36 protein-coding genes, 2 tRNA genes and 1 pseudogene (1 of these 39 cut by a window edge) are annotated in these 44,482 nt (G+C 73.0%); 22 read left to right on the forward strand and 17 right to left on the reverse strand.

The genetic code is table 11. The features are described 5' to 3' along the window. Positions 1-1,242: the 3' portion of a 2-isopropylmalate synthase gene (gene leuA, locus AC6EH9_RS09790; protein ID WP_498422629.1), read on the forward strand. Its footprint begins 522 nt before the window's first position; the window shows 1,242 of its 1,764 coding nt (coding positions 523-1,764); its start codon lies off the left edge, out of view; it ends in the stop codon at positions 1,240-1,242. Between the two features lie 33 nt (positions 1,243-1,275). Here leuA and AC6EH9_RS09795 read toward each other — a convergent pair whose 3' ends face one another. Further along, positions 1,276-4,053, reverse strand: a complete 2,778-nt coding sequence (locus AC6EH9_RS09795; protein WP_498422631.1) for a PAS domain S-box protein — start codon at positions 4,051-4,053, stop codon at positions 1,276-1,278. Between the two features lie 40 nt (positions 4,054-4,093). Beyond that, complete coding sequence (locus AC6EH9_RS09800; RefSeq protein WP_498422633.1) at positions 4,094-4,591, reverse strand: GNAT family N-acetyltransferase; 498 nt, start codon at positions 4,589-4,591, stop codon at positions 4,094-4,096. Between the two features lie 49 nt (positions 4,592-4,640). Between AC6EH9_RS09800 and AC6EH9_RS09805 the strand changes: the two genes are divergently transcribed. Then, positions 4,641-5,510, forward strand: coding sequence for an alpha/beta fold hydrolase (locus AC6EH9_RS09805; RefSeq protein ID WP_498422635.1), 870 nt, complete (start codon positions 4,641-4,643; stop codon positions 5,508-5,510). Between the two features lie 18 nt (positions 5,511-5,528). Further along, a complete protein-coding gene (gene recO / locus AC6EH9_RS09810; protein WP_498422637.1) occupies positions 5,529-6,257 on the forward strand; it encodes a DNA repair protein RecO in 729 nt (242 codons plus the stop codon). Positions 6,258-6,263: 6 nt separating this feature from the next. On the opposite strand, the gene AC6EH9_RS09815 is transcribed toward recO, so the two are convergent. After that, positions 6,264-6,737: a MarR family winged helix-turn-helix transcriptional regulator gene (locus tag AC6EH9_RS09815; protein WP_498422639.1), complete on the reverse strand. Its 474-nt coding sequence runs from the start codon at positions 6,735-6,737 to the stop codon at positions 6,264-6,266. An 88-nt stretch (positions 6,738-6,825) separates the two neighbouring features. On the opposite strand from AC6EH9_RS09815, the gene AC6EH9_RS09820 reads away from it, so the two are divergent. Beyond that, a complete protein-coding gene (locus AC6EH9_RS09820) occupies positions 6,826-7,602 on the forward strand; it encodes an isoprenyl transferase (protein ID WP_498422641.1) in 777 nt (258 codons plus the stop codon). Positions 7,603-7,626: 24 nt separating this feature from the next. Here the strand turns inward: AC6EH9_RS09820 and AC6EH9_RS09825 are convergent, their stop codons facing one another. The 4 genes from AC6EH9_RS09825 to AC6EH9_RS09840 are packed head-to-tail and all read right to left on the reverse strand — an operon-like array spanning position 7,627 to position 10,781. Then, positions 7,627-8,046, reverse strand: a complete 420-nt coding sequence (locus AC6EH9_RS09825) for a Fur family transcriptional regulator (RefSeq protein ID WP_498422643.1) — start codon at positions 8,044-8,046, stop codon at positions 7,627-7,629. After that, positions 8,033-9,037, reverse strand: a complete 1,005-nt coding sequence (locus tag AC6EH9_RS09830) for a metal ABC transporter permease (RefSeq protein WP_498422645.1) — start codon at positions 9,035-9,037, stop codon at positions 8,033-8,035. Before AC6EH9_RS09830 ends, AC6EH9_RS09825 begins: the two co-directional genes overlap by 14 nt. After that, a complete protein-coding gene (locus AC6EH9_RS09835; protein ID WP_498422647.1) occupies positions 9,037-9,843 on the reverse strand; it encodes a metal ABC transporter ATP-binding protein in 807 nt (268 codons plus the stop codon). The genes AC6EH9_RS09830 and AC6EH9_RS09835 overlap by 1 nt, the downstream gene beginning before the upstream one ends. Next, positions 9,840-10,781, reverse strand: a complete 942-nt coding sequence (locus AC6EH9_RS09840; RefSeq protein ID WP_498422648.1) for a metal ABC transporter substrate-binding protein — start codon at positions 10,779-10,781, stop codon at positions 9,840-9,842. Before AC6EH9_RS09840 ends, AC6EH9_RS09835 begins: the two co-directional genes overlap by 4 nt. An 87-nt stretch (positions 10,782-10,868) precedes the next feature. Between AC6EH9_RS09840 and AC6EH9_RS09845 the strand changes: the two genes are divergently transcribed. The 11 genes from AC6EH9_RS09845 (at position 10,869) to adhP (ending at position 21,846) form a co-directional block, all read left to right on the forward strand. After that, on the forward strand, positions 10,869-11,189 hold the full coding sequence (locus AC6EH9_RS09845; protein WP_498422650.1) for an antibiotic biosynthesis monooxygenase family protein: 321 nt from the start codon (positions 10,869-10,871) through the stop codon (positions 11,187-11,189). A gap of 51 nt (positions 11,190-11,240) precedes the next feature. Further along, positions 11,241-12,638, forward strand: coding sequence for a glycine--tRNA ligase (locus AC6EH9_RS09850; protein WP_498422651.1), 1,398 nt, complete (start codon positions 11,241-11,243; stop codon positions 12,636-12,638). A gap of 52 nt (positions 12,639-12,690) precedes the next feature. Next, entirely contained in the window at positions 12,691-13,392 is a 702-nt protein-coding gene (locus tag AC6EH9_RS09855) for a hypothetical protein (protein ID WP_498422653.1), read from the forward strand. A 37-nt stretch (positions 13,393-13,429) separates the two neighbouring features. After that, positions 13,430-14,569 carry a tRNA dihydrouridine synthase DusB gene (gene dusB, locus AC6EH9_RS09860; RefSeq protein WP_498422655.1) on the forward strand — a complete coding sequence of 380 codons (1,140 nt, stop codon included), beginning with the start codon at positions 13,430-13,432 and terminating at the stop codon, positions 14,567-14,569. Between the two features lie 133 nt (positions 14,570-14,702). Then, positions 14,703-15,650, forward strand: coding sequence for a VldE C-terminal domain-containing protein (locus AC6EH9_RS09865; protein WP_498422657.1), 948 nt, complete (start codon positions 14,703-14,705; stop codon positions 15,648-15,650). A 192-nt stretch (positions 15,651-15,842) separates the two neighbouring features. Further along, positions 15,843-17,153 (forward strand): deoxyguanosinetriphosphate triphosphohydrolase, encoded by a 1,311-nt coding sequence (locus AC6EH9_RS09870; RefSeq protein ID WP_498422660.1) that lies wholly within the window; start codon positions 15,843-15,845, stop codon positions 17,151-17,153. Between the two features lie 10 nt (positions 17,154-17,163). Further along, positions 17,164-18,078, forward strand: a complete 915-nt coding sequence (locus tag AC6EH9_RS09875) for a 2-hydroxyacid dehydrogenase (RefSeq protein ID WP_498422662.1) — start codon at positions 17,164-17,166, stop codon at positions 18,076-18,078. A gap of 55 nt (positions 18,079-18,133) precedes the next feature. Then, entirely contained in the window at positions 18,134-20,041 is a 1,908-nt protein-coding gene (gene dnaG / locus AC6EH9_RS09880) for a DNA primase (protein ID WP_498422664.1), read from the forward strand. Beyond that, on the forward strand, positions 20,038-20,541 hold the full coding sequence (locus AC6EH9_RS09885) for a hypothetical protein (RefSeq protein ID WP_498422667.1): 504 nt from the start codon (positions 20,038-20,040) through the stop codon (positions 20,539-20,541). Before dnaG ends, AC6EH9_RS09885 begins: the two co-directional genes overlap by 4 nt. 84 nt (positions 20,542-20,625) lie before the next feature. Continuing rightward, positions 20,626-20,698 (forward strand) — tRNA-Asn (locus AC6EH9_RS09890). A gap of 131 nt (positions 20,699-20,829) precedes the next feature. Continuing rightward, a complete protein-coding gene (adhP, locus tag AC6EH9_RS09895) occupies positions 20,830-21,846 on the forward strand; it encodes an alcohol dehydrogenase AdhP (protein WP_498422669.1) in 1,017 nt (338 codons plus the stop codon). A 22-nt stretch (positions 21,847-21,868) separates the two neighbouring features. On the opposite strand, the gene AC6EH9_RS09900 is transcribed toward adhP, so the two are convergent. Together AC6EH9_RS09900 and AC6EH9_RS09905 are read right to left on the reverse strand one after the other, a co-directional pair. Continuing rightward, positions 21,869-22,684 (reverse strand): alpha/beta fold hydrolase, encoded by an 816-nt coding sequence (locus tag AC6EH9_RS09900; RefSeq protein WP_498422672.1) that lies wholly within the window; start codon positions 22,682-22,684, stop codon positions 21,869-21,871. A gap of 86 nt (positions 22,685-22,770) precedes the next feature. Then, on the reverse strand, positions 22,771-23,877 hold the full coding sequence (locus AC6EH9_RS09905; RefSeq protein ID WP_498422674.1) for a matrixin family metalloprotease: 1,107 nt from the start codon (positions 23,875-23,877) through the stop codon (positions 22,771-22,773). Positions 23,878-24,049: 172 nt separating this feature from the next. Between AC6EH9_RS09905 and AC6EH9_RS09910 the strand changes: the two genes are divergently transcribed. After that, a tRNA-Ile gene (locus AC6EH9_RS09910) sits at positions 24,050-24,123 on the forward strand. Between the two features lie 125 nt (positions 24,124-24,248). Further along, positions 24,249-25,777, forward strand: a pseudogene (locus AC6EH9_RS09915) (alpha/beta-hydrolase family protein). A gap of 130 nt (positions 25,778-25,907) precedes the next feature. On the opposite strand, the gene AC6EH9_RS09920 reads toward AC6EH9_RS09915, so the two are convergent. Next, a complete protein-coding gene (locus AC6EH9_RS09920; RefSeq protein ID WP_498422676.1) occupies positions 25,908-26,723 on the reverse strand; it encodes a DUF72 domain-containing protein in 816 nt (271 codons plus the stop codon). Between the two features lie 110 nt (positions 26,724-26,833). On the opposite strand from AC6EH9_RS09920, the gene AC6EH9_RS09925 reads away from it, so the two are divergent. From AC6EH9_RS09925 to AC6EH9_RS09935, 3 genes are all read left to right on the forward strand, one after another. After that, positions 26,834-27,895: an NAD-dependent epimerase/dehydratase family protein gene (locus AC6EH9_RS09925; protein ID WP_498422678.1), complete on the forward strand. Its 1,062-nt coding sequence runs from the start codon at positions 26,834-26,836 to the stop codon at positions 27,893-27,895. 96 nt (positions 27,896-27,991) lie between these two features. Then, positions 27,992-29,797, forward strand: coding sequence for an N-acyl-D-amino-acid deacylase family protein (locus tag AC6EH9_RS09930; protein WP_498422680.1), 1,806 nt, complete (start codon positions 27,992-27,994; stop codon positions 29,795-29,797). A gap of 74 nt (positions 29,798-29,871) precedes the next feature. Beyond that, positions 29,872-30,411, forward strand: a complete 540-nt coding sequence (locus AC6EH9_RS09935) for a TetR/AcrR family transcriptional regulator (protein WP_498422682.1) — start codon at positions 29,872-29,874, stop codon at positions 30,409-30,411. Between the two features lie 13 nt (positions 30,412-30,424). Here the strand turns inward: AC6EH9_RS09935 and AC6EH9_RS09940 are convergent, their stop codons facing one another. The 7 genes from AC6EH9_RS09940 to AC6EH9_RS09970 all read right to left on the reverse strand — a co-directional run bounded on the left by AC6EH9_RS09940 (position 30,425) and on the right by AC6EH9_RS09970 (position 41,666). Next, complete coding sequence (locus tag AC6EH9_RS09940; RefSeq protein ID WP_498422684.1) at positions 30,425-31,627, reverse strand: S1C family serine protease; 1,203 nt, start codon at positions 31,625-31,627, stop codon at positions 30,425-30,427. Between the two features lie 93 nt (positions 31,628-31,720). After that, positions 31,721-34,978 (reverse strand): response regulator, encoded by a 3,258-nt coding sequence (locus AC6EH9_RS09945; protein ID WP_498422686.1) that lies wholly within the window; start codon positions 34,976-34,978, stop codon positions 31,721-31,723. Between the two features lie 49 nt (positions 34,979-35,027). Then, positions 35,028-36,464 carry a serine/threonine-protein kinase gene (locus AC6EH9_RS09950; protein WP_498422687.1) on the reverse strand — a complete coding sequence of 479 codons (1,437 nt, stop codon included), beginning with the start codon at positions 36,462-36,464 and terminating at the stop codon, positions 35,028-35,030. A gap of 144 nt (positions 36,465-36,608) precedes the next feature. Beyond that, on the reverse strand, positions 36,609-38,396 hold the full coding sequence (locus tag AC6EH9_RS09955; RefSeq protein WP_498422688.1) for an IucA/IucC family protein: 1,788 nt from the start codon (positions 38,394-38,396) through the stop codon (positions 36,609-36,611). After that, positions 38,393-38,938, reverse strand: a complete 546-nt coding sequence (locus AC6EH9_RS09960) for a GNAT family N-acetyltransferase (protein ID WP_498422690.1) — start codon at positions 38,936-38,938, stop codon at positions 38,393-38,395. The genes AC6EH9_RS09955 and AC6EH9_RS09960 overlap by 4 nt, the downstream gene beginning before the upstream one ends. Continuing rightward, a complete protein-coding gene (locus tag AC6EH9_RS09965) occupies positions 38,935-40,236 on the reverse strand; it encodes a lysine N(6)-hydroxylase/L-ornithine N(5)-oxygenase family protein (RefSeq protein WP_498422692.1) in 1,302 nt (433 codons plus the stop codon). Before AC6EH9_RS09965 ends, AC6EH9_RS09960 begins: the two co-directional genes overlap by 4 nt. Continuing rightward, a complete protein-coding gene (locus AC6EH9_RS09970) occupies positions 40,236-41,666 on the reverse strand; it encodes a pyridoxal phosphate-dependent decarboxylase family protein (RefSeq protein WP_498422694.1) in 1,431 nt (476 codons plus the stop codon). The genes AC6EH9_RS09965 and AC6EH9_RS09970 overlap by 1 nt, the downstream gene beginning before the upstream one ends. 246 nt (positions 41,667-41,912) lie before the next feature. On the opposite strand from AC6EH9_RS09970, the gene tyrS reads away from it, so the two are divergent. Continuing rightward, complete coding sequence (gene tyrS, locus AC6EH9_RS09975; protein ID WP_498422696.1) at positions 41,913-43,181, forward strand: tyrosine--tRNA ligase; 1,269 nt, start codon at positions 41,913-41,915, stop codon at positions 43,179-43,181. A 9-nt stretch (positions 43,182-43,190) separates the two neighbouring features. Next, positions 43,191-44,225 carry an alpha-hydroxy acid oxidase gene (locus tag AC6EH9_RS09980; RefSeq protein ID WP_498422699.1) on the forward strand — a complete coding sequence of 345 codons (1,035 nt, stop codon included), beginning with the start codon at positions 43,191-43,193 and terminating at the stop codon, positions 44,223-44,225. Positions 44,226-44,482: the final 257 nt, after the last annotated feature.

The following is a 44,482-nucleotide window of genomic DNA, read 5'->3' on the forward strand; positions in this document are numbered from 1 at the left end:
GAGCAGAGCCTGGGCGCCGCGTTCTCCGAGTTCGGCTACCAGTACTCGCCGGAGATCTTCACCCAGTCCGAGACCGACTTCGCCCTCGAGGTCTGCGAGGCCGTCTCCGACGTCTGGCAGCCCGAGGCGGGCCGCGAGATCATCCTCAACCTGCCGGCGACCGTCGAGATGTCGACGCCGAACACCTACGCCGACCAGATCGAGTACTTCTCGCGCGGGCTGACCCGCCGCGAGCACAGCGCGATCAGCCTGCACCCGCACAACGACCGCGGCACGGCCGTCGCGGCCACCGAGCTGGGCCTGATGGCCGGCGCCGACCGGGTCGAGGGGTGCCTGTTCGGGCACGGCGAGCGGACCGGCAACGTCTGCCTGGTGACGCTGGGGATGAACCTGTTCAGCCAGGGCATCGACCCGCAGATCGACTTCAGCGACATCGACGAGGTGCGCCGCACGGTCGAGTACTGCACCCAGCTGCCGGTGCACCCGCGTCACCCCTACGCCGGCGACCTGGTCTACACCGCGTTCTCCGGCTCCCACCAGGACGCGATCAAGAAGGGCCTGGAGGACCTCGAGCGCCAGGCGGCGCAGGCCGGCAAGCCGGTCTCCGAGATCGCCTGGGAGGCCCCCTACCTGCCGATCGACCCCAAGGACGTGGGCCGCTCCTACGAGGCGGTGATCCGGGTCAACAGCCAGTCCGGCAAGGGCGGCGTCGCCTACATCCTCAAGGCCGAGCACAAGCTGGACCTGCCGCGCCGCGCGCAGATCGAGTTCAGCCGGGTGATCCAGGAGCACACCGACTCCGAGGGCGGCGAGATGCCGCCCGAGGCGATCTGGGACGTGTTCCGTGCCGAGTACCTGGAGCGCACCGCCCCGCTGCAGCTCAACTCCGTGCACACCTCCTCGGCCGCCGGTGAGAAGGACGCGCTCGAGGTCAACGTCTACGTGGACGGCGAGGCGCGTCTGCTCTCCGGCACCGGCAACGGCCCGATCGCCGCGTTCGTCCAGGCCCTCAACGGGCTCGTCGCCGACGAGCACGCCGCCGGCAACCCCGCCTACGAGCACCGCGGCGACGTCCGGGTCCTGGATTACCACGAGCACGCGCTGTCGGCGGGCGGGGACGCCCTCGCCGCGGCGTACGTCGAGTGCGCCGTCGGTGAGAAGGTGCTGTGGGGCGTGGGCATCGACGCCAACATCGTCACCGCGTCGCTGAAGGCGGTCATCTCCGCGGTCAACCGCGCCTGAGGGCCGGCCGGGCCCTCGCCGGGCCCGGCCGGCTCAGCCGGCGTGGGACGTGGTGAGCGGCAGGGTCACGGTGAACGTGGTGCCCGCCAGGTGCGCGGACTCCACGTCGATGACCCCGCCGTGCGCCTCCACGATGGAGGCGATGATCGACAGCCCCAGCCCGGTGCCCTGGATGGCCCGCGCCTGGGCGGTGGAGGAGCGGAAGAACTTCTGGAACAGGCCCGCCTGCTCCTCCACCGGGATGCCGATGCCGCTGTCGGAGACGACCAGGACCGCGCTGGCCCCGTCGCGCTCCACGCGACAGCGGATCAGGCCCTCGTCCTCGGTGAACTTCACGGCGTTGTTGAGCAGGTTGAACGCGACCCGCTCGAGGTGGGCCGGGTCCCCGTCCACGGGGACCTCCTGCTCGGCCATCTCGAAGACGACCTCCAGCTTGCGCCCGGCCAGCAGCGGGTCCAGCGCCACCCGGGCACGGTGCACCACCTCGGCCAGGTCGACCCGCTCGCGCTGCCAGGTCGCCGTACCGGACTCCAGGCCGGACAGCATCAGCAGGTCGTTGGCCAGCGCGATCAGCCTGGTGCCGTTGCGCTCGATGGCGGCGAGGAAGGGGACCTGCTCGGGGAGGGCGTCCACGATCGAGCCGTCCTGCAGCATCTCGGTGTAGCCGACGATGCTGGTCACCGGGGTGCGGAGCTCGTGGCTGACGGTGGAGACGATGTCGTTCTTGGCGTTGTCGAGCTGACGCAGCCGCTCCACGGCGTGGCGCTCCTTCTCGAGCGCGGTCACCAGCATCTCCTGGCCGCGCCGCTTCTCGGTGACGTCGCGGGCCACGCACAGGAAGCCGATGCCCTGCTCGGAGGCGTCCTTGACGATGCTCAGCGTCATCGAGACGGTGATCTCGCGCCCGGTGCTCGTGGTCCACGCACAGTCCCCGAGCTGGGGCGTCCCGGTGTGGCGCAGCTCGGCGACCAGGGGCGCGAAGGCGACGGTGCCGTCGGCCTCGCGCGGCCACGACCTGGTGTGCGAGGCGGCCAGGATCTCGGTGAAGCGCCGTCCCACCATCTCCTGGGCCGGATAGCCCAGCAGGTGCCGGGCGCCGGTGTTGAACACGGTGATCAGGCCGTGGTTGTCCACCCCGATCAGCGCCGTGGTGTTGTCGGCCTGGATCAGGTGGGTCATCAGGCTGGTGCTGCTGCGCTCCTCGGTGACGTCCAGACCGGTCATCACCAGGTAGAGCGGCGCCCCGTCGTCGTCGTGGACGCAGTCGTTGCTCCACACCACCCGACGCCGCCCGCCGTCGGCGCAGTGGGTGTCGGTCTCCTGGGCGCGCGGGAACTCGCGCACGTCCAGCGGGGAGAAGAGGCCCTGCACGTGCGCGCGCTCGGCGGGCGGCACGATGCACTCCCAGACCGGGCGGCCCTCGAGCTGCTCGGAGGTGAAGCCGGTGAGCCGGGTGGCGGCGGGATTGCTGCGCAGCACCGTGCCCTGCAGGTCGACGAGCAGGATCATGCAGGCCGTGGTCTCCACGGTGGCGCGGATCAGCTCGCGCTCGGCGCGCAGGTGCTCGCGGGCCTGGTGCTCGGGGGTGAGGTCGACGATCTGAGCGGAGAACGCCGGCTCGCCCGCGGAGTCGCCCAGGGAGGAGACCGCGATCTCCAGCAGGGTGTCGCGGCGACCGGGCAGTCGTACCTCGCCGCGCCAGCAGCACTCGGCGCCGACCCCGGCGAGGATCTCGGAGGTCGTGGCCGAGGTCTCCACCACCCGGCCGAGCGGTCGTCCGATCAGCGCGTCACGTTCCGTGCCGAGCATCTGGGTCGCCACCGCGTTGATGTCGGTGATCTCCAGCCCTCGCGGGGTCTGGCGCAGCAGCGCCATGCCCACCATCGAGTCGGTGAAGCTGCGGCGGAAGAGCCGCTCCCGGGCGGAGACCTCGGCCAGCAGCTCGCGACGCTGCTCGACGGTGAGCGCCAGCGGGAGCGCCATCAGGGCGGCACAGACCAGGTAGGCCTGGACGAGCGCGTTGATCGTCTGCGCCGGTAGGGCGACGTCGCCCAGGCCGTGGGCGAACGGTCCGCTGCGCTGGGCCGCGGTGAGCGTGACGATGACGCACAGCGCCACCAGCTGCAGGCTCGTCACCCGGGCCCCCATCCGCAGGCCCGCCCAGATCAGCAGCGGCAGCGGCAGGAAGGCCAGGGACAGCGTCTGGGCGGGGGAGAACGCCACCGTCAGCACGACGGCCAGCGCGAGGCACTGCACCAGCAGCTCCTGGCGCCGGTACGGCGCAGCCGAGCGCCGCCAGGTCAGCACCAGGGGGACGATCACCAGGTCCGCCGCAGCGTTGGCGGCGGCCACGGTGAGGAACGCGCGCGCGTACGGGTCCGAGCCGGTCAGCGCGACGATCCCCGCGAAGCCCAGGCCGCTGACCCCGGCCCCGGCCAGCACCGCGCCCACCAGGCGCACGAAGTCCTCGAGCGTGCGCAGCTGCGGCCCCGGGCCACGGCGCAGGCACAGCCCCGCGGTGACGGCGGCGCACGCGTTGACCACGCCGAAGGCAGCGGCCAGGCCCAGCGGCACCCCGCCCAGGTGGTTCCCGGCCGCGGAGCAGACGGCGACGAGCACACCCAGCCCGGGCCACCACGAGCGCGGGCCGAGTGCGACCAGGGCCATCGCGATGCCGGCCGCCGGCCACCAGTGCGCGACGTAGGTGTCGCCGGGGGTGAACGCGACCGCGAGCACCGCCGTCACGACGATGCCCGCGGCGGAAGCCAGCACGCCCAGCTGGGCAGGCCGGACGCGTCCCGAGGAGCTCATGGGGTCAGTCTCGTGTACTCAGACGCGTCGCGGGGCGACTTCAGTGACGACCCGGACACGATTCGTCGCGGGGCAGCACCAGACGCTCGGCGACCAGGTCCGACCCGGGGCGCAGCGGACGCCGTTGCCCGGTGGGCACGAAGCCCCGCGACAGGTACGCCGACCACGCGGTCGCGTTGCTGTGCACGACGTCGAGCTCGCTGCCGCGCCCCTCGGCGCGGGCGCCGGCGACGATCTCGTCGAGCACCAGCCCGCCCAGGCCCGTGCCGCGGTGGGCGGGGTCGACCCACATCGCGACCACCTGCACCGGCTCCGGCGCCTCGCCGATCCCGGCGCCCAGGGCCGCCGGCACGCCGTCGACCAGCGCCACCACCGCGAGCCCGCTGGTGCGCTGGCGCCACTCGGCCTCGGTGAACGCGCGCTCGCGCGCCAGCGTCGAGCCGAACGCGTCGGGGGAGTCCTCCAGCGCGCGCAGGCGGATGGCACGCCACAGCCGCCAGTCCTCGGGGCCCACCCGGCGCAGTTCCACATCGCTCATCGGCCGAGGATCGCAGGCGCGCGGCCCGCTCAGCCACTACATTGCCGTCATGGTCGTGGTCTCCGAACGCATCGGGCAGTTCTTCGTGGGCAGCGGCGGGGAGCGTGACCGGCTGGAGTACACCGAGTACGGCGCGGGCGGGTCCTGGGTCGTGCTGCTGCCCGGGCAGCTGATGCCGCGCCGGATGCACCAGCCGCTGGCGCGCAGCCTCGCCGCGGCCGGGCTGCACGTGGTCACCCTGGACCTGCTCGGGCACGGGCGCTCGGACCGCCCGGCGGACCCACTGGTCTACTCCACCACCGCCTTCGCCGAGCAGGTGGTGTCCCTGCTCGACCACCTCGGCGCCGAGGAGGCGGTGATCGGCGGCACCTCGCTGGGGGCGAACGTCGCCCTCGAGGTGGCCGTCGCGGCCCCGGAGCGGGTGCGCGGCCTGATCGCGGAGATGCCGGTCCTCGACAACGCGCTGGAGGCGGGCCTGCTCACCGCGGTGCCGCTGCTGTTCGCCTCCCGGTTCCTGCCGCTCTCGGTGAGCGCCGTACGGCGGGTGACCCGGCAGATCCCGCGCGGCCTGGTGCCGTTCTGGCTCGGCGTGGGGCTCGACATCTGCGACCAGCGACCGGCGCCGATGGCCGCCCTCGTGCACGGCGTCTGCTTCGGCCGGATCGCGCCCTCCTCTCGTCAGCGCCGGGCGCTGCGGATGCCGGCCCTGGTGGTGGGACACCCCTCCGACCCGCTGCACCCGGCCGCCGACGCGGCGATGCTGGCCAGCGAGATGCCCCACGCGACGTTCGTGCGGGCCACCAGCGTGCTGGAGTGGCGGGTGCGCCCGCGCCGCCTCGACGAGGAGGCGACCCGCTTCGCGCTCGCCTGCTGGCCCCAGTCGAGCGCCACGTCGCGCCGACGCCGCGCCGGCGCCTGAGCACGGCACAATGGGGGGGTGCCCCTCTACCGCGACGAAGCGATCGTCCTGCGCACCCACAAGCTGGGTGAGGCCGACCGCATCCTGACGCTGCTGACCCGCAACCGCGGGCGGGTGCGGGCGGTGGCCAAGGGCGTGCGTCGCACTACGTCGCGCTGGGGCTCGCGCCTGGAGCCGTTCACCCACGTCGACCTGCAGCTCGCCGAGGGCCGCAACCTCGACACCGTCACCCAGGCCGAGACCCTGAACCCCTTCTCGGCCGGACTGGGTCTCGACTACGACCGCTACACCGCGGGCACGGCCATGCTCGAGACCGCCGACCGGCTGGTGGTGGAGGAGGGCCAGCCGGCCGTGCAGCAGTTCCTGCTGCTGGTCGGCGGGCTGCGAGCGCTGACCGCCGGCGAGCGGGGCTCCCACCAGGTGCTGGACTCCTACCTGCTGCGCTCGCTGTCGGTGGCCGGGTACGCGCCGTCCTTCGACCACTGCGTGCGCTGCGGGGTGGCCGGGCCGCATCGGTGGTTCAACCCCTCCGCCGGGGGTGTGCTGTGCGCGGCCTGCCGGCTGCCCGGGTCCGCGTCGCCGCCCGCGGAGACGATCCGGGTGCTGGGCGCCCTGCTGGCCGGGGAGTGGGACGTGGTGGAGGCCGCGGAGCCGCGGCACCTGCGCGAGGCCAGCGGCCTGGTCTCGGCCTACGTCGCGTGGCACCTCGAGCGTGGGCTGCGCTCGCTGGAGTACGTCGAGCGCTGAGCGCCGCTACTCGGGCGGCGGGGGCTGCCCGGGGATGGCGTCGTTCTCGATCCACTCCGAGATCGTGTTGTTGAAGCGGGTCAGGCCGCGCAGGAACTCGGCGCGGTCCTCGGTGGACCAGTCGGCCAGGATCGTGGTGAGCATCTGGCGGCGGTGCCCGCGGGCACTGTCCACCGCGAGTCGCCCCTCGTCGGTCAGCGTCACGATGCTGGCCCGGCGGTCCTGCGGGTCGACGGCCTTCTCCGCGAGCCCGAGGCGGACCACGGCCTGCACCTGGCGGGTGATCGTGGACGGGTCGAGGCTGAACGCGGAGGCGATCCGGCCCAGGCGCTGGGGGCCCTCGTCGGCGAGCAGGCAGAGGATCCCGTAGGTGGACCGGTCCAGCTCGTAGGCCCCCGAGGACGTCACCACGTGGATGGCGAACGTGCGCCGGAAGAGCATGAAGAGCTGGTGCTCGATCTCTTGGTCGATGCTGGCCACGGCGCATCCTCCTCTGAGGCACACCGCCGAGGGGTGCGGCCCCGGGGACAGCATAGGTGGCGCGCGAGCAGGTCCTAGTCTTTCGCCTGTGAAGCGCGCCGTTCGTCCTCCGACCCCCCATCCCTCCGGTGAGCGTCCCCCGTCGGTGCCCCCCGAGCTGGTGCCCCGGCACGTGGCCATCGTGATGGACGGCAACGGCCGGTGGGCCAAGGAGCGCGGACTGCCGCGCACCGCGGGGCACGAGCAGGGCGAGAGCTCGCTGTTCGACGTGGTCGAGGGCGCCATCGAGATCGGCGTCAAGGCGGTGTCGGCCTACGCGTTCTCCACCGAGAACTGGTCGCGCTCGCCCGACGAGGTCCGCTTCCTGATGGGCTTCAACCGCGACGTGATCCGCCGGCGCCGCGACGAGATGCACGAGCTCGGGGTGCGGGTGCGGTGGGCCGGGCGCGCGCCGCGGCTGTGGAAGTCGGTGGTGCGCGAGCTGCAGGTGGCCGAGGAGCTCACCCGCGACAACGACGTGCTGACGCTGACCATGTGCGTCAACTACGGAGGCCGCGCGGAGGTCGCCGACGCGGCACGCTCCATCGCCCGCGAGGTGGCCGCAGGACGGATCAACCCGGAGAAGGTGGACGAGCGGATGTTCGCCCGCCATCTCTACGTCCCCGAGCAGTCCGACGCCGACCTGGTCTGGCGGACCTCGGGGGAGCAGCGGCTCTCGAACTTCATGCTCTGGCAGGCCGCCTACTCCGAGCTCGTGTTCAGCGACGTGCTGTGGCCCGACGTCGACCGGCGCCACCTCTGGGCCGCGATCGACACCTACGCCCGACGCGACCGGCGCTACGGCGGAGCCCAGCCGAACCGCTGAGAATCCGGGTCCGGCCGTGGCCGGTCAGCCGCGGCAGGTCGGGCAGGTGCCGAAGATCTCCAGGGTGTGGCTCACCGCGGAGAAGCCGTGCTGGGCGGCCACCGAGGCGGCCCAGCGCTCGACGGTCGGGCCCTCCACCTCCACGGTGGCGCCGCAGGCGCGGCACACCAGGTGGTGGTGGTGGCTCTCCGAGCAGCGCCGGTAGGAGGCCTCCCCGTCCGCGGCACGCAGCATGTCCACCTCGCCGTGGTCGGCGAGTCGCTGCAGCGTGCGGTACACGGTGGCCAGGCCGACCTGCTCGCCGCGGCGCCCGAGCAGGTCGTGGATCTCCTGGGCCGAGCGGAAGTCGGAGCACGCCTCGAGCGCCTCGATGACGGCGAGCCGCTGGCGGGTGGGCCGTACGGCGGGCCGCGGCGGGTTCGGCGAGGGCTCAGTGCTCGTCATAGTGGCCTCCCTGGGGTGCGTGGCGGTGCCCGTCGTGCAGGTAGTCGACGTGGTCCCCGTGCTCGACGGCCTGGTGGCCGCAGCCCGGCCCGTGCGCGTGGGGATGCGCCTCAGCCGGTCGCACGGCCTCGTCCCCGAGGATGGGGAACGGCACCCGTAGGCGTCGGCGCCGACGCAGCCAGACGCCCAGCGGCCAGGTGAGCGCGAACCCGGCCAGCGAGAGCAGCACGATCGTCGGGCCGGTGGCCACGCTGGCGTCGTGCTCGACCCCGAGCCACGCCGCGAACAGCAGCCCGCCGACGGCGGCGCCCGCCCCGAGCGCGGTGGCCAGCGCGAGCGTGGTCCGGAAGGAGCGCATCAGCTGCTGGGAGGTCGCGACCGGCACCACCATCAGCGCGGAGACCAGCAGCAGGCCGACGGTGCGCATCGCGACGGTCACGGTGACCGCGCCGAGCACGGCGACCAGCAGGTTGTAGGCGCGCACGTTCAGCCCGGCGACCCGGGCGAACTCCTGGTCCTGGGCCACCGCGAACAGCTGGGGCAGCAGCCCCACGCCGAGCGCGGCCACCACCAGCGAGAGCGCCACGGTGAACCAGACGTCGCCGTCGCTGAGCGAGGTCAGCGAGCCGAACAGGAACTGGTTGAGCCGCGAGGCGCTCTCCCCGCCCAGTCCGGCGAGCAGGACGCCGCCGGCGATGCCGCCGTAGAACAGCAGGGCCAGGGCGACGTCGCCGTTGGCCGGTCCGCGCTCGCGGATGATCTCGATCAGCGCCGCGCCCAGGATGGCGACGACCACCGCGGTCCAGGTCGGGGAGGTGCCGGTGACCAGGCCGAGGGCGACGCCGGTGACCGCGACGTGTCCCAGCCCGTCGCCCATCAGGGCCAGTCGGCGCTGGACCAGGTAGATGCCCACGATCGGTGCGGCGAAGCCGGTGAAGAGCGCGGCGACCAGCGCGCGTTGCATGAACGCCAGTGAGAGCAGGTCGGTCATCAGAGGTGGTCCTCGGGATCGGCCGGATCGAGCGGCGAGCCGACGTGGGGGGTGTGGTCGGGGCGCGCGGCCCCGGCGTGGTGGTGCCCGTGCTCGGCCATCAGGTCCTCGGCGCTCAGCGGCGGACCGTCGTAGGAGACCCGGCCGTCGCGCATCACCACGGCGCGGTGCACCAGCGGCGCCAGCGGGCCGAGCTCGTGGGCGACCAGCACGATCGTCGCGCCGCGCCCGGAGAGCAGCTCGAGGGCGCGGGCCAGGGCCTGCTGGTTGGGCAGGTCGACGCCCGCGGTGGGCTCGTCGAGGAAGAACAGCTCCGGCTCGCCGGCGAGCGCACGGGCGATCAGCACCCGCTGCTGCTGGCCGCCGGAGAGGGTGGAGACGCCGTCGCGGGCGCGGTCGGCGAGACCGACGACCTCGAGCGCGTCGCTCACCGCCCGGCGGTCGGCGGCGCTCATCGGGCGCAGCAGACGGCGCCGGGTGAGGCGCCCGGAGGCGACCACCTCGGCGACCGAGGTCGGCACCCCGCTGGCGGCGCCGGGGCGCTGCGGGACGAAGCCGATGCGCTGCCAGTCCCGGAACGAGCGGATCGGGGTGCCGAAGAGCCGCAGCTCGCCCCCGGCCAGCGGACGCAGCCCGGTCATCGCCCGGACCAGGGTCGACTTCCCGGACCCGTTGGCCCCCATCAGGGCCACGAACTCGCCCGGTCGCACCGCCAGGTCGATCCCGCGCAGGATCGGTCGCCCGGCGATCTCGACACAGCCGTTGCGGACCTCGACGGCAGTCTGGGGCGGGGAGTCGTGTCTCAACAGCCGTTCGCCTTCTGCAGGGCGCGCAGGTTCGCGCGCATGAGGGAGAGGTAGTCCTCCCCGGAGGTCTGGTCCGAGAGACCCTCGAGCGGGTCGAGCACGTCCGCGCGCACGCCCACGTCGGCGGCCAGCGTCTCGGCGGTCTTGGGGCTGACCAGGCTCTCGGAGAAGACCGTGGTCAGGCCCTCGTCACGGATCAGCTCCTGCAGGCGGGCCAGGTCCGCCGGGGACGGCTCGGCGTCGGGGGAGAGGCCGGCGATCGGCTCCAGGTGCAGCCCGTAGCGGCTCAGGTAGCCGAACGCGTCGTGGTTGACCACGACCAGGTCGCGCTCGCACGACGCCAGCCCCTTCTCGTACTCGGCGTCGAGCCTCTCGAGGTCGGTGCGCAGGGCCGTCGCGTTGGCGGCGTAGTCGTCGGCATGGTCGGGGTCGAGCTCGCTCAGCTCGTCCGCCACGGCGTCGCCGAGCTCGGCCATCCGCAGCGGGTCCAGCCAGAAGTGCGGGTCCTCGTCGCCATGGTCGTGGCCCTCCTCGTCGTGCCCCTCGTCCTCGTGGGCCTCGTCGCTGTGCTCGGCGTACGGCTGCAGGTCGACCGCCGAGCCCGCCTCGAGCACGGCGCCCTCGGCGTTCTCCTCGACGGCGGCGTCCACGGCCGGCTGGAAGTCCTCGAGGTAGACCACCAGGTCGGCGCCGGCGAGCCGGGCGGTGTCCTTGATGGCGAGCTCCAGGTCGTGCGGCTCGCCGCCGGGGCGGGTCAGGTTGGTGACCTCGGCGTGCTCGCCGCCCACCCGCGAGGCGACGTACTCCAGCGGGTAGAACGCGGCCGCCACCTCCAGCGTGTCGCCGGAGGTCCCGGCCGAGTCCGAGCCGGTCCCGCAGCCCGCCAGCAGCAGGGCGGTGGCGGCGACGGCGACGCTCGGGCGGAGAAGGCGGTGCATGAGAACGATTCTCAGCAAAGTGAGAATCATTGTCAATCTGTCGAGGCGTGTCCTCGGTCTCGTCGGGGCGGTGGCTACGGTGGGCCGATGCTGGTCGTGAACAGGTTCCGGGTCGCCGCCGAGCGGGCCGAGGCCTTCCGCAGCGACGTCGAGGGCGCGCACGCGCTGCTGGCGCGATGCCCGGGCTACCTCGGCGGCACCGTCGGGCGCAACGTCGACGACCCGGCGCTGTGGGTGCTCACCACCCGCTGGGAGCACGTCGGGGCCTACCGGCGCGCGCTGTCGGCCTACGACGTGAAGGTGGGCGCCGTCGGGCTGCTCGCGCAGGCCCTCGACGAGCCGTCGGCCTACGAGGTGGTCGTCCCCGGAGGCGACCTGAACACCGCGCGCACCCGCTCGCTAGGCTGAGCGCTTGCGGTCGGCAGCCAGCCGGCCGGTCCCGATCCCAGGAGCAGTCCCGTGGCCAAGCCGCCCGCATCCATCGTCGATCACGTCGTCTCCCTCGCCAAGCGCAGAGGCTTCGTCTACCCCTGTGGCGAGATCTACGGCGGCACCCGCTCGGCCTGGGACTACGGGCCCCTCGGCGTCGAGCTCAAGGACAACATCAAGCGCCAGTGGTGGAAGTCGATGGTCCAGGCGCGCGAGGACGTCGTCGGCCTCGACTCCAGCGTGATCCTGCCGCGCCAGACCTGGGAGGCCAGCGGTCACGTCGACACCTTCAACGACCCGCTGACCGAGTGCCAGTCCTGCCACAAGCGCTTCCGCGCCGACCACCTACAGGAGGCGTACGCGGAGAAGAAGGGCATCGAGAACCCCGACGACGTCGACCTCAAGGACGTCGCCTGCAGCAACTGCGGCACCCGCGGCGCGTGGACCGAGCCCCGCCAGTTCTCCGGCATGCTCAAGACCCACCTCGGCGTCACCGAGGACGAGAGCGGGCTGCACTACCTGCGCCCGGAGACCGCTCAGGGCATCTTCCTCAACTTCGCCAACGTGGTCACCTCGAGCCGGCGCAAGCCGCCGTTCGGCATCGCCCAGATCGGCAAGAGCTTCCGCAACGAGATCACGCCGGGCAACTTCATCTTCCGCACCCGCGAGTTCGAGCAGATGGAGATGGAGTTCTTCGTCAAGCCCGGCGAGGACGAGGAGTGGCACCAGTACTGGATCGACGAGCGGACCCGCTGGTACACCGACCTCGGCATCAACCCCGACAACCTGCGCCACTACGAGCACGCCAAGGAGAAGCTGAGCCACTACTCCAAGCGGACCGTCGACATCGAGTACCGCTTCCGCTTCGCCGGCTCGGAGTGGGGCGAGCTCGAGGGCATCGCCAACCGCACCGACTTCGACCTGAAGACGCACTCGCAGCACTCCGGCCAGGACCTGTCCTACTTCGACCAGGCCAGCAACGAGCGCTACGTGCCCTACGTCATCGAGCCGGCGGCCGGCCTCTCGCGCAGCCTGATGACCTTCCTGGTCGACGCCTGGACCGAGGACGAGGCCCCCAACACCAAGGGCGGCGTCGACACCCGCACCGTGCTGCGCCTCGACCCGCGTCTGGCGCCGGTCAAGGTCGCGGTGCTCCCGCTGTCGCGCAACGCCGACCTCTCCCCGAAGGCGAAGGCGCTGGCCGCCGAGCTGCGCCAGAACTGGAACGTCGAGTTCGACGACTCCGGGGCGATCGGTCGTCGCTACCGTCGCCAGGACGAGATCGGCACGCCGTACTGCGTGACGGTGGACTTCGAGACCCTCGACGACAACGCGGTGACGGTGCGCGAGCGTGACTCGATGAGCCAGGAGCGGATCAGCCTCGACGGCATCTCGCGCTACTTCGGCGAGCGCCTGCTCGGCTGCTGAGCCGCCGCGTGGGGGCGGCGTCGGCGGCAGCGCCGTGATGCACAATGACGCCATGACGTCGCCCCTCGCCCGCGCAGCCTCCCCCTCGCGGGCGGTCCGGCTCGCCGCCGCCGGGCTCTGTGCCCTGCTCGTCCTGACCGCGTGCTCGGGCGAGGACGGCGACGACGCCGCCTCGGACGCCACCACCTCGGCCGCCGCCTACCCCGAGGTGCCGGCCGGCGTCGAGCTCACCGACCCCGGCTCGGAGCTGAGCCTGGGCGAGGAGGCGGTGGTGGCCTGGGAGCCGCGCGCCGACACCACCGGCGTGCTCTCGCTGACGCCGCAGAGCTTCGAGCGGGCCACGATGCGGGCGTTCTCCGGCTGGCGCCTCGACGAGGCCAGTCGCGCCTCCACTCCCTACTACGTGCACGTCTCGGTGGAGAACGTCGGTGAGAGCGACCTGGGCCAGGTGCCGGTGCCGCTCTACGTGGTGGACGGCACCGACACGCTGATCCAGCAGTCCACCTTCGGCAGCTCCTTCGCCCCGTGCCCGAGCACCGCGCTGCCCGCGAAGTTCCCGACCGGGGCCAAGGCCGAGCTCTGCCTGGTGTATCTGGCGCCCGCGCGCGGCGTGCTCGAGGCGGCCAGCTTCCGCCCCACCCAGGCCTTCGACCCGATCACCTGGACCGGCGAGGTCACCGACGCCGAGCCGGCCCGCAAGGACCGCAAGGACCGCAAGCGCCAGAAGAAGAGGGGCAAGGCCCGGAAGGGCTGATTTGGGCGGTGCTGGGCGGCCGGGAAGAATGGCCGCCATGCATGCCCTGCCCTCCTCGCTCACGCTCGGGTCCCTGCGCGTGGACCTGCCCGTGGTGCTGGCGCCGATGGCGGGGATCACCAACGCCGCCTACCGGCGGCTGTGCGCCGAGCAGGGCGCAGGCCTCTACGTGTGCGAGATGATCACCAGCCGCGGCCTGGTCGAGGGCGACGCCGTGACCCGCTCGATGCTGGTCTTCGACGAGCTGGAGACGGTGCGCTCGGTGCAGCTCTACGGCACCGACCCCGCCTACGTGGGCAAGGCCGCCGAGATCCTCTGCGCCGAGTACGGCGTCGCGCACATCGACCTCAACTTCGGCTGCCCGGTGCCCAAGGTGACCCGCAAGGGCGGTGGCGGGGCGCTGCCCTACAAGCGCGGCCTGCTCGGCGAGATCCTGCAGGCGGCCGTGCGCGCCGCCACGCCGTACGACGTGCCGGTGACGATGAAGACCCGCAAGGGCATCGACGACGAGCACCTGACCTACCTCGACGCCGGCCGGATCGCGCAGGAGAGCGGCGTCGCCGCGATCGCGCTGCACGGGCGCACGGTGGAGCAGGCCTACTCCGGCGAGGCCGACTGGGACGCGATCGCCCGGCTCGTCGAGCACGTCGACATCCCGGTGCTCGGCAACGGCGACATCTGGGAGGCCGCCGACGCCGTCCGGATGGTCGAGCAGACCGGCGCCGCCGGGGTGGTCGTGGGTCGCGGCTGCCTGGGGCGGCCCTGGCTCTTCCGGGACCTGGCCGCCGCCTTCTCCGGCGAGCAGGTGGCCACCCTGCCCACCCTCGGCGAGGTGAGCACGATGATGCGCCGCCACGCCGAGCTGCTGAGCCGGCACATGGGGGAGGAGCGCGGCTGCAAGGAGTTCCGCAAGCACGTCTCGTGGTACCTCAAGGGCTTCCCGGCCGGCGGTCCGCTGCGCCACGCGCTCGCCCTGATCGACAGCCTCGCCACCCTCGACCGGTTGCTCGCCGAGCTGGACCCCACCGCCCCCTATCCGGTGGCCGAGCTCGGTTCGCCGCGCGGGCGTCAGGGCTCCCCGCGCAAGCGTGTGGTGCTGCCCGAGGGGTGGCTCGACGACACCGACGGCAGCGGCTGGGCGACGCGCGAGGAGGCCGGCGAGACCTCGGGCGGGTGACTGGGAACACCGCACCTGAGAGTGGCCTGAATTCTGCTTGGGCTTGCCAGGTGTGTTTGACTCGCAAGACGTGCCCAGGTCGGACCATCTCCGTCCGGGGCGTCTCCGCCAGCAACAGCTAAGGATCAGCGCCGTGGCAAACAGCCACAAGCGGGACACCGATGCCCGCCGTAAGCCCACTGCAGTTCTTGTGGCCGCGCCCATCGCGGTACTCGCCACCCTCTCCGCCGTCAGCCTCGGCGTGCTCGGCAGCAACCCTGCCTCCAGCGACGACACCTACCGAGCGGACAGCTCCCTCATCGACGTGACCGACCGTGAGGTGGTCTCCCGGGCCTCCGGTCGCACCGCTCTGCTCCCGGCCGACGCGGCCGCCGTCGCCGAGGTGCGCGAGCAGCGCGCCGAGGCCCGCAAGGCCCGCCGCGCCGCGGCCGCCGCCAAGGCGAAGGCCGAGGCCCGCGCCCAGGCCCGAGCCGAGGCCCGGGCGGCCCGCGAGGCCGCCGAGACCCGCCGGGCCGTGTCCCGCGCCGACACCCGGATGTGGACCACCGAGGACCTCAACCTCTGGGACGGCCCCGGCGCCGGGGCCCGCCAGGCCGGCGTCGTCGACGCCGGCGAGAAGGTCCTGGTCACCGAGCGCGCCGAGTCCGGCCGCGAGGAGATCGTCATCAAGGGCGCCGCCTACTGGGTGAGTGCCGGCTACCTCTCCGAGGAGAAGCCCGTCGAGGGCATCGGCGGCGAGTGCACCAACGGCACCTCGGTCGCCTCCGGCGTGAGCCCCAACGTCTCCGCGGTGCACCAGGCCGTCTGCGCGGCGTTCCCCGAGATCACCACCTACGGCACCTTCCGCGGCGACGGCGAGCACTCCCAGGGGCTGGCCGTGGACATCATGGTCAGCGGCGACCGCGGCTGGGAGGTCGCGGAGTTCATCCGCGCCAACTACGCCGAGCTCGGCGTCTCCTACCTGATCTACGCCCAGAAGATCTGGTCGGTCGAGCGCTCCGGCGAGGGCTGGCGCTCGATGTCCGACCGCGGCTCGAGCACCGCGAACCACTACGACCACGTGCACGTCACGACGAACTGAGGACTGCGGCCGCGGCCGCGGCTTTCACGAGTTAACTCGTGAAACCCCCGCTTCCCACATGAAGGAACACGTGGGAAGTGGGGTTTTCGTGTGGGGAGTACGTCGGCCGTGCCCCGGCTTGTCCTCCCCTGCAGCCCGCCGGCGGGCGGGGCCTCGTCGGAGGGTCGGTGCCCGGCGCTAGGGTCGCAGGCGATGGATGACCTGGACCCCGACCTGTACGACGCCGCCTCCCGCGAGCGGATCGTCGACGAGCCGCCCAAGCGGGTCGACGCGCCGATCCGCACCGCCTTCGAGCGCGACCGCGCCCGCGTCGTGCACGCCGCGGCGAGCCGCCGGCTGGCCGCCAAGACGCAGGTCGTCGGGCCGCAGTCCGACGACTTCGTGCGCAACCGCCTCACCCACAGCCTCGAGGTCGCCCAGGTGGGCCGCGACCTGGCCCGCGCGCTGGGCTGCCACCCCGACATCGTGGAGACCGCGGCGCTGGCCCACGACCTGGGCCACCCGCCGTTCGGCCACAACGGCGAGCAGGTGCTCGCCGAGCTCAGCACCGACTGCGGCGGGTTCGAGGGCAACGCCCAGACGCTGCGGCTGCTCACCCGGCTCGAGGCCAAGACGTTCACCGGCGACGACCCCGGCGCCCGCTCGGTGGGGCTCAACCTGACCCGGGCCACCCTCGACGCCTGCACCAAGTACCCCTGGCCGCGCAGCGCCGCCGAGCCCCCGCGCGGCGTGCACGCCGACGGCTCGCCGCGCTTCGTGGTGAAGTTCGGCGTCTACGACGACGACCGCCCGGTGTTCGACTGGATGCGCGCCGGAGTCGAGGGCAGCGCGCGCTGCCTGGAGGCCCAGGTGATGGACCTCGCCGACGACGTCGCCTACTCCGTGCACGACGTGGAGGACGGCGTGGTCGCGGGACGCATCGACCTCACCCTGGTCGAGGCCGAGCGCCACGAGGTCTTCCAGACGGTGCGCGACTGGTACGTGCCGAGCGCCGACGACGCCACGCTGGACGCGGTCCTCGCCGGGCTGCAGACCCAGGGCAGCTGGCCCCGCACGCCGTACGACGGCAGCCGGCGCAGCCTGGCCGCGCTGAAGAATCTCACCAGCGACCTGGTCGGCCGCTTCTGCGGCAGCGTCCAGGCGGCCACCTGGGCCGCCGGCGACGGCCCGTTCGTGCGCTACCGCGCCGACCTGGTGGTGCCGGAGGTGACCCGCCTGGAGATCGCCGTCCTCAAGGGGATCGCCGCCCACTACGTGATGCGCGCCGACGACCGGGTCGCGCTGATGGAGCGCCAGCGCCAGCTGATGGCCGAGCTGGTGGAGGCCGTCTGGCGCGACGCCCCGGTCACCCTGGAGGGGCCCTTCGCCGGCGACTGGGCGGAGGCGGTCGACGACGCCCAGCGTCGCCGGGTGGTCATCGACCAGGTGGCGTCGCTGACCGACGCGAGCGCCGTGGCGTGGCACCGCCGCCTGTGTGGCACGGGCGTGGTCGCGGGCCCGTAGTCTCACCCGGGTGAGCGAACCCCTGGTCTGGCTGCCCTTCGAACCCGCCCTGCTCGGCGACGTGCCCGCGGGCCTGCGCTACGAGGTCGTCGACCCCTCCGAGCACGTGCCCGACTCGGTGGGCGACGTCGAGTTCTACGTCACGCCGTACCGGATGAGCAGCGACGTGGGCGACGTCCTCCCGCGGATGAGCAGCCTGCGGGTGGTGCAGACCCTCTCCGCGGGAGTCGACAACGTCCGGGCCCGGGTCCCCGCCGGGGTCACCCTGTGCAACGGGCGCGGCATCCACGACACCTCCACCGCCGAGCTGACCCTGACCCTGATCCTGGCGTCCCTGCGTGGCGTGCCGGACTTCGTGCGGGCCCAGGACCGGGCCTCGTGGGAGCCCCGGTGGAGTGAGTCACTGGCCGACAAGAGGGTGCTCATCGTGGGCTACGGCGCGATCGGGCAGGCCATCGAGGCCCGGGTGCGCGCCTTCGAGGCCGACGTGGTGCGCGTGGCGCGCACCGCCCGCGCGGGCGTGCACGCCTTCGAGGAGCTGCCGGACCTGCTGCCGGCCGCCGACGTGGTGGTGCTGATCGTGCCGCTTACCGAGCAGACCCGGGGGCTCGTCGACGCCGACTTCCTCTCCCGGCTGCGCGACGGGGCGCTGCTGGTCAACATGGCCCGCGGCGCCGTGGTGGACACCGACGCGCTCGTCGCGGAGCTGCACACCGGTCGGATCAGCGCGGCCGTCGATGTCGTCGACACCGAGCCGATGCCCGCCGAGCACCCGCTGTGGCAGGCGCCGCACCTCCTGGTCTCGCCGCACGTCGGCGGCGCCAGCAGCGCGATGTGGCCGCGCGCGCACCGTCTGGTGCAGGCACAGCTGGCGCGGTTCGCGGCCGGGGAGGCGCTGGCCAACCAGATGGCGGGGGACTACTGAGGCGTCGTGGTGGAGGGCTGCTCCGGCCCGATCGGCTGAGCCGTAGACTCCGGCTGTGGTTGGGCTGATCCGCGATGAGGACATCGCCGAGGTGCGTGAGAAGGCGCGCATCGACGAGGTCGTCTCCGACTACGTCACGCTGCGCAACGCCGGCGGCGGCTCGCAGAAGGGACTGTGCCCCTTCCACGACGAGAAGTCGCCGTCGTTCCACGTCACCCCCGCCCGCCAGTTCTGGCACTGCTTCGGCTGCAACGAGGGCGGCGACGTGATCGCCTTCCTGATGAAGATCGACGGGCTCGGCTTCGTGGAGGCGATCGAGAAGCTCGCCGACAAGTACGGCGTGCAGCTGCGCCGCGAGGAGGGCGAGGAGGCCGACCAGCGCCCCAAGGGCCCGCCGCGGACCCGCCTGGTCGAGGCGAACCGTGCCGCCCAGGAGTTCTACGCCGGCCAGCTGGGCACCCCCGAGGCGCTCGTCGCGCGCCAGTTCCTGGGCAGCCGGGGCTTCGACCAGCAGGCGGCCGAGACGTTCGGCGTCGGCTTCGCCCCCCGCGACGGTGAGGCGCTGCTGCGCCACCTGCGCCAGAAGGGCTTCCGCGACGAGGAGCTCGTGGTGGCCGGGCTGGTCGGTCAGGGGCGCAGCACCTACGACCGCTTCCGGGGACGGCTGCTGTGGCCGATCCGCGACGCCAGCGGCGACACCATCGGGTTCGGCGCGCGCCGGATCTTCGACGACGACCGCATCGACGCGAAGTACCTCAACACCTCCGAGACGCCGCTGTACAAGAAGAGCCACGTCCTCTACGGCCTCGACCTGGCCCGGCGCGACATCGCCCGGACCTCCCAGGCCGTGGTGGTCGAGGGGTACACCGACGTGATGGCCTGCCACCTGGCCGGGGTGAAGACCGCGATCGCCACCTGCGGGACCGCCTTCGGCGACGACCACGCGCGGGTGCTGCGCCGTTTCATGCACGACCACGAGGAGTTCCGCGGCGAGGTCATCTTCACCTTCGACGGCGACGCCGCCGGACAGAAGGCGGCCTTGCGCGCCTTCGCGGGCGACCAGAACTTCGTCTCCCAGACCTACGTGGCGGTCGAGCCGGACGGGATGGACCCCTGCGACCTGCGCCTGGCGCAGGGCGACGCCGCGGTCCGGGAGCTGGTGGCCCGCCGGGTGCCGCTGTACCGGTTCGTGCTCGGGAACGTGGTCGGCAAGTACGACCTCGACCGTGCCGACGCCCGCGTCGACGCCGTGCGCGAGGCGGCGCGCCTGGTCTCGAGCGTGCGGGACCGCTCCAAGGTCGACGCCTTCGCGCGCGAGATCGCCGGGATGGTCGGCGTCGACATCGAGCAGGCGCGCTCGGAGGTCAAGCGCGCCCAGGCCCGCGGCCGCTCCGCACCGGTCGAGACGCGCACCGGCTCGCGCGCCACCGGACCCGCGGCCGGCGGCGGCGAGCCCGCCGCGCCGCCGCGTCGCCAGCTGCCCAGCCTCCGCGACCCGCGCTTCGCGCTGGAGCGCGAGACGCTGAAGCTGGTGATCCAGCATCCCGCGCAGGTGGGCGCGGTGATCGGCGACGTGGCGGACAACGACTTCACCCACCCCACCTACCGCAGCGTCTGGCAGGCGGTGCACGCCTCCGGCGGACCCGCCACGGGCACCAGCGACCCGGGCTGGGCCGCGCGGCTGCGCGACCAGGCGGCCGGTGAGCCCGAGGTCTCCGCCGCGATCAGCGCGCTCGCCGTGGAGCCGCTGCTGCGCGAGCCCGACGCGACGTACGTCGCCGCCCACGTCTACCGGCTTCAGGAGCTGACCGCCATGCGACGCATCGCCGACCTCAAGTCGCGCCTGCAGCGAACCAACCCCGTCGAGCACGCGACGGAGTACAACAAGATGTTCGGTGAGCTGGTCGCCCTCGAGCAGCACCGCCGCAGCCTGCGCGACCTGGCCATCGGGGCGTCCTCGTGATCCGGCGTCGCGAGCGGCCCGACGTCCGGCTCCCCGCCGGGGAGAAGGCGCTGGCCTGGGCCCCCACCCGCGACGGCCGCGTCGTGGTCGGCACGCGCGACGCGCTGCACCTGCCCGGCGAGAGCGCAGGCTCGACGCTGCGGATCGCCTGGGAGGACATCGAGGCGGCCGACTGGGACGCCGAGACCTCCACCCTGCGCGTCACCGAGGTCGGCACCTGGGGGGTCCTCCGCCCCGACCACCGCCTGGAGCTGACCGAGCCGGCGCTGCTGCTGCAGCTGGTGCGTGAGCGGGTCACGGCCAGCATCGTGCTCCAGCGACGGGTGAAGGTCGAGGGGCGCCACGGACTCGCGGTGATCGCGCGCCGGGCGCCGCGCGGCGACCGTCCGCTTCGCTGGTTCTTCGAGTACGACGCCGGCGTGGACCCCGAGGACCCGGCCGTGGTGGACCTCGCGACCCGGGCGCTGAGCGAGGCCCAGGCCGAGGTCGGGGAGCGTTAGCGACCTCGTCGCGGCACGCCCGGGACCACCACCCGATTTCGCATGCACCCAGGCACTTGCTAGGGTTTCCCCGCTGCCTAGCGGTCCCCTGTAGCTCAACTGGCAGAGCATTCGGCTGTTAACCGGAGGGTTGTTGGTTCGAGTCCAACCGGGGGAGCAAGTGAAGGGCCTCTGACCTGGAGATACAGGTCGGAGGCCCTTTTCTCGTCCGGGGTGGTCTCCTGCCGTCGACGGGGTCGGGGACGGGCCACCCTGGCCAGATCCAGTGATCTGCCTCACTGTGGAGACATGAAGGCTGCCGTCGTCACCAGTTTCACCGAGCCGCTCACCCTCGCCGACAGGCCCGTGCCGGAGCCCGGCCCGGGCCAGGCCCTGGTGCGCATCGAGGCCTGCGGGCTGTGCCACACCGACATCCACGCCGCGAAGGGGGAGTGGCCGGTCAAGCCGAGCCCGCCCTTCGTGCCCGGCCACGAGGGCGTCGGGATCGTCGAGGCCCTGGGCGTGGGGGCGGACGCGGTGGCCGTCGGCGACCGGGTCGCGATCCCGTGGCTGGGCTACGCGTGCGGGCACTGCGACTACTGCGTCTCGGGCCGCGAGACGCTCTGCCTGGAGCAGCGCAACACCGGGTTCTCCGTGGACGGGGGCTTCGCGCAGTACGCCGTAGCGGAGGCGGCCTACGTGGTGCGCGTGCCGGACGGGGTGAGCCCGATCGACGCGGCGCCGCTGACCTGCGCGGGCGTCACCACCTACAAGGCGATCAAGGTGGCGCGCATCGAGCCCACCGAGCGGGTCGCGGTGTTCGGGATCGGCGGTCTGGGCCACCTCGCCATCCAGTACGCCCGGCTGGTCGGCGGCATCGTGATCGCCGTCGACGTGGACGACCAGAAGCTCCAGCTCGCCACCGAGCTGGGCGCCGACCACGTGGTGAACGCGCGCGCCGTCGATCCGGTCGCGGCCATCGAGGCGCTGGGGGGCGCCGACGTCGCGGTCGTGCTGGCCACCGCGCCCTCGGTGTTCGAGCAGGCCTTCGCCTCGCTGCGACGCGGGGGCCGGCTGGTGTGCGTGGGGCTGCCCGCGGAGGACGAGGGCCCGATGGCCCTCCCGATCTTCCCCACCGTCCTCGGCGGGATCAGCGTCATCGGCTCCATCGTCGGGACCCGGCAGGACCTGGCGGAGGTGTTCGAGCTGCACGCCCACGGGCGCACCCGGGTGATCGCGGAGCCGCGCGAGCTCGAGGACGTCAACGGCGCCATCGACGAGGTGCTCTCCGGGCGTGCGCGGGCCCGCCTGGTCTTCACGCTCTGAGGCGCTCCGCGCCCCGGCCGGGTCAGCCCAGACGCGCCCAGAACCGCCGTACCTGCTCCGCGAGGGCCTCCGGCTGCTCCAGCGGGATCAGCGTGCGGGCGGCGTGGACGGTCACCGCCTCGGCGCCCGGCGCGAGAGTGGCCGCGTGCTGGGCCTCCTGCGGGCCCCAGTCGCCGCGATCGTCGGAGGCCACGAACAGGCTGGGCGCCACGAAGCCCGGCAGCTGCGCGGTGACGTCGCGGCGGTTGAGGATGAAGGAGCGTACGGCGAGCGCCAGGCTGCGGCGCGTCGGCCGCGCGAGCGAGTCGAGGACGACCTGACGGATCGGCTCCTGGGCCGCGGAGGCCTCGGTGAGCAGAGCCGAGAGGATGCTGCTGCGCACCAGGGCGACCGGTCCCGCCGCCCTGAGCAGCGGCAGCAGCAGGTGGATCTGCCGGCGCAGCGAGGCGGGCAGTGCCTCCGGGGGCGAGCTCACCGCGACCAGGCTGCGCAGCACGCCGGGGCGCACCGCGAGCTCGAACCCGACGTGTCCGCCGAAGGCGTTGCCCACCCAGTCCACCGGCTCGTCGATGTCCAGGCCCCCGAGCAGGTCCAGGGCGGCGTCGGCGGCGCCCGGGATGTCACTGGGACGGGTCAGCGCCTCGCTCAGCCCCAGTCCCGGCGGGTCGACGAGCAGGTAGCGACGCTCCGGGCCCAGCAGCCCGACGAGCCGGTCCCAGGTGTGGCTGTCGGCGAACATCGAGGGCCACAGCACGATCGGCCTCCCGGTGCCGATCGTGCGCACCTGCAGCCGGCCGAGCCGGGTGGGCACGAAGACGGTGGACGAGCTGGGCTCCATGTCGGCTCCTGCCTGTGGTGCGCCGCGCACACGACAGGCTCAGCCTGGCCTCGGCGCCGGGAAAGCGCCATCCCGGCCGGCGGAGGTCAGCGCCGGCTGTCGGCGATGCAGCCCTGCTCGGCGCCGATGGCCTTCATCCCGGCCAGGTCCCCGGCACCGAAGCGGTGGTTCTGTGCGGTGAGGTACGGCGCCATCAGCTGCACGCCCGACCGCGCGTGGCCCAGCCCCATCACGTGCAGGAGCTCGTGCACCATCACCTGGCCCCAGGTGGGCGAGCCCTGGCTGGCGAAGCCCTGGGCGAGGTCGTTGCTCTGGCCCGAGTCCAGCAGGACCGCCCCGGTCAGGAACTCCCCGGCACCCGGGCCGGTGCGCTTGCCGCTCGCGGAGGCCCAGCCGACCACCCCGCCCTCGAGGTGGCGGCTCTGCGCGGCGGTCGCCCAGGAGACGACCACGTCGGCGTCCTGGGGTCGGTCCGCGTCGGCGAACGGGACATGGGGGGTCGTGCCCAGGTACTCGAAGTCCAGGCCCGTGTGCAGGCTGATCCGCTCGAGCGCCTCGTCGAGGTGGGAGAGCGCCCGCGGGTATCCCCGATGGGCGTTGTAGCGCCAGGTGATCGGCTGGCACGGATCCCATCGCCAGCCCGGCCCGATGACCCGGGTGAAGTCCCTCGGGTCGCCCAACTCGCTCAGGCCCGTGGTCGGGCTCGCCGCTGCCACGATCTGGATCCGGACGGGCGCGCTGTCGCGGCTGACGCCCCTGGTGAGAGCGCGCACCCGCAGCGTCACGGTCTGGGTGAGCGGGTAGCCCGCGACGCTGAACCGGTAGTGCCCCTGGGCATCGGTCTGCCGCTTCTGCTTGACGACCCAGCGGTTGCCGCTGAGCTGCAGGAGCCGGACCGTCGCGGGCCGCGGGTGCCGGCCCCCGGCCAGCTTGACGTTGCCTCCCACGACGAACCCCGCCCCGGGGCGCACCCGCGCCGGGGCCGCGGCGTACACCGACAGCCGGCGGCGGTCGACCCGGAGTCCGTGGTCGAGCAGGTGCTCGGCCCGCAGCGCCGGGCGGGCCTCGGACGGCTCCGCGGCGCGCGCCGGCCGCTCGGCGAGGCCGGCCATGCTCAGCGCGGCGAGGAGGACTGCGAGGAGTGCTGCGAGCGCCGCCGTGTACCGGCGAGCGCCCGGAAAGGGGGTCGACACGTGGGGATCTCCTGAGGTCAGGATCCGGCCCCACCAGGCGGGGGACCAGACGGGCAGTTCCTTCTGTCCGTCTGCTGCATCGGCTGCTGGCGAGGGAACCTGAGTCCCGCGCAGGAGCGAGTCGGCCGACCGGTAGGCTCCGGGCGCGGAGCTGGCAGCCCCAGCTCCGTGCGGGGCGGTAGCTCAGTCGGTTAGAGCAGAGGACTCATAATCCTTGGGTCGTGGGTTCGAGCCCCACCCGCCCCACAGGTCCACCGGACGTCGGGTGAGGGCCGCCAGGAAGGTTGCCGAGGCCCCCCTGCGCGGGTCTAGGGTGCTGAGCGCCGACACGCTCGCGTGAGCGACCACCTCTCGGAGGTGACATCACCTTGATGATCCGCCGGCTCGGCTGTCCGCTGTCCGCGGCCCTGGGGGCCACCGCCGGGGCGTGGCTGGCGCTGACTCCCTCCCTGCTGCCGCGCGGCGCCCTCTACCAGGGAGTGGTCGTCGCCCTCTCGGCGTGGCTGGGCTACGGGGTGGGCGGGCTGCTGGGGTGGATGGCGCGGTGCTGTGGCCTGGACCTGCCGGACCGGGTACGCCGCGCGGCCTGGATCGGCTACGGCGTCGTCGCGGTGCTCGGCAGCGTGCTGATGCTGTGGTGGTTCCACCAGTGGGAGAACGAGCTTCGCGACCTGATCGGGATGGAGCCGATCGATCTCGTCGAGGTGGTGGCGACGGTCGTCGTCGCCGTCACGCTCTTCGTCGTCCTGGTCGCGCTCTCGCGGCTGGTGCGGGCCCTGGGCCGGTGGGTCGCGCACCTCGCCGGCCGGGTGCTGCCCGCACCGGTCGCCGGGGTGCTCGGCGTCCTGGCCGCCGTGGTGCTGGGCTACACCGTGCTGGTCGACGTCGCCACCGGGCGGGTGCTGGCCTCGCTGGACGCCGCCTCGGTGGCGGTGAACGACGAGTTCCGCACCGACCGGCGGCCCCCGGACACGCCGTACGTGTCGGCGGGGCCGCGTTCGCAGGTGAGCTGGGACCGGCTGGGGCGGCAGGGCCGGATCTTCATCGACAACCGCCCCACGGCCGAGGAGATCGGGCTCTTCAGCGGGCGGCGCGCGACGGAGCCGGTGCGGGCCTACGTCGGCATCGGCACCGACGGCGAGATCGACCTGCGCGAGGAGGCCCGGGCCGCCGCCGACGAGCTGGTGCGCCTCGGCGGCCTCGACCGGGCCGTGGTCAACGTGGTCACCGGGACCGGCCGGGGGTGGGTCAACGAGCACCAGGCCCAGGCCCTGGAGTACATGTGGAACGGCGACACCGCCACGGTGAGCATGCAGTACTCCTACCTGCCCAGCCCGTTGTCGTTCCTGCTCGACAGCGGGCGGGCCGAGGACGCCGGGCGGCTGCTGTTCGACGCCGTCTACGCCCGCCTGCTCGAGCGGCCGGAGGGGGACCGGCCACGCCTGGTGGTCAGCGGCGAGAGCCTGGGCAGCCTCGGCGGGGAGGCCGCCTTCAGCGGCGAGCAGGACATGGCGAACCGCATCGACGGCGCCCTGTTCGTCGGGCCCACCAGCAACAACCGGCTGTGGAGCCGGTTCACCGACGAGCGCGACCCGGCCACCACCGAGGTCGAGCCGGTCTACGACGGCGGCAGCATCGTGAGGTTCTCCGGCGACCCGACTGGCTGGAGGAGCCGCGCGGCGAGGGGGTCTCGCCCGACATCCGCTGGATCCCCGTGGTGACCATGCTGCAGCTCGCCGCGGACCAGCTGATGGCCAACCAGGTCCCGATCGGCCAGGGGCACCGGTTCGGGCGCGAGCCGGTCTGGGCGTGGGCCGCGATCCTGCCGCCCGCGGGCTGGACGCAGACGGACACCGAGCGCCTCGCCGAGCTCACCCCGGAGGGGGTGGCGGAGGACTGAGCCGGCCCTCAGATCCGCTGCGAGGGGTGCCGCGACAGGAGGAGACCCCGGCCAACCCGTCCACGGGGGGACGAAAAACGGGCCGTCCGGGGCCTCTGTCTCCATTGTGCCACCGTCCGCATAGCCCGGCTCAGCCCAGGCGCCGCGCCAGCGCGAGGGCGTCGTGCGGGGCGAACCCCTTCGCGTCGTTGTCGAAGTAGACGTAGACGTCGCGGCCCGCCTCGGCCCAGTCGCGACAGCGCTGCGCCCACCGGTCCAGCGCCTCGGCGCTGTAGCCGCTGGTGTACAGCTCGGTGTCCCCGTGCAGGCGCACGTAGGTGAAGTCGCTGCTGGGCACGTCCGGCATCGGGAACCGGCCGGCGGTGTCGGCGACCACGCAGGCGATGTCGTGCTCGTGCATCAGCGCGAACGCCTCCTCGGTGCAGAACGACTCGCTGCGGAACTCCAGCGCGTGCCGGATCGGCTGGTCGCTCTCGGCGCTCGTCCACGCCCGGTCCTCGGGGAGCTTGGCGTCGTGGCCACGCGCCAGGGCGGCCGCCTGGTACGTCGTGCGGGGCAGCTGGGCGAAGAACGCCCCGACCCGCTCCGCGTCGAAGGGGAGGTTGGCCGGCAGCTGCCACAGCACCGGGCCCAGCTTGGGACCCAGCGCGAGCACGCCGGAGGCGAAGAAGTTGGCCAGCGCCGTCTCGACCCCGCGCAGCTTCAGCATGTGGGTGATGTAGCGACCGCCCTTGACCGCGAAGACGAAGTCGTCGGGGGTCTGCTCGCGCCACGACACGTACGACGAGGCGCGCTGCAGCGAGTAGAACGACCCGTTGATCTCGATCGAGCTCATCCGCTCGGCGGCGTAGGCCAGCTCCCGGCGCTGGACGAGGCCGGGGGGATAGAAGTCGCCGCGCCACCCGGCGTAGGTCCACCCCGAGATGCCGACACGGATTCGCCCCATGCCCACCGACCCTAGACGGCCCGCCGGCACGGCGGCGCGGCGTGTGAAGTGGCGCCGCGCGGGCACCGGGGGCGGGTCCGACCCTCCCATCGGCTCGCAGGGGGCTTCTCGTGCGCATCGCGATCACCGGCGCCAGCGGCAACATCGGCTCGGCCCTGCTCCGCCGGCTCACCGCCGACGGCCACGACATCGTCGGCGTGGTCCGGCGCCTGCCGGATGCCGGTCCGCCGTTCGACCGCGTGGACTGGATCAGTGCCGACCTCACCGAGGACTCCTGTGCCACGCCCCTGCACGACGCGTTCAGCGGGGCCGACGCCGTCGTCCACCTGGCCTGGGGCTTCCAGCCCTCGCACGACCTGGACCACCTCGGGGAGCTCGGGGTCGGCGGCACCCGTCGCGTCCTCGACGTGGTGGCGGACGTGGGCGTCGGGCACCTGGTGCACATGTCCTCGATCGGGGCGTACTCGCCCAAGGTCGACGACGAGCCGGTCGACGAGTCGTGGCCGACCGACGGCGTCCCGACCTCGCCGTACAGCCGACACAAGGCGGCCGCCGAGCGTCTCCTCGACGCCCACGAGCGGGCGCACCCGGACCGCGTCGTGACCCGGATCCGGCCCGGCATCGTGGGGCAGCGCAGCGCCGGCAGCGCGCTGCTGCGCTACGGCCTGCCGGCCGCGCTCCCGGCCCGGGTCCTCGACGTGCTGCCCGTGCTCCCGCTGGATCGCCGCCTCGCCGTGCCGATGGTGCACGCCGACGATGTCGCCGACGCCTACGCGCGCGTGCTCGAGGCGAGGGCGCCGGGCGCCTTCAACCTGGCCGCCGGGGTGCTCCGGCCGCCCGACATCGGCCGGGTGCTGGGCGCCCGTCCCGTCCACCTCCCCGCACCGGTGCTGCGGGCGGGGGCCTCGGCCGCCTGGCATGCGCGGCTGCAGCAGGTCGACCCGGGCTGGGTGGATCTGGCCTTCTCGGTCCCGCTGCTCGACTGTGGTCGCGCCGCTCGGGAGCTCGGCTGGCGACCGACCCGGGACGCGGTCGAGGTGCTGGAGGAGACGGTGGCCGGGATGCGGGCCACCGAGGCCGACGACACCCCCGTGCTGCGCCGCCGCACCGTGCGCTCCGAGCTCACCCAGGTGCTGCGCGACGGCGTGGTCAGCCGCCGACGCCGTTCGTGACCCGGCCGGCGGCGGCACGGAAAGCGGTCTGCTCCACATAGCGAGAGCGCGCTCGCCATGTTAGGTTCGCCGGACCTAGTGAGGAAGGTCACAACCATGAGCGCATTCGACCTGGTGGTCCGCGGCGGCACCTACTACGACGGGCACGGTGCCCCCGGCGTGGTGGCGGACGTCGGCGTCCGCGACGGCCGGGTCGTGGCGGTGAGCCCCGACCCGCTGCCGATCGGGCCCGAGACCGAGGTCGTCGAGGCCGCCGGTCGCTGGGTGATGCCGGGCTTCGTCGACGCGCACACCCACTACGACGCCGAGGTGCAGGTCGCTCCGGGCCTCAACGAGTCCGTGCGCCACGGCGTCACCTCGGTGCTGGTCGGCAACTGCTCGATCTCCTCGGTCTACTCCAGTCCGCTCGACATCGCCGACCTGTTCAGCCGGGTCGAGGCGCTGCCGCGGGCCCACGTGCTGGCGGCGCTGGAGGAGACCAAGACCTGGTCGACGCCGCAGGAGTGGGTGGACGCGATCGAGGCGATGCCGCTGGGGCCGAACATCGCCTCGTTCCTGGGCCACTCCGACGCCCGGGCCAGCGTGATGGGGCTGGGGCGGGCCACCGACCCCGACGAGCGGGCCACGCCCGAGGAGATGGCCGAGATCGAGCGCCGCATCGAGGAGGCCCTGGACGCGGGCTTCCTGGGGGTCTCCACGATGACCAACCCCTGGGACAAGCTCGACGGCGACCGCTACCGCTCGCGCCAGCTGCCCTCGACGTACGCCACCTGGAAGGAGTTCCGCCGGGTCAGCAAGGTGCTGCGCCGCCGGGGCCGGGTGCTGCAGGGGGTGCCCAACCTCAACAAGAAGTACGACGTCGCGTTCTACGCGAGCACCTCGATGGGCCGCCTGCGCAAGCCGCTGCGGGTCTCGCTGCTCTCGGCCGCCGACACCAAGGCCGAGCCCTGGGTGCACCGCATCTTCGCGCCGGTGGCCCTGATCGCCAACAAGATCGGCGGCGGCCGGTTCACCTGGCAGCACCTGCCCACCACCTTCCGGGTCTGGGCCGACGGCATCGACCTGGTCGTCTTCGAGGAGTTCGGCACCGGTCGCGAGGCGCTGCACCTGCGTGACGAGGTGGAGCGCAACGGCCTGCTCGCCGACGAGGACTACCGGCGCCGCTTCCGCAAGGACTTCGACAAGAAGTTCTCGCCCCGGGTGTGGCACCGCGACTTCGACGACGCCGAGATCACCGAGTGCCCCGACACCACGCTGGTCGGCCGCAGGATCGGCGCCGTCGCCCGTGAGCGCGGACTGCACCCGGTGGACTGCTACCTCGACCTCGTCGTGGAGTACGGCACCAAGCTGCGCTGGAAGACCGACATCGCCAACACCCGCCGCGAGGTGGCCGACAAGCTCGTCACCACCCCGGGCGTCAGCATCGGCTTCTCCGACGCCGGAGCGCACCTGCGCAACATGGCGTTCTACAACTTCGGGATCTGCCTGCTGCGCCGCGTCCACGAGGCCCAGCAGAGCGCGAAGCCGTTCCTCTCCGTCGAGCAGGCGGTGCACAAGCTGACCGGCGAGCTCGCGGAGTTCTACCTCCTCGACGCCGGCGGCATCCGCGTCGGGGACCGGGCCGACATCGTGGTGGTGGACCCCGCGGGCCTCGACGCGCGCGTGGACGAGTACCACGAGGCCACGATCGAGGAGTTCGGCAACCTGAGCCGCATCGTCAACCGCAACGACGCGGCGCTCACCGCCACCGTGGTCGGCGGCACGCTCGTCTACCGCGACGGCGAGTTCGTCGAGGGCTACGGCCGCACGCTCGGCACCGGCCGGTTCCTGCGCGCCGAGGAGCCGCGTGGCACGGTCACCCCGGTCCGTCGGCTGCGCCCGACCGAGGCGGTGGCGCCGTAGCCACGACGACGAGCCCGCGCCGTACCCAGGCGCAGCGGCGCGCGTCCACGATCGCCACGCTGGTCGGGGCGACCGTGGACGCGCTCAGCGAGGTCGGCTACGCCCGGACCACCACCGCGGAGATCAGCCGGCGCACCGGCGTCTCCCAGGGTGGCCTGTTCCGCCACTTCCCGACCCGGCCGGCACTGATCGTCGCGGCCGCCGAGGAGGTGCGCGCCCGCCAGCTCGACGGGTTCCGCGAGGGGCTCGCCCAGCTGAGCGCGGCGACGGTGCCCGAGTGCCTGCGGCTGCTGCGGGTGGCCTGTCGGGCGCCGGTCAACGCGGCCTGGTACGAGCTGCTCGTCGCCGCCCGCACCGACCCCGAGCTGCGCGCCGAGCTGGCGCCGATGGTCGCGCGCTACCACCAGGAGATCGTGGAGCTCGGCCGCTCGCTGCCGATCGCGCGGCAGATCCCCGAGCCGGAGGTCGAGAGCATGCTGATGGGGATCGTGCACCAGCTCGACGGGGAGGCGCTCAGCGCCGTGCTGTGCCCGCATCCCGAGCAGGAGGACCGCCGGCTCGAGCACCTGCTGCGCATCCTCGCCGGACGCCCGGCCTGGGACGCCCCCGGCTGAGGGGGCGCCCCGCTCAGGAGCCGGACGTGTCCGCGTCGCTGTCGAGCGTGATCTCGACGCTGCGCGGCTCGTCGTCGCGGACCACCGTCACGGTGACCTCGTCCCCGGGCCGCTCACCGCGGATGAACGCGATCAGGCTCTCGGCGTCGGTGACCACGAAGTCGTCGACCTTGGTGATCACGTCACCGGCGCGCAGGCCGGCCCGGGCGGCGGCGGAGCCGTCCTCGACGCGCTGCACGCCCGCCCCGCTGACCAGTCCGTCCTCGCTGACCACGTCGCGCACCGAGACCCCGATCCGCGCGTGGGTGGCCGGGTCGCCGGCCAGGAGCTGCTCCACGATCGGCCACACCTTGCTGATCGGGATGGCGAAGCCCAGCCCGATCGAGCCGCTCTCGGACTCGCCGTACGCCGACGAGGACGCGGTGCGGATGGAGGAGTTGATGCCGACCACCTCGCCGGCCATGTTCACCAGCGGCCCGCCGGAGTTGCCCGGGTTGATCGCCGCGTCGGTCTGGATGGCGGGATAGATGGTGTCGACGCCCTGCGTGCTCTGCCCGACGCTCACCGGGCGGTCCAGGGCGCTGACGATGCCGCTGGTCACCGTGGCGGCCAGACCGAACGGCGAGCCGATCGCGACCACCTCCTCGCCGACGTCGACGTGGTCGCCGGTGGCGATCGTGGCCGGGGTGAGGTCGGAGACCCCCTCGGCGGAGATCACCGCGAGGTCGGTCACCGGGTCGGTGCCGACGATGCGCGCGGGCGCCGAGGTCCCGTCGTTGAAGCTGACCGTGATGCGTCCGCGCTCTGCACCGGCGACCACGTGGTCGTTGGTGAGGATCTTGCCGTCGTCGCTGATCACGACGCCCGAGCCGGAGCCCGAGCCCCGTAGGCCCACCACCTTGATCTGGACGACGGAGGGCAGCACCGCATCGGCCACCTGCTGCACCGAGCCCTCGTCGGCGGGAAGGTCCTCGCCGGCGACCACGCTCGTGCCGACGGGCTCGGGGTCCTCGCCGCCGTCGGTCATCCCGATCGCCGTGGCCGCGCCGATCCCGGCGCTGAGCAGGCTGAGGCCGAGCACCCCGGCGCCGAGCAGCACCCGCGCCCGCCGGGGCCGGCGGGGCGTCGGCGGCTGCGATGTCGGCGGCGTCGGCGGCGTCGGGGGCGTCGGGGGCGTCGGCGTGGGGGACGTCGGCGGCATGGCGAAGTCACTCATGGCGTCGACATTGTCGGGGGACTCTGAGAGCCCGATGAGACAGCGGTGTGACCCGTCGAAGAGTCGCGCGGGCGCTCACCGCCGGGTCGGGGCTCAGGCGTCGGCGTCCGCCTGCTGGTAGCTGCGCTGGTAGCCGAGCAGCTGCTCGCGGCCCCGCTCCAGCTCGGCCTCGAGGACGTCGAGCATGGCGCAGGCACCGGCGGTGGAGCCGGAGTCGCCCAGCGTCTCCAGCTCCAGCGCGGCCGCCCCGACCGCCGGCATCCCGAGGTTCAGGGCGCTGCCGCGCAGCTTGTGCGCCGCCTGCCGCATGTCCTCGGCGTCCTCGGCGGCCACCGCGGTGCGCAGCGTGCTCAGCGCCGCGTCGGAGTTCTTGACGAAGTTCGCGATCGCCCGGTCGAGGTAGGCGGTGTTGCCGGGATCGATGTCGCGCAGCATGTTCAACCGGGACAGGTCGAGTCCGGACGGCACGGGTTGCTCCTCGGGTTCTTCGCTTCGACGGGGCTCGGCGGGGGTCTCGGGGGCCCCGTCCGCCTCCGCCGTGGCGGGGGCAGCGGCCGGATCCCCGGAGATCCAGAGGTCCAGCATGGCACCCAGCGCCGCCGGGTCGACCGGCTTGGTCAGGAAGTCGTCCATCCCCGCGTCGAGGCAGCGCTCGCGCTCGCCCTCGATCGCCGCGGCGGTCATCGCCAGCACCGGGGTCCGCGGGCCCTGAGCCTCGGCCTCGCGCTCGCGGATCCGGCGGGTGGCGGTGTAGCCGTCCATCCGCGGCATCTGCACGTCCATGAGCACCGCGTCGTAGCTCGCCGCGGCGACCGCGTCGAGGGCCTCCAGCCCGTCGGAGGCGGTGTCGCTGACGTAGCCCAGCGCCTCCAGGAAGCCGGCCGCGACCAGCTGGTTGACGGGGTTGTCCTCGACCACGAGGATCCGGCGGCGGGGGCCGTGGCTGGCCACCGGCTGCTCCGGGGCGTCCTGGGGCACTCCGCCGCCGAGCTCACGCATCAGCGTGCCGCGCAGCGACGAGGCCAGCACGGGCTTGGTCAGGCAGGCGGAGATGCCGCTGGTGCGCAGCCGGGCCTGGTCGGGCGGGGTGGAGGAGGTGAGCATGATGAGCCGGACCGCGTCGTTGGCCGGGTCGCGGCGTACGGCGTCGGCCAGGTCCAGCCCGTCCTGGTCGGGCATCGCCATGTCCAGCAGCACGGCGCGGAAGGGCTGGCCGCTCGCGCGTGCCTCGTCCAGCGCGAGCAGCGCGTCCTGGGCCGTCGCCACGCTCAGCGTGCCGACCTCCCACCAGGACAGCTGCTCGCACAGGATCATCCGGTTGTGCGAGTTGTCGTCGACGACGAGCATCCGCAGGCCGCTCAGCGCGGAGCGCGCCCGGTCGTCGAGCGGGTCCGACTGCGAGCCGGTGGGCTCCGCGAAGTGCGCGGTGAACCAGAAGGTGCTGCCCTCTCCGGGACGGCTCTCGACCCCGATCTCACCGCCCAGCGCCTCCACGATCTCGCGCGCGATGGCCAGGCCGAGGCCGGTTCCGCCGAAGCGGCGGGTGGTGGAGACGTCCGCCTGGGAGAAGGGGTCGAAGATCTGCTCGCGCTGCTCGTCCTCGATGCCGATGCCGGTGTCGCTGACCTCCACCCGCAGCAGGTGGCCGCCGTCGGGGGCGGCCACTGCGGTGGCGCGGATCAGCACCTCGCCCGCGGCGGTGAACTTGACCGCGTTGGAGCCCAGGTTGGTCAGCACCTGGGCCAACCTGGTCGGGTCTCCGGCCAGCACCTCCGGTACGTCGGGGTGGCAGGCCACCATCAGCTCCAGGCCCTTGGACCGCGCGCTCTGCGCGAGCAGGCTGGCCACCTGGTCGAAGACCGCGCGCACGTCGAAGTCGAGGTGCTCCAGCTCGAGTCGACCGGCCTCGATCTTGGAGAAGTCGAGGATGTCGTTGATGACGGCGAGCAGGGCCCGGCTCGCCACCTGGACCCCCGAGACCAGCCGCTGCTGGTGCTCGTCGAGGCGGGTGCGGGTGAGGAGGTCGTTGAGCCCGATCACGCCGTTGAGCGGGGTTCGGATCTCGTGGCTCATCGTGGCCAGGAAGTCCGACTTCTGCCGCGACGCCTCCATCGCCTGGTCGCGGGCCGCGGCGAGCTCGCGGGCGGCGTGGTCGCGCTCGGCGACCCGGGCCAGCTGGATGGCGACCTCCTCCACCATCCCCTGGACCATCGCGCGGCGGTACAGCGGGGGAGAGGAGGTGATCGCGACGAGTGCGACGACCTGTTCGCCCAGCAGCACCGGGAAGGCGATCGTGAGCTTGGCGTCGTCCCACACCACGCCGCGCTCGTGCAGGGCGCAGCGGGCCGCACGCCGTTCGATCGCGGCCTTGGCCGGCTCCTGGGCGTCGGCGAGGCGGTCGGCCTCGTGCAGGTAGAGAGGGACGACGTCGTCTCCGTCGGCCGTGGGCACGAACGCCCGGCCCCGCTCCCAGTCGTCGTGCAGCATCACCAGGGTCTGGGCGTTGCCGAGGACCTCCTCCAGGTCGGCCGCCTCGTTGGCGGCGGCGGCGACCGCCTGCATCAGCGCGTTCTGCCGGACCATGTCCTCCAGTGCGCCCTGGGCCTCCTTGAACTCGGTGATGTCCTGGTGGGTGCCCGACATGTACGCCGGGCGCCCGGAGGCGTCGTGGGTGACCTCGGCCCGGCTGCGGGTCCACACCCAGCCCGACGAGCCGCGCAGCCGTGCCTCGAAGGCGAGCTCGACACCCTCCTCCAGCGACCGGGCCACCGCGGCCTCGACGACGGGGCGGTCCTGGGGGTGCACCCGGTCGAGGAACTGGCGCAGCGTGTTGCGGCCGTCGGCAGTGGTGGTGCTCGGCAGCGCGCGCACACCGTTCGAGCCGCGCACCACGTCGCGCGCGATGTCCCACTCCCAGCTCCCGACCCGGGCGATGCGCTGGGCCTCGGCGAGCTGCCGGCTGGTGGCGCTCAGCTCCTCGAACAGCCGGCGGCGCTCGCCGTACTCGCTGAGCCGCAGCAGGGTGCCCACCAGCTCCCCGGTGGAGTCGTAGAGCGGGTTCTCCCGGACCAGCACCCACACGACGGTGCCGTCGTGGCGCCTGAGGCGGCACTCCACGTCGGCCCCGCTCGCCCGAGCGGAGCTCCGCTCGGTTCCGTGCGAGGCGAGCTGGTCAGGGCCCTCGGAGTCCAGGACGTCGAGCGCCGAGACCGTGACCGGGTCGCCCTCGGGGATGCCGAGGAGCGTCGCGACCTGCGTGTTGGCATACCGAGTACGGCCCTCCAGGTCCACGACCCAGATGCCGTCCGGTGACGCCTCGACGATGTCGCGGTACAACTCCGCGAGCTCCATGGTTACCTCCGCGCACAGACTATGCGAGCCGGCGCGAGTGCGGGCCAGGTCAGCTGAGCTCCTGGGCGATCAGGTACTCGCCGTCCTGGTAGACCAGCTGCAGCGTCACCTGATCGCTGGTGCGCTCGCCGTTCTTCTTCGTGTAGTCCACGGAGTAGTTCACCGTCATCGCCTCGGGGTCGGCGCTGGCCTGGGTCACTCGGGCCGACGCGATCGTGCTCCAGAAGCCGCTGTAGGAGCCGAAGCCGCGACTGCGGCCCTGGAACTCCGGGGTGAGCCACCGCCAGGTCGTCTTCGGGTCCGAGGTCACCGTGGCGAGGTAGTCGGCGACGAAGCTCTCCATCTCCTCGGCCTCGGGGCCCTCGGGGGTCGGCGGCGCGGTGTCGCTGGGCGTCGGGGTGGGGGTGCTCTTCTGGGAGGGGGACGCCGACGAGGTCGCCGGGGCGTCGGCTCGGGCCCGCTCGCCGTCCGGGGCCCCGTCGTCGCTGCTCAGCGCGAGCCACCCGACGACGGCGACGATGGCCAGCACCGCGACCGCGGCGAGCGGGACCAGCCAGGGGCGTCGTCGTCGGGACGGGTCGGGCGCCAGAGCGGGCGCCGGAGCAGACACGGGAGTAGGCGCAGGAGCGGGCGCGGGCTCCTCGCGGACGATCGGCTGGAGGGCGGTGCGCGCGTCCGCCGCGACCGGGACGTCCTGCCGGGCGCAGGCCTCGGCGAGGAACTCCTTGACCTGGGCCATCGACCAGCGGCGCTCCGGGTCGTGGGCCATCGTCGCCTCGAGCAGCGGGGCGAGCGGCCCGGCGTCGTCGAGGCGGGGCGGCTCCTCGTTCACGATCCGGTACAGGGCGCCCATCAGGTTGCCGGTCACGTCGTAGGGCGGGTGGCCGGCGAGGGCGTGGAAGCAGGTGGCACCCAGCGACCAGACGTCGCTGGCGTCGTTGGCCACCTGCCCCCTGGCCACCTCGGGCGCGAGGTAGGCGGGGGAGCCGGTGACCAGACCGGTCTGGGTGAGCGAGGCGTCCGCCTCCGCGCGGGCGATGCCGAAGTCGGTGAGCTTCACCTGGCCCTGCTGGGTGACCAGGATGTTCGAGGGCTTGACGTCGCGGTGCACGATGCCCGCGGCGTGCGCGGCGGCCAGGGCGTCGGCCGCCTGCAGCAGCAGCGGCGCGGCATCCTCGGGGGAGAGGGGACCCTCGCGCCGGACCAGCTCGGCGAGGGTCACGTTCTCCACGTACTCCATCACCAGCCACTGCTGGTCGTCGTGGGTGACGAGGTCGAAGACGGCCACCACGTGCGGGTGGTTCAGCATCGCCGCCAGGCGGGCCTCACGGGCGGCGCGCTCCAGGTCGGCCGTCTCGGTCCCCGGCGCCATCCCGATCCGCTTGAGCGCGACCGCGCGGCCGAGCACCTCGTCCCGTGCCAGCCAGACTGCGCCCATCCCGCCGCGCCCGACCTCGCGCTCGAGGGTGTACCTGCCTGCGATCAACGTGTTCGAACCTTCCGCGGGGAATCGGGCGTGCGGCAGCCCCCTCGCTGAGGATGCCGACTCCCTGTGTACCCCCCGAGCGTGCGCGGCACACACCCGGCGGGGCCGGTCGGCCCCGCCGGTGTGCGTGCGGCGAGACGAGGCTCACTGTGCCAGGGGGTTCTCCAACGGCCCGGCCAGGGCCAGCGCGCTCGACGGGTCGCCGAGGTCCACCATCTGCTGGTTGTTGCGCAGCTGGAGCCGGTTCATGCACATCCGCGGGATCCGGGCGGCGAACAGGTCGTGGCCGGCGAAGCGCGCGGCGAGCTCGGGGTGCGACGCCTGGTAGCGGCGCGCGCAGGCGGCCGCCTCCGCCCAGAAATCGTCGGCGCCCAGCACCCCGGCCTCGTCCAGCAGGCCGGCGAGGAACCGCAGGAAGCAGTCCATCACGTCCGAGAAGATGGCCAGCAGCTGCTGCTCCTCAGGCAGGTCGGCGGCGATGCGGCGCACGTCCTCGGGGAGCTCGTCGTGAGGGTGCGCGGCGGTGGCGAAGAGCCCGACCTCCTCGCCGATGTCCTTCATCACCACGCGCACCGGCACGTGGTCGCGCAGCACCAGGATCAGGTTCTCGCCGTGCGGCATGAAGACCAGCCCGTGCGCGTAGAAGCAGTGCAGCACCGGGACCAGGTACGCCTCGAGGTAGCGCCCCACCCAGTCGGCCGCGCTCAGGCCGGAGGCGCGCACCAGCTCCGCGACGTACGGGGTGCCGGCGGCGTCGACGTGCAGCAGCGAGGCCATCGTGGCCAGCCGCTCCTGGTCCTCGATGCGGTCCAGCGGGCTCTCGCGCCACAGCGCGGAGAGCATCTTGGTGTACGGCGAGGGGCCGGTGCGCCGGGCCACCTCCTCGTAGACGGGGTGCCGGTAGCCGATCGCGGCGACCTCGCGCAGCACCGAGAACCCGTGCCGGGCCAGCTCCTCGTCGTCGCGCACCAGTGCGTCCACCCAGCTGTTGATGGCCGGCGTGACCGCCATGTAGGCCGGCGACAGGCCGCGCATGAAGCCCATGTTGAGCACCGAGAGCGACGTCTTCACGTAGTGCCGCTCGGGACGGTCGGTGTTGAAGAAGGTGCGCACCGACTGCTGCGGCTGGTAGGCGTCGGCCCCGGTCCCCAGGTGCACGATCTCGTGGGCGGCGACCTGCGGGGCGAAGGTGACCGCGATCTTCATCCGCCACTGCCAGGGATGGCACGGCACGAGCAGGTAGTCGTCCGGGTCCAGCCCGAGGTCGCGCAGCCGCTTCTCGAAGCCGTCGAGCTCCTCGGGGGCGAGCTCGCCGGCCAGCAGCGCCCGCTGGTCCTCCAGGCCGGCCACACCGGCGTAGGTGGCGAGGTCGGCGCGGACCGCCAGCCACTCCAACCGCAGCCGGGCGCCGGTCTCGGGGGTGTAGGCGTGGTAGTCGTCGACGCCGAAGCCGATCCGGCCGTTGTTGGCCACGAAGCAGGGGTGGCCCTCGCTCATCGCCGCCTCCACCTGCTGGAAGTCGGCCTCCAGCAGGTCGGCCGACGTCGGCGCCTCGGGACGCAGCTTCCAGGCGCGCCCGGCCAGCGTGGAGGCGATCTCCTCCAGGTAGGTCGGCAGGACCGTCTCGCTCAGGCCCAGGGACTCCTGCAGGTCGAGCACGAAGCGCTGGGCGTCGACCGGGGTGTCGCGCCCGTCCGCGACGCGGCGCACGGACTCGGCGTCGACGATCCAGTGGTCCAGCGGCAGCCGGCGCGCCCGGTAGCGCCACTGGGCCGAGCCGTCGTCCGCGGCGACCTGCCAGCCTCCGTCGCCGTCCGGCTGGGGTTGCAGCAGCTCCTCGTGGGCGAGCTCGGCCAGGGCCTTGGCCACCTGGGCGCGGTGTGCGGCGGCCATCCGCTCCGGGGTCAGGTGCCGGGTGTCGGGGGTCGTCATCGGGTCCTCCTGTGGAACGCCTCGCGGGTGCAGAAGCTGAGCAGTGCCTGCTTGTCCGACAGCGTGATCACGCGCTCGACGAGGAAGCCCATCGCCGCGTTCAGGGCGTGGACGCGCTCGTTCTCGGCGTCCGGCTCGACGACCACGCGACGTACCGCCGGGTCGGCGAAGCACTCCTGCAGCACCGCCTCGATCACCGCCCGGGTGAAGCCGTGGACCGGTCCGGCAGGGCCCGGCGGAGCCACCAGGAAGTGCATCCCCAGGTCACCGGCGCACAGCGGCGCGTGCTGGGCCAGCTCGTGGTGGGCGGGGTCGTAGGTCTCCATCAGGAAGACGGGCTCACCGTCGAGCAGACCGATCCGGGCGTCGTGGTGCGGGTTCGCCGCGATCGCCGCGTACTCGCGCCGGACGTCGTCGCGGCTGGCACCCTGCATCCCCCAGAACACCGAGCGCTCGTGGGTCACCCAGCCGTGCAGCAGCGCCAGGTCGTCGTCGAGGCGCAGCGGGCGGGTGCGGAAGGTGGTCACGGTGGTCGCGGTCATCGCACGAGCTCCTTGCTGCTCGGGGCGGGCACGCCGAACTCCTGGAAGGCGACGCGTCGCTCGACCGGGTAGGGCTCGTGTCCGAGCATCCGAGCCAGGATCACCGAGTTGCGCCAGGCGCCCATGCCCAGGTCGGGGGCGACGAGCCCGTGGGTGTGCAGCTCGGCGTTCTGCACGAACACGCCGGCGCCGGTGGTGTCGATGGCGAAGTCGGGGCTCGCCAGCGGGCGGCCGCGCTCGTCGAGGTGGAGCCGGTCGCGCACCGGGGCCAGGAAGTCCGGCAGCCGGCCGGAGTAGCCGGTCGCGAGCACCAGCGCCTCGGTGTCGAGCCGGTAGTCCTCCTCCAGCTCGGTGTGGTGCACGTGCAGCCGGTGCCGGACCCCGTCGTGCTCCACGGCGGTCACCTCGGCGGCGGTCAGCAGCTGCGGGGCGACCGCGTCGGTGAGGCTGCGCCGGTACAGCTGCTCGTGCAGCTGGTCGACGAGCTCGCCGCTGATGCCCTTGTAGAGCCCCGCCTGGGAGCGCAGCAGCCCGGCGCGCCGCTCGGGCGGCAGCGACTGGAAGTGCCGGCTGTACTCCGGCGACGTCAGCTCCAAGGTGAGCTTGGTGTACTCCAACGGGAAGAAGCGCGGGCTGCGGGTGACCCAGCGCAGCTGCTGGGTGCGCGGGGCGTGGGCGAGCAGGTCGCTGACGATCTCCGCGGCGCTCTGCCCGCTGCCCACGACCGTGACGTCGTCGCGGGCCAGCAGGTCCTCGCGGGCGTCGAGGTACCCGGCACTGTGGGTGACCGGGCCGGCGAGGTCGCGCAGCGCGTCCGGGACGTACGGCGTGGTGCCCACGCCCAGCACGATCCGCCGCCCGTGGTGCACGTGCTCGCTGCCGTCGCGGGGGTCGGTGCTGCGCACGGTGTAGCAGCCGGCCCCCTCATCGAAGGTGACCGCGACCACCTGGCGGTGGAACGTGATCGAGCGCAGCCGGGAGACCGCCCAGCGGCAGTAGTCGTCGTACTCGCGGCGCATCGGGAAGAAGGACTCCCGCACGTAGAACGGGTAGAGCCGGCCCTTCTCCTTGAGGTAGTTGAGGAAGGAGAACGGGGAGGTGGGGTCGGCCATCGTGACCAGGTCGGCCAGGAACGGCACCTGCAGGGTGGCGTCGTCGAGCATCATCCCGGGGTGCCAGCGGAACTCGCCGCGGGCCTCGAGGAAGACGCCGTCGAGGTCCGGCAGCGGCTCGGCCAGGCAGGCGAGGCCGAGGTTGAACGGCCCGAGGCCGACGGCGACGAAGTCGTGGACGTGCATCAGGCGACACCTTCCTCACGGGCGGCCAGGCAGGCCCGGGCGTGCCCGCGCACCAGATCGAGGACGTGGTCGACGTCGCCGAGGGTGGTGGCCGGGTTGAGCAGGGTCAGCTTGAGCCAGGTCCGGCCCTCGAGCTCGGTGCGCGCCACCGCCCCCAGGCCGCTGCGGAAGAGCAGGTCGCGGGCGGTCTTGTTGACCTCGTCGAGGACGCGGGTGTCGACCCCGGACTCCTCGAAGCGGAACAGCACCGTGCTCAGGTCGGTGTCGGTGAGCACCGCGAAGTCGGGGTCTCCGCAGAGTCCCTCGCGCACGTCCGCGGCCAGGTCGATCACGGTGTCGAAGAGCTCGCCCAGCCGGTCCGGTCCGAGCACCCGCAGCGTCATCCAGAGCTTCAGGGCGTCGAAGCGCCGGGTGGTCTGCAGGCTCTTGTCGACCTGGTTGGGGATCTCCTCGAGCACGTCGCGCTGCGGGTTGAGGTACGCCGCGTGGTGGGTCACGTGGCGCAGCGTCGCCACGTCGGCCACGATCAGCGCGCTGGACGCGACCGGCTGGAAGAACGTCTTGTGGAAGTCGACGGTCACCGAGTCGGCCCGCTCGATGCCGGTCAGCAGGTGCCGGCGCCGGCGCGAGGCCAGCAGCCCTCCGCCGTAGGCGGCGTCGACGTGCAGCCAGACGTCGTGGCGCCGGCAGGCGCGGGCGATCGAGGGCAGCGGGTCGATGCAGCCCAGGTCGGTGGTGCCGGCGGTGGCGACCACCGCCATCGGGTGCAGCCCCTCGGCGCGCAGCGCGACCAGCACGGCGTCCAGGTCCGCGGCGTCCATCCGGCCGACCGCGTCGGTGGTGACCGGCACGACGGCGTCCTCGCCCAGCCCCAGCACCATCGCCGACTTGCGGCTGCTGAAGTGGGCGTGCCCGGTCGTCACGATGCGCAGCGCGGACAGCTCGGCCCCGGCGGCGAGCGCCTCGCCGCGGGCCAGCAGCAGCGCCTGCATGTTCGACTGGGTGCCGCCGCTGGTGAAGACGCCGTCCGCGCGGGGGCCCAGGCCGATCCGCTGGGCGGTCCAGTCGACCAGGCGCCGCTCGATGTGGGTGGCGGGACCGCTCTGGTCCCAGGTGTCCATCGAGGAGTTGACCGCGCTGGCGATCACGTCGGCCACCACCGCCGGGATCGCGACGGGGCAGTTCAGGTGTGCCTGGTAGTGCGGGTGGTGGAAGTAGACCGCGTGGTCGAGGTAGACCTCGCGCACCTCCGCCAGGGCCGCGGCGGTGTCGCGCAGCGGGGTGTCGAGATCGATCGCGGCGACGTCGCGACGGCCCGCGTCGGGGGTGGTGCCCGAGAACGGTCGGGTGACCGAGGCGAAGGTGTCGGTGACCAGGGTCCGGGCCAGGTCGAGCTGCTCGGCGAGGGCCTCGGCCGAGGTGGCGTCCACGAGCGCCGGGACGGGACGTCTGTCGTCGCGTCCCTGCGACGCGTGGTGCCTGCGGGTCGTGACAGGGGATGGGGGGAGTGCCGAGCTCACGTAGTCCTCCGAGATTGGTTAGGTTAGGCAAACCTAACCAGACCCGAGGTGGGGTATGTCAACCGTCTCGCCGCGTGCGTCGCGGCCGATCCCGGGGGCCCGTGGGCAGTGGGGCAGACTGGGTCCCGACCGCTTGTCCGACCGGAAGGAAAGCCCGTGACCGCCCAGAATGTCCTCGACGAGCTCGAGTGGCGTGGCCTGATCGCCCACTCGACCGACCGCGACGCGCTCCGCGCGGCGCTGGCCGAGGGCAGCGTGCGGTACTACGTGGGCTTCGACCCCACTGCCCCGAGCCTGCACATGGGCAACCTGGTGCAGATCCTCACCGCCAAGCGGCTCCAGGACGCCGGGCACACGCCGTACGCCCTGGTCGGCGGCGCCACCGGGATGATCGGCGACCCGCGCGACTCCGGGGAGCGGACGCTCAACTCGCCGGAGACGGTGGCCGACTGGGTGGCCCGGGTGCGCTCCCAGATCGAGCCGTTCCTGGCCTTCGAGGGCGAGAACGCCGCGACCATGGTCAACAACCTCGACTGGACCGCGCCGCTGTCGACGATCGACTTCCTGCGCGACATCGGCAAGCACTTCCCGGTCAACCGGATGCTGGCGCGCGACGTGGTGAAGAGCCGTCTCGAGGCCGGGATCAGCTACACCGAGTTCAGCTACATCCTGCTGCAGTCGATGGACTTCCTGCAGCTCTACCGCGACCACGGTGTGACGCTGCAGTTCGGCGGCTCCGACCAGTGGGGCAACCTCACCGGCGGCGTCGAGCTGATCCGTCGCTCCGAGGGCGGCAAGGCCCACGCCTTCGCCACCCCGCTGATCACCAAGACCGACGGCACGAAGTACGGCAAGACCGAGGGTGGAGCCCTGTGGCTCGACCCCGAGATGATGTCTCCCTACGCCTTCTACCAGTTCTGGCTCAACGTCGAGGACGAGAAGGTCGGTGAGCTGCTGCGCATCTTCACCTTCTTCTCCCGCGAGGAGATCGAGGAGCTCGACCGGCAGACCGCGGAGAAGCCGTTCCTGCGTGCGGGGCAGAAGGCCCTGGCCGAGCACGTCACCACCCTGGTGCACGGCGCCGAGGAGACCGAGCGGATCAAGGCCGCCTCCGCGGCGCTCTTCGGCGGCGGCGACCTCGCCGCACTGAGCCCCGCCACGCTCGGCGCCGCACTGCGCGAGGCCGGCGCCGTCCGCCTGGACGGCGCCGAGGCGCTGCCCAACGTGGTGGAGCTGCTCGTGGCCACCGGCCTGTCCAAGAGCAAGGGCGACGCTCGCCGTACCGTCTCCGAGGGAGGCGCCTACGTGAACAACGTCCGGGTCAGCGACCCCGAGCACGTGCCCGCCCGCGCGGACCTGCTGGGCGGCACCTGGCTGGTCCTGCGTCGCGGCAAGCGCAACCTGGCCGGCGTCGAGATCGGCTGAGGAGGCGGCGTGAGCGGGTGGCCCGAGTCCCTGGAGGCCCGAGCGCAGTCCGTGCTCGCGCCCGAGGTCTTCGAGTACGTCGCACAGGGGGCGCGCGAGGGCGTCACCACCCAGGAGGCCGCACCCGCCTGGCGCCAGGTGCGCCTGCACCCGCGGGTGCTGCGCGACGTGACCAGCGTCGACCTCACCGTGAGCCTGCTCGGCCACGACCTGGCCGTGCCGTGGGGCGTGGCGCCGACGACGTTCCAGCGGGCGGTGCACCCCGACGGCGAGCTGGCGATGGCGCGCGCCTGCGCGGCCGCCGGCTCGCCGATGGTCGTGTCCAGCAACGCCGGCACCTCCTTCGCGGCGATCGGCGAGACCGGGGTGCACTGGTGGCTGCAGGCCTACCTGCCCGCGGACCGGACGCTGGCCAAGCCGCTGCTGGCGCGCGCCGTGGCGGCGGGCGCGCAGGCCGTGGTGCTCACCGTGGACACCCCCGTCGTCGGCACCAAGTACCAGCGTGGTGAGACCAGCGTGTGGGAGAGCGTCGACGCCGGCCTGCTGCGAGTGAACTTCGACGCCGGCTACGACGAGCAGCCAGGCTCGGAGAAGGCGCCCGACCTCGGCCCCCACGACATCGGCTGGGTGGCCGCCCTCACCGGCCTGCCCGTCGTGGTCAAGGGAGTGCTCCGCCCCGACGACGCGGTGCGCTGCGTCCAGGCGGGCGCGGCCGCGGTCTGGGTCTCCAACCACGGAGGGCGCCAGCTGGACCGGACGGTCTCGACCGCGGCTGCGCTGCCCGCGGTCGTGGACGCCCTCGGCGACACCGCGCAGGTGTACGTCGACGGGGGAGTGCGCACCGGCCTGGACGTGGTGACCGCGTGTGCCCTGGGCGCCCGGGCGGTGTTCCTGGGGCGCCCCGCCCTCTACGCGCTGGTCGACGGGGAGGGCGGGGTCGCCGCCTGGCACGCGGAGCTCGCTCGGCAGACGACGGAGGCCCTGAGGCTGTCCGGCAGCCGAAGCGTGGCCGACGCACGAGGACTGGCCGACCCGGGCCTCTGACCTGCGAAGACGGGACGCTGGCCCGCTTCAAACCTGACTGTGCCCGGCGTCACGTGGCCCCGAGTTGCCCACCAGGTCGGGCCCGGTCTAATGTTCTGTCTGTCGCCGAGAGCGGCGGGGAGCAAGGCCCTGAAGAGGGTGCGGGCTCCCGGCTCTCAGGTCGGCCCCTTTCGCTGTGTCTCCGGTTTGACCGGGTGGTGCGGATCGGGTAAGTTTCTGCAGGTTGCCCCGGCGCCTGATCGTCACCTGATGGTGGT

Source organism: Nocardioides sp. Z21_20 (genome assembly GCF_059766585.1).

What these genes read in the sequence shown, in the direction of transcription:
- AC6EH9_RS09795 (WP_498422631.1), bottom strand. Translation starts at nt 4,053, where the DNA reads ATGAGCTCCTCGGGACGCGTCCGGCCTGCCCAGCTGGGCGTGCTGGCT.
- AC6EH9_RS09800 (WP_498422633.1), bottom strand. Translation starts at nt 4,591, where the DNA reads ATGAGCGATGTGGAACTGCGCCGGGTGGGCCCCGAGGACTGGCGGCTG.
- AC6EH9_RS09805 (WP_498422635.1), top strand. Translation starts at nt 4,641, where the DNA reads ATGGTCGTGGTCTCCGAACGCATCGGGCAGTTCTTCGTGGGCAGCGGC.
- AC6EH9_RS09825 (WP_498422643.1), bottom strand. Translation starts at nt 8,046, where the DNA reads ATGACGAGCACTGAGCCCTCGCCGAACCCGCCGCGGCCCGCCGTACGG.
- AC6EH9_RS09830 (WP_498422645.1), bottom strand. Translation starts at nt 9,037, where the DNA reads ATGACCGACCTGCTCTCACTGGCGTTCATGCAACGCGCGCTGGTCGCC.
- AC6EH9_RS09840 (WP_498422648.1), bottom strand. Translation starts at nt 10,781, where the DNA reads ATGCACCGCCTTCTCCGCCCGAGCGTCGCCGTCGCCGCCACCGCCCTG.
- AC6EH9_RS09845 (WP_498422650.1), top strand. Translation starts at nt 10,869, where the DNA reads ATGCTGGTCGTGAACAGGTTCCGGGTCGCCGCCGAGCGGGCCGAGGCC.
- AC6EH9_RS09855 (WP_498422653.1), top strand. Translation starts at nt 12,691, where the DNA reads ATGACGTCGCCCCTCGCCCGCGCAGCCTCCCCCTCGCGGGCGGTCCGG.
- dusB (WP_498422655.1), top strand. Translation starts at nt 13,430, where the DNA reads ATGCATGCCCTGCCCTCCTCGCTCACGCTCGGGTCCCTGCGCGTGGAC.
- AC6EH9_RS09870 (WP_498422660.1), top strand. Translation starts at nt 15,843, where the DNA reads ATGGATGACCTGGACCCCGACCTGTACGACGCCGCCTCCCGCGAGCGG.
- adhP (WP_498422669.1), top strand. Translation starts at nt 20,830, where the DNA reads ATGAAGGCTGCCGTCGTCACCAGTTTCACCGAGCCGCTCACCCTCGCC.
- AC6EH9_RS09900 (WP_498422672.1), bottom strand. Translation starts at nt 22,684, where the DNA reads ATGGAGCCCAGCTCGTCCACCGTCTTCGTGCCCACCCGGCTCGGCCGG.
- AC6EH9_RS09920 (WP_498422676.1), bottom strand. Translation starts at nt 26,723, where the DNA reads ATGGGGCGAATCCGTGTCGGCATCTCGGGGTGGACCTACGCCGGGTGG.
- AC6EH9_RS09930 (WP_498422680.1), top strand. Translation starts at nt 27,992, where the DNA reads ATGAGCGCATTCGACCTGGTGGTCCGCGGCGGCACCTACTACGACGGG.
- AC6EH9_RS09940 (WP_498422684.1), bottom strand. Translation starts at nt 31,627, where the DNA reads ATGAGTGACTTCGCCATGCCGCCGACGTCCCCCACGCCGACGCCCCCG.
- AC6EH9_RS09945 (WP_498422686.1), bottom strand. Translation starts at nt 34,978, where the DNA reads ATGGAGCTCGCGGAGTTGTACCGCGACATCGTCGAGGCGTCACCGGAC.
- AC6EH9_RS09955 (WP_498422688.1), bottom strand. Translation starts at nt 38,396, where the DNA reads ATGACGACCCCCGACACCCGGCACCTGACCCCGGAGCGGATGGCCGCC.
- AC6EH9_RS09960 (WP_498422690.1), bottom strand. Translation starts at nt 38,938, where the DNA reads ATGACCGCGACCACCGTGACCACCTTCCGCACCCGCCCGCTGCGCCTC.
- AC6EH9_RS09965 (WP_498422692.1), bottom strand. Translation starts at nt 40,236, where the DNA reads ATGCACGTCCACGACTTCGTCGCCGTCGGCCTCGGGCCGTTCAACCTC.